The 41,512-nt window shown below is 67.3% G+C and carries 39 protein-coding genes and 1 riboswitch; of the genes, 16 read left to right on the plus strand and 23 right to left on the minus strand.

What is annotated here, in order from left to right; translation table 11 throughout:
• Positions 1-554, minus strand: a 554-nt coding sequence (locus U858_RS0131555; protein ID WP_025141103.1) for a DUF2157 domain-containing protein, incomplete at its 3' end; no start/stop codon positions are given.
• Between the two features lie 62 nt (positions 555-616).
• Here U858_RS0131555 and U858_RS0131560 point away from each other — a divergent pair.
• From U858_RS0131560 to U858_RS0131580, 5 genes are all read left to right on the plus strand, one after another.
• Complete coding sequence (locus U858_RS0131560) at positions 617-3,259, plus strand: DNA topoisomerase III (RefSeq protein ID WP_025141104.1); 2,643 nt, start codon at positions 617-619, stop codon at positions 3,257-3,259.
• A gap of 137 nt (positions 3,260-3,396) precedes the next feature.
• The gene (locus U858_RS0131565; protein WP_025141105.1) at positions 3,397-4,455 is read left to right on the plus strand and encodes an ABC transporter substrate-binding protein; all 1,059 of its coding nucleotides are present in this window, start codon (positions 3,397-3,399) and stop codon (positions 4,453-4,455) included.
• Positions 4,455-5,225, plus strand: a complete 771-nt coding sequence (locus U858_RS0131570; protein ID WP_025141106.1) for an ABC transporter ATP-binding protein — start codon at positions 4,455-4,457, stop codon at positions 5,223-5,225. Before U858_RS0131565 ends, U858_RS0131570 begins: the two co-directional genes overlap by 1 nt.
• A gap of 7 nt (positions 5,226-5,232) precedes the next feature.
• A complete protein-coding gene (locus U858_RS0131575; RefSeq protein ID WP_025141107.1) occupies positions 5,233-6,087 on the plus strand; it encodes an ABC transporter permease in 855 nt (284 codons plus the stop codon).
• A 14-nt stretch (positions 6,088-6,101) separates the two neighbouring features.
• On the plus strand, positions 6,102-6,884 hold the full coding sequence (locus tag U858_RS0131580) for an SDR family oxidoreductase (protein ID WP_025141108.1): 783 nt from the start codon (positions 6,102-6,104) through the stop codon (positions 6,882-6,884).
• On the opposite strand, the gene ilvB is transcribed toward U858_RS0131580, so the two are convergent.
• On the minus strand, positions 6,881-8,704 hold the full coding sequence (gene ilvB, locus U858_RS0131585; RefSeq protein ID WP_025141109.1) for a biosynthetic-type acetolactate synthase large subunit: 1,824 nt from the start codon (positions 8,702-8,704) through the stop codon (positions 6,881-6,883). The two genes, U858_RS0131580 and ilvB, sit on opposite strands and share 4 nt — an antisense overlap.
• A gap of 93 nt (positions 8,705-8,797) precedes the next feature.
• On the opposite strand from ilvB, the gene U858_RS0131590 reads away from it, so the two are divergent.
• A complete protein-coding gene (locus tag U858_RS0131590; RefSeq protein ID WP_025141110.1) occupies positions 8,798-9,268 on the plus strand; it encodes an Lrp/AsnC family transcriptional regulator in 471 nt (156 codons plus the stop codon).
• Between the two features lie 13 nt (positions 9,269-9,281).
• On the opposite strand, the gene U858_RS0131595 is transcribed toward U858_RS0131590, so the two are convergent.
• Positions 9,282-10,202: a bestrophin family protein gene (locus U858_RS0131595; protein WP_025141111.1), complete on the minus strand. Its 921-nt coding sequence runs from the start codon at positions 10,200-10,202 to the stop codon at positions 9,282-9,284.
• 104 nt (positions 10,203-10,306) lie between these two features.
• Here U858_RS0131595 and U858_RS0131600 point away from each other — a divergent pair, with 104 nt between their 5' ends.
• On the plus strand, positions 10,307-10,831 hold the full coding sequence (locus U858_RS0131600) for an SET domain-containing protein (protein ID WP_025141112.1): 525 nt from the start codon (positions 10,307-10,309) through the stop codon (positions 10,829-10,831).
• 425 nt (positions 10,832-11,256) lie between these two features.
• A riboswitch (FMN riboswitch) is annotated at positions 11,257-11,410 on the plus strand.
• A 111-nt stretch (positions 11,411-11,521) separates the two neighbouring features.
• Positions 11,522-12,241, plus strand: a complete 720-nt coding sequence (gene ribB, locus U858_RS0131605) for a 3,4-dihydroxy-2-butanone-4-phosphate synthase (protein ID WP_025141113.1) — start codon at positions 11,522-11,524, stop codon at positions 12,239-12,241.
• Between the two features lie 88 nt (positions 12,242-12,329).
• Here ribB and U858_RS0131610 read toward each other — a convergent pair whose 3' ends face one another.
• On the minus strand, positions 12,330-13,541 hold the full coding sequence (locus U858_RS0131610) for an MFS transporter (protein WP_025141114.1): 1,212 nt from the start codon (positions 13,539-13,541) through the stop codon (positions 12,330-12,332).
• 150 nt (positions 13,542-13,691) lie between these two features.
• On the opposite strand from U858_RS0131610, the gene U858_RS0131615 reads away from it, so the two are divergent.
• Positions 13,692-14,378 carry a TetR/AcrR family transcriptional regulator gene (locus tag U858_RS0131615; protein WP_025141115.1) on the plus strand — a complete coding sequence of 229 codons (687 nt, stop codon included), beginning with the start codon at positions 13,692-13,694 and terminating at the stop codon, positions 14,376-14,378.
• A gap of 94 nt (positions 14,379-14,472) precedes the next feature.
• Here U858_RS0131615 and U858_RS0131620 read toward each other — a convergent pair whose 3' ends face one another.
• The 6 genes from U858_RS0131620 to U858_RS0131645 form a co-directional block, all read right to left on the minus strand.
• The gene (locus U858_RS0131620) at positions 14,473-14,970 is read right to left on the minus strand and encodes a nucleoside 2-deoxyribosyltransferase (RefSeq protein ID WP_025141116.1); all 498 of its coding nucleotides are present in this window, start codon (positions 14,968-14,970) and stop codon (positions 14,473-14,475) included.
• Positions 14,971-14,976: 6 nt separating this feature from the next.
• Positions 14,977-15,546: a flavin reductase family protein gene (locus U858_RS0131625; RefSeq protein ID WP_025141117.1), complete on the minus strand. Its 570-nt coding sequence runs from the start codon at positions 15,544-15,546 to the stop codon at positions 14,977-14,979.
• A 16-nt stretch (positions 15,547-15,562) separates the two neighbouring features.
• Entirely contained in the window at positions 15,563-16,024 is a 462-nt protein-coding gene (locus U858_RS0131630; RefSeq protein WP_025141118.1) for a nuclear transport factor 2 family protein, read from the minus strand.
• Positions 16,025-16,213: 189 nt separating this feature from the next.
• Positions 16,214-16,825, minus strand: coding sequence for an NAD(P)-dependent oxidoreductase (locus U858_RS0131635; protein ID WP_025141119.1), 612 nt, complete (start codon positions 16,823-16,825; stop codon positions 16,214-16,216).
• A 125-nt stretch (positions 16,826-16,950) separates the two neighbouring features.
• Positions 16,951-17,877 (minus strand): 2-dehydropantoate 2-reductase, encoded by a 927-nt coding sequence (gene panE, locus U858_RS0131640; RefSeq protein ID WP_025141120.1) that lies wholly within the window; start codon positions 17,875-17,877, stop codon positions 16,951-16,953.
• Between the two features lie 183 nt (positions 17,878-18,060).
• Positions 18,061-18,975, minus strand: a complete 915-nt coding sequence (locus tag U858_RS0131645) for a VTT domain-containing protein (protein ID WP_025141121.1) — start codon at positions 18,973-18,975, stop codon at positions 18,061-18,063.
• Positions 18,976-19,391: 416 nt separating this feature from the next.
• Between U858_RS0131645 and U858_RS0131650 the strand changes: the two genes are divergently transcribed.
• From U858_RS0131650 to U858_RS0131670, 5 genes are read left to right on the plus strand one after another with little or no spacing between them, the layout of a single operon-like run.
• Positions 19,392-20,426 carry a BMP family protein gene (locus tag U858_RS0131650; RefSeq protein ID WP_025141122.1) on the plus strand — a complete coding sequence of 345 codons (1,035 nt, stop codon included), beginning with the start codon at positions 19,392-19,394 and terminating at the stop codon, positions 20,424-20,426.
• The gene (locus U858_RS0131655) at positions 20,423-21,952 is read left to right on the plus strand and encodes an ABC transporter ATP-binding protein (protein WP_025141123.1); all 1,530 of its coding nucleotides are present in this window, start codon (positions 20,423-20,425) and stop codon (positions 21,950-21,952) included. Before U858_RS0131650 ends, U858_RS0131655 begins: the two co-directional genes overlap by 4 nt.
• A 34-nt stretch (positions 21,953-21,986) precedes the next feature.
• Positions 21,987-23,060 (plus strand): ABC transporter permease, encoded by a 1,074-nt coding sequence (locus tag U858_RS0131660; RefSeq protein WP_025141124.1) that lies wholly within the window; start codon positions 21,987-21,989, stop codon positions 23,058-23,060.
• A gap of 10 nt (positions 23,061-23,070) precedes the next feature.
• Complete coding sequence (locus U858_RS0131665; protein WP_025141125.1) at positions 23,071-24,021, plus strand: ABC transporter permease; 951 nt, start codon at positions 23,071-23,073, stop codon at positions 24,019-24,021.
• A 16-nt stretch (positions 24,022-24,037) separates the two neighbouring features.
• A complete protein-coding gene (locus tag U858_RS0131670; protein WP_025141126.1) occupies positions 24,038-25,318 on the plus strand; it encodes an amidohydrolase family protein in 1,281 nt (426 codons plus the stop codon).
• A 22-nt stretch (positions 25,319-25,340) separates the two neighbouring features.
• Here the strand turns inward: U858_RS0131670 and U858_RS0131675 are convergent, their stop codons facing one another.
• From U858_RS0131675 to U858_RS0131715, 9 genes are read right to left on the minus strand one after another with little or no spacing between them, the layout of a single operon-like run.
• Entirely contained in the window at positions 25,341-25,727 is a 387-nt protein-coding gene (locus tag U858_RS0131675) for a RidA family protein (protein ID WP_025141127.1), read from the minus strand.
• Entirely contained in the window at positions 25,724-26,887 is a 1,164-nt protein-coding gene (locus U858_RS0131680) for an FAD-binding oxidoreductase (RefSeq protein WP_025141128.1), read from the minus strand. The genes U858_RS0131675 and U858_RS0131680 overlap by 4 nt, the downstream gene beginning before the upstream one ends.
• Before the next feature lie 10 nt (positions 26,888-26,897).
• Positions 26,898-28,340 carry an NAD(P)/FAD-dependent oxidoreductase gene (locus U858_RS0131685; protein ID WP_025141129.1) on the minus strand — a complete coding sequence of 481 codons (1,443 nt, stop codon included), beginning with the start codon at positions 28,338-28,340 and terminating at the stop codon, positions 26,898-26,900.
• A complete protein-coding gene (locus U858_RS36315; protein WP_025141130.1) occupies positions 28,337-28,645 on the minus strand; it encodes a (2Fe-2S)-binding protein in 309 nt (102 codons plus the stop codon). Before U858_RS36315 ends, U858_RS0131685 begins: the two co-directional genes overlap by 4 nt.
• On the minus strand, positions 28,629-29,786 hold the full coding sequence (locus U858_RS0131695) for an FAD-binding oxidoreductase (RefSeq protein ID WP_025141131.1): 1,158 nt from the start codon (positions 29,784-29,786) through the stop codon (positions 28,629-28,631). Before U858_RS0131695 ends, U858_RS36315 begins: the two co-directional genes overlap by 17 nt.
• Entirely contained in the window at positions 29,786-30,586 is an 801-nt protein-coding gene (locus U858_RS0131700; RefSeq protein WP_025141132.1) for an ABC transporter permease, read from the minus strand. Before U858_RS0131700 ends, U858_RS0131695 begins: the two co-directional genes overlap by 1 nt.
• A gap of 1 nt (position 30,587) precedes the next feature.
• Positions 30,588-31,454 carry an ABC transporter permease gene (locus U858_RS0131705; RefSeq protein WP_025141133.1) on the minus strand — a complete coding sequence of 289 codons (867 nt, stop codon included), beginning with the start codon at positions 31,452-31,454 and terminating at the stop codon, positions 30,588-30,590.
• Positions 31,451-32,503 (minus strand): ABC transporter ATP-binding protein, encoded by a 1,053-nt coding sequence (locus U858_RS0131710; RefSeq protein ID WP_025141134.1) that lies wholly within the window; start codon positions 32,501-32,503, stop codon positions 31,451-31,453. Before U858_RS0131710 ends, U858_RS0131705 begins: the two co-directional genes overlap by 4 nt.
• 37 nt (positions 32,504-32,540) lie before the next feature.
• Complete coding sequence (locus tag U858_RS0131715) at positions 32,541-33,572, minus strand: ABC transporter substrate-binding protein (protein WP_025141135.1); 1,032 nt, start codon at positions 33,570-33,572, stop codon at positions 32,541-32,543.
• A 232-nt stretch (positions 33,573-33,804) separates the two neighbouring features.
• Here U858_RS0131715 and U858_RS0131720 point away from each other — a divergent pair, with 232 nt between their 5' ends.
• Complete coding sequence (locus tag U858_RS0131720) at positions 33,805-34,602, plus strand: GntR family transcriptional regulator (RefSeq protein WP_025141136.1); 798 nt, start codon at positions 33,805-33,807, stop codon at positions 34,600-34,602.
• 7 nt (positions 34,603-34,609) lie between these two features.
• Here U858_RS0131720 and U858_RS0131725 read toward each other — a convergent pair whose 3' ends face one another.
• The 3 genes from U858_RS0131725 to U858_RS0131735 are packed head-to-tail and all read right to left on the minus strand — an operon-like array spanning position 34,610 to position 39,381.
• Positions 34,610-36,310: a hydantoinase B/oxoprolinase family protein gene (locus tag U858_RS0131725; RefSeq protein WP_029954627.1), complete on the minus strand. Its 1,701-nt coding sequence runs from the start codon at positions 36,308-36,310 to the stop codon at positions 34,610-34,612.
• Positions 36,303-38,360: a hydantoinase/oxoprolinase family protein gene (locus U858_RS0131730; RefSeq protein ID WP_025141137.1), complete on the minus strand. Its 2,058-nt coding sequence runs from the start codon at positions 38,358-38,360 to the stop codon at positions 36,303-36,305. The genes U858_RS0131725 and U858_RS0131730 overlap by 8 nt, the downstream gene beginning before the upstream one ends.
• A gap of 40 nt (positions 38,361-38,400) precedes the next feature.
• Positions 38,401-39,381, minus strand: a complete 981-nt coding sequence (locus U858_RS0131735) for a tripartite tricarboxylate transporter substrate binding protein (protein WP_025141138.1) — start codon at positions 39,379-39,381, stop codon at positions 38,401-38,403.
• Positions 39,382-39,555: 174 nt separating this feature from the next.
• Here U858_RS0131735 and U858_RS0131740 point away from each other — a divergent pair, with 174 nt between their 5' ends.
• On the plus strand, positions 39,556-40,452 hold the full coding sequence (locus tag U858_RS0131740) for a LysR family transcriptional regulator (protein ID WP_232786645.1): 897 nt from the start codon (positions 39,556-39,558) through the stop codon (positions 40,450-40,452).
• A gap of 53 nt (positions 40,453-40,505) precedes the next feature.
• Here U858_RS0131740 and U858_RS0131745 read toward each other — a convergent pair whose 3' ends face one another.
• Positions 40,506-41,339 carry a GyrI-like domain-containing protein gene (locus tag U858_RS0131745; protein WP_025141140.1) on the minus strand — a complete coding sequence of 278 codons (834 nt, stop codon included), beginning with the start codon at positions 41,337-41,339 and terminating at the stop codon, positions 40,506-40,508.
• Positions 41,340-41,512: the final 173 nt, after the last annotated feature.

Raw genomic sequence — 41,512 nt, forward strand, 5'->3', positions numbered from 1 at the left:
TCCCAGCCCAGCAGCATGAGCAGGTTCAACCCCGCCACGAACAGGCTGACCAGGCCCGGCCCGCCCAGGATCAGCCACCCGTTGAAGGCGCGTTCGCCCAGCCACAGGACCAGCGCCACGTTCATGACCAGCGCCCACAGCAGCCAGACGGCCTGGCTGGCGGCGGCCAGCGCCCAGGGCAGCAGCAGGACCGCCCACCAGGCGAACAATTCCCAGGTATCGGCGCCAGTCTGGTAAGTTTGGCCTAATAACGCGAGCAGGGCGCCGAGCAATATGCCCGCCAAAGCCAGCAGGGCGCCGGGAATGCTGCGGCGCACGCCAGGGGTGCCGCGCAGGCGCAGCCCGGACCAGGCGGCGACCAGCGCGCTGACGGCCAAAAGGCCTTGCACGCCGGCAAAGCGCTGCACTTTTGTCATGTCTTGCCAGTTGGCCGCCACCCAGCAGACGGCGGCGCTGCCGAGCAGCAAAACGCCCAGCCACAGCGTGCTTCGCGCCAGGAATTGACGCCAAGCGTGCAGTTCGGATCCCGCTTGTCTTTCAGTGCCGACTTGCATCTGGCGAATCTCCGATCTTATTATCCGCGCTACTAAGGCGGGACTACCGCCACTGGATACACATGAATAAAACGCTGATTATTGCCGAGAAGCCCTCGGTGGCCCTTGATATATCACGCGCCTTGGGAGGCTTTGCGCGCGAGGGCGACTATTTTGAAAGCGAACGTTACGTACTCGCGTCCAGCATAGGCCATTTGCTGAGCCTGGTCGCGCCCAACGATCCGGTCAAGGGAAAGTGGAGCTTCACGCACCTGCCCGTGATTCCGCCTGAATTCGAACTGGGCCCGACCGACAAGAAGTCGGCCGAGCGCCTGAAGCTGCTGGTCCGCCTGGCCAAGCGCAAGGACGTCGATGCCATCATCAACGCCTGTGACGCGGGACGAGAAGGCGAACTGATCTTCCGCTACATCATTCAGTACGCTGGCGTGAAAAAGCCGATCCAGCGCCTGTGGCTGCAATCGATGACGCAGGCCGCCATCCGCGAGGCCTTCGCCAACCTGCGCGACGACAGCCAGCTCAAGCCGCTGGAGGCCGCCGCGCGCTCGCGCGCCGAAGCCGACTGGCTGGTGGGCATCAATGGCACGCGCGCCATGACCGCCTTCAACAGCAAGGACGGCGGCTTTTTCAAGACGCCGGTGGGCCGGGTGCAGACCCCCACGCTGGCGATCGTGGCCGAGCGCGAAGAGCGCATCCGCCGCTTCGTGCCGCGCGACTACTGGGAAGTGCGCGCCACCTTCGTGGCGGCCGCCGGCCTGTACGAAGGCCGCTGGATCGACCCGGATTTCAAGAAAGACGACCGCGACCCTGAAAAGCGCGAGTCGCGCCTGTGGTCGCAGGCCGCCGCCCAGAGCGTGGTGGCCGCCTGCCGCGAGCAGCCGGGCAGCGTCACCGAAGAATCCAAGCCGTCGACCCAGATGTCGCCGGCCCTGTACGACCTGACCTCGCTGCAGCGCGAGGCCAACGGCCGTTTCGGCTTTTCGGCCAAGACCACGCTGGCGCTGGCCCAGACCCTGTACGAACGCCACAAGGCGCTGACCTACCCGCGTACCGATTCGCGCTACCTGCCCGAGGACTACATCGCCACGGTGCAGGAAACCATGCGGGCGCTGGCCAAGGGCGGCTCGAACGCCGTGGGCGGCCTGTCGCGCCACGCCGAAACCGTGGTCAGCCAGCACTGGGTCAAGCCGAACCGCCGCATCTTCGACAACAAGAAGGTGTCGGATCACTTTGCCATCATCCCCACGCTGCAGATCCCGCACGACCTGAGCGAAGCCGAGGCCAAGCTGTACGACCTGGTGCTCAAGCGCTTCTTGGCCGTGTTTTTCCCCGCGGCCGAATACCGCGTCACCACCCGTCTGACCGAAGTGCAGGGCCACCGCTTCCGCACGGACGGCAAGGTGCTGGTCAACCCGGGCTGGCTGGCCGTCTACGGCAAGGAAGCCCAGGGCGAGGACGCCAACCTGGTGCCGGTGGGCGACGGCGAGACCGTGCGCACCGAAGACGTCGAAGCCGTGGGCCTGACCACCAAGCCGCCGGCGCGCTTTAACGAAGGCACGCTGCTGTCGGCCATGGAAGGGGCCGGCAAGCTGGTGGACGACGAGGAACTGCGCGAGGCCATGTCCGAGCGCGGCCTGGGCACGCCGGCCACCCGCGCCGCCATCATCGAAGGCCTGCTCAACGAGGTCTACCTGCGCCGCGAAGGCCGCGACCTGGTGCCCACCGCCAAGGCGCGCCAGCTGATGACGCTGCTGTCGGGCCTGGACGTGTCGGAACTGACCTCGCCCGAACTGACGGGCGAATGGGAACACAAGCTCAAGCAGATCGAGCAGGGCGCGCTGGACCGCCAGGCGTTCATGCGCGAGATCGCCCAGATGACCCAGGTGATCGTCAAGCGCGCCAAGGAATACGAGCGCGACACCGTGCCCGGCGACTACGCCACGCTGCAGACGCCGTGCCCCAAGTGCGGCAACGTGGTCAAGGAAAACTACCGCCGTTACGCCTGCACCAATTGCGACTTCTCGATCGGCAAGCACCCGGGCGGACGTACGTTTGAGATTCCGGAAGTCGAGGAACTGCTGGCCAAGCGCGAAATCGGTCCGCTGCAAGGCTTCATCAGCAAGATGGGCCGGCCGTTCGCCGCCATTTTGCGCATCAGCGACGAATTCAAGCTGGAATTCGACTTCGGCCAGAACGACGAAGACGACAACGAAGTGGTGGATTTTTCAGGCCACACGCCGGTGGGCAACTGCCCCAAGTGCCAGTCGCGGGTGTTCGAGCACGGCATGAGCTATGTCTGCGAAAAGTCGGTCGGCCCTGAAAAGAGCTGCGACTTCCGGTCGGGCAAGGTCATCCTGCAGCAGGAAATCTCGCGCGAGCAGATGGAAAAGCTGCTGACCGACGGCCGCACCGACTTGCTCGACGGCTTCGTGTCCAGCCGCACCAACCGCAAGTTCAAGGCTTTCCTGGTGCGTCAGCCCGACGGCAAGATCGGCTTCGAGTTCGAACCGCGTCCGGAGAAACCCGGCCGTGGCCGCGCGCCGGCCAAGACGGCAACGAAGACCGCCACCAAGACGGCGACCAAGACTGCCGCGAAGAAGGCCCCGGCCAAGAAGGCGGCGGTGAAAAAGGCCGCCACCAAGACGGCAGCCAAGACCGCCGTCAAGAAAGCGGTAAAGAAGGCCGCCCCCAAGAAGACGGCGGCCTAGGCCCCCACGCACCGCACGCTTGCCGCGTGCGGCGCCAGCAAAACGCCCGGGCGACCGGGCGTTTTCCATTGTTGGACCGGAATCGCTGCGGTATTGTTTCGCCAAACAGCTGCAACCCAATCAACGCCGAGGATGACATGCGCAATCGCCCTGACTTCACCACCCGCCGCCGTGTGCTGGCCGCTGCCGGCGCGCTTGCCGGCGTCAGCCTGCTCGATGGCCGCGTAGCCTTTGCCCAGCCCAAGCTGGGCCGCGTCGTCTACGGCCAGGGCAGCATCGACCCGTTCTTTGCCGCGGGCTATGTGGCGCTCAAGAAGGGCTATTTCGGCGATGCCGGCCTGGAAGTCGAGTACCTGAACTCGCAGAGCGGCCCGCGCACCAACCAGTTGCTGGCCGCCGGCCAGATCGCGTTCGGCGCCACCGCCGCCACCGCAGCCCCCGCGCTGACCCTGGCCGGCAAGCCCGCCACGCTGGTGTTCGGCTTTGACCGCAAGCTCACCTATGCCAACGTCATCGTGCGCCGCGAAGACTTCGACAGCGGCAAGATCAAGTCGCTGAAAGACCTGGCCGGCAAGCGCGTGGGCGCAACCCAGCCGCAGTCCAGCACCTGGCTGATGGCGCTGTACCTGATGCAGAAGGCCGGCGTGGCCGACAAGGTCGACATCCGCCCCCTGGGCGACCTGGCCACCATGCTGGGCGCCCTGAAGACGGGGTCGGTGTCGGCCAGCATGGCGACCATGTCGATGATGGAACAGGCCCGCCAGGAAGGCTGGGGCGTGCCCATTTTCGATGCCACCACGGAAAGCTCGTGGAACGAATTCATGGGCGGCGACGTGCCCGGCATTGCCGCGCTGACGCTGCAGGACACCATCCAGAAGCGCCCGGAAACCGTGCAGGCCTTCGTGACCGCGCTGGTGCGGGCGCAAGACTTCATTTCGGGCAACAGCGCCGCCGCCGTGGCCGACGCCATCTACGACGACTACCTGAACGCCTTTCCGCGCGCCGCCATCGAGAAGACGCTGGGCGTGTACCAGGAAACCGTGTTCCTCAAGGACAACGTGATCACCCAGGACGCCTATGACCGCATGACGGCCATCATGGGCGACGGCCGCCAGTTCTCGAACGACGAGATCAAGACCGTGCCCTACGCCAAGTGCGTCGACATGAGCTTCGTGCGCAAGGCGCGGGGGCTTTGATGATTACGCTGGACAGGGTCGGCAAGGCCTACCAGTCGCGCCAGGGCACGACCCACGCGGTGGGTGAGGTCAGCCTGGACATCGCGGCGGGCGAGTTCGTGTCCATCGTCGGCCCGTCCGGCTGTGGCAAGAGCACGCTGCTGAACATGATTGCCGGCTTTCTGCCGCCCACCACGGGCCAGATCCGGGTCGACGGCCGCGTGGTCGACGGCCAGGTGCCGCCCGCGCTGGGCTACATCTTCCAGAAAGACACGCTGCTGCCGTGGTTCAGCGTGAAAAAGAACGTGGCCCTGGGCCTGAAATTCCAGGGTGTGCCGCCGGCCCGCATCGCCAGCCGCGTGGCCGAGCTGCTTGAACTGGGCCACCTGACGGCCTTTGCCGACGCCTTTCCGCACCAGCTATCGGGCGGCATGCGGCGCCGCGTGGCGCTGTTGATGAGCCTGGCAGTGGAACCGCGCATCCTGCTGCTGGATGAGCCCTTTGGCGCCCTGGATACGCATACAAAGACCCACCTGCACCGCGAGCTGATGGAGATCTGGCGCAAGCTGGGCCAGACCGTGGTGCTGGTCACGCACGACCTGGACGAAGCCATCTTGCTGTCGGACCGGGTGGTGGTGCTATCCGGCCCGCCCAGCCGCGTGCTGCTGGATGAGCGCATCCGCATTCCGCATCCGCGCGACGTCTTCACCGTGCGCGAAACGCCGCAGTTCGTCACCCACGTGCAAAGCCTCTGGAGCGTGCTGGGCCAGCAGTTCCGCGCCGCCGCCTAGGTCTTCCATGAACGCTACCCCTATCGCCGATTCCCTGCAGGACCAGCTGCGGCTGGACCGCCGCGCCAGCGCCGCGCGGCGCGTGCGCATCACGTTGTGGCAGGTGCTGATTCTTGCCGTCATTCTGGGTTCGTGGGAAACGCTGACGCGTATTCCGTGGTTCACCCAGAACACCCTGTTCGACCCCTTCTTCATCAGCCAGCCATCGCGCGTGGCCGTGCGGCTCTGGGAATGGCTGCAACCCGGCCCGCGCTCGGTCTGGCCGCACCTGTGGCTGACGCTGCAAGCCACGCTGGTCGGGCTGGTGGTGGGCGTAGGCAGCGGCTTCATCGTCGGCATGACGCTCAGCCGCAGCCGCTTTCTGGCGGATGTCTTCAACCCCTTCATCGTGGCGTTCAACTCGATGCCGCGCATCGCCTTCGTGCCGCTGATCACCATGTTCTTCGGCCTGGGCCTGGCGTCCAAGGTGGTCACGTCGTGGTTCGTGGTGTTCTTCCTGGTGTTCTTCAACACCTACAAGGGCGGACGCAGCGTCGAACGCGAGCTGGTCGACTTCTGCCGCACGCTGGGCGGATCGCCGCGGCAGATCCTGTGGCGCGTGCGCATTCCCACGGCGGCGGCCTGGACCTTCGCAGCGCTGCCCAACGCCATCAGTTTCGCGCTCATCGGCGTGGTGCTGGCCGAATTCGTCGGCTCCACCACCGGCATGGGCTATTTGATGATCACCGCGCTGGCGACCCTGAACGCCACCGACATGTTCGCGGCCGTCACGCTGCTGTCCATCGTCGGCATCGCGCTGGTGTATTGCGTAACCTGGCTGGAACGGCGGCTGCTGCACTGGGCGCCGGAGTTCCGCGAATGAACGGAGCCGCCTCCATGACGACTGCCTTGCCCTACCTGAAACAATTCGACCTGAGCGGCCAGGTCGCGCTGGTGACCGGCTCGGCCCGCGGGCTGGGCCTGTGCATCGCCCGCGCGCTGGCCGGCAGCGGCGCACGCGTGCTGATCAATGGCCGCAATGCCCAGGCGGTGGACGCCACCGTGGCCGGGCTGCGCGCCGACGGCCTGGATGCCCACCCGCTGGTGTTCGACGTCAGCAACGACGCGGCCCTGGCGCAGGCGTTCGAACGCATCGACCGCGAGCACGGCCGCCTGGACATCCTGGTGAACAACGTGGGCGCGCGCAACCGCAAGACGCTGGCCGACACCAGCGCCGCCGAGATCCGCGAATTGATCGACACCGACCTGGTGGCCGGCATCCTGCTGGCCAAGCTCGCCGCCGAACGCATGGTGCGCCAGGGCAGCGGTCGCCTGATCGCCATCACCTCGGTCGTAGGGGAACTGGCCCGTGCCGGCGACGCCGTCTATCCGGCGGCCAAACAGGGCCTGACGGGCCTGGTGCGGGCGCTGGCAGCGGAATTCGGCGGCCGCGGCATCACCAGCAACGCCATCGCGCCAGGCACCTTCGCCACCGAAACCAACGCCGCCATGGTGGCCGACCCCGACTTCGGCCCCCGCGTCGCGGCGCGCAACCCCACCGGCCGCTGGGGCGAGCCGGAAGAGATCGCCGGGGCGGCAGTCTTCCTGGCCTCAAAGGCCGCGTCGTACGTCAACGGCCATGTGTTGGTGGTGGACGGGGGGCTGTCGATACAGTTCTAGGTCGTCTCGTCCTGGTACCAGACGCCTTCGGCCAGCATCATTTTCTGGTGGCCATGGCCGGCGGGCATCATCGGGAAGCAGTTTTCCTGGGCGGTGACCGCCACGTCCAGGAAGTAGGGGCCATCGTGCGCCAGGCACTCGGCCAGCGCGGCGTCCAGCTTGGCCGGGTCATCCACCCGCGCCGCGCCCCAGCCGAACGCACGTGCCAGCGCCACGAAATCGGGCAACGACGCGTTGTAGCTGTGGCTGTAGCGGCCGCCGTGGATCAGTTCCTGCCACTGGCGCACCATGCCCATGTAGCCGTTGTTGCACAGCACGACCTTCACGGGCGCCTGGTGCTGCATGGCCGTGGACAGTTCCTGGATGTTCATCAGCACCGAGGCGTCGCCGCTGACGCACACCACCGTCTTGTCGGGATGCGCGATCTGCGCGCCGATCGCGGCCGGCACGCCGTAGCCCATGGTGCCGGCGCCGCCGGACGTGAGCCAGCGGTTCGGCTGGTCAAAGCGCAGGTACTGCGCCGCCCACATCTGGTGCTGGCCGACGTCGGTGGACACGATGGCGTCGCGGTCTGCCAGCGCCGTATTCAAGCGCGACATCAGGTGCTGCGGCAGGATCGCATCGGCAGCCGGCGTGTAACCCAGGCAGTCCTGCGCGCGCCAGGTTTGCACCCGCGCCCACCAGGGCGCCAGGCGGGCCGGGTCCAGCGGCGTGTCGCCCAGTTCGGCGTGCAGCGCGCGCACCAGCGGCAGGCAATCGCCCACCAGCGCCACGTCCACCCGCACCACCTTGTTGATGGATGCCGGGTCGATGTCGATGTGGATCTTGCGCGCATGCGGGCAGAATTCGGACAGCTTGCCCGTGATGCGGTCGTCAAAGCGGGCGCCGATGCACACCACCAGATCGGAATTGTGCATGGCCAGGTTGGCTTCCACCGTGCCGTGCATGCCCAGCATGCCGACAAACTGCGGATCGGACGCCGGAAACGCCCCCAGGCCCATCAGCGTCAGCGTGCAGGGCGCACCGCTGGCGCGCACCAGTTCGGTAAACGCCGCGCAGGCCTCGGGGCCGGCATTCACCAGGCCGCCGCCGCCGTAGAAGATCGGCCGCTTGGCCTGGGCGATCAGCGCGGCCGCGCGGCGCACGGCCGATTGCGGCAGCTTGGCCGCCAGCTTGCCCGCCTGGCGCCGGGCGCGCAGCGCGGCCAGCTTCTGCTGCGACGGCGCATACGCGTCATCGTCGGCATCGCGCGGCACGGCCAACTGCACATCTTTGGGAAAGTCCAGCAGCACCGGACCGGGCCGGCCCTGGCGCGTCAGTTCGAAGGCGCGGGCGGTCACGGCCGCCACGTCGTCCACTGCGCGCACCTGCGTATTCCATTTGGTGACCGACCGCGAGATGCCGATGGCGTCGCATTCCTGGAAGGCGTCGGTGCCGATGGCCGCCGTGGTGACCTGGCCGCTGATGCACAGCACCGGGATCGAATCGCACATGGCATCCAGCAAGCCGGACGTGGTGTTGGCCATGCCCGGACCGGATGTAACGAACACCACCCCGGTACGGCCAGTGCTGCGGGCGTAGCCCTCGGCCGCATGCACGGCCGCCTGCTCGTGGCGCACCAGCACGTGGCGCAGGCGCGGCTCGGCGTACAGGGCGTCGTACAGCGGCAGCACGGCCCCGCCGGGATAGCCGAAGACGGTATCCACCCCGTGCGCAATCAGCGTATCGAGCAGAATCTTGGCCCCGTTGGCAGGGGGCAGTTCAGGGGCGGCAAGCGCGGTGACGGCGGAGGGGTGCAGGCGATCGTTCATGCTATCCATCTTAGGGGCAAGTCCGAAGAATTTTTATCTTCTTTTCCACGAATTGCCGCCAAACGCAGTAAATTTGTCTGCAAATCGGAGGGATTGAAGAAAATGAACCTGGACAAGTTTGATTTGGCGATTCTGCGGGTGCTGCAAGAGAACGCCCGCGCCAGCCTGAACGACATCGGCGCCGCCGTCGGCCTGTCGTCCACCCCGTGCTGGAATCGGATCAAAAGAATGGAAGCCGCCGGCGTCATCCGCGGCTACACCGTCGACATCGACCCGGCCAGCCTGGGCTTCATGGACACCGTCATCGTCCACGTCACCCTGGAAAGCCACAGCGAAGAAACGCTCTATGAATTCGGCCGGGCGCTCGCCCAGATCCCCGAAGTGCTCGAAGCCTTCCTGGTCTCTGGCGACTACGACTACTATATCCGCATCGCCGTGCGCGACACCCGCGACTACGAACGGCTGCTACGCGAACAGCTCTACCGCATCCCCGGCATCCGCCACAGCAAATCCTGCTTCGTATTGCGCCGCCTGAAGGAAACCATGCTGCCCTTGACCGGACCGGCCACCTGAGCGGGCTGCGCCCTTAACGCAACACGTAATCCACCGGCTTGGCAGGCTCGGGCAGCGGCCGCACGCCCAGCCCTTCCAGCAGGTCCGTCTCGATCACCCGGGCCAACGCCGACAGCGGCAGGTCGTTTTCCTCGAGCCCGAACGGATCTTCCAGCTCGTCGCCCAGCGCGTCCAGCCCGAAGAACGTATACGCAATGATCGTCACCGCCACCGGCATCAGGTATTCCAGCGTGCCCACCAGCCCGAACGGCAACAGCAGACAGAACAGCCACGCCGTGCGATGCAGCAGCAGCGAATACGCAAAAGGCGAGGGCGTGAACTTGATCCGCTCGCAAGCCGCCTGGATCGCCGCGCACTGCGCCACCCGCTGCGTCAGCCCCTGGTAAAGAATGTCGCTCAGTTCCCCGCGCCGCAGACAGGCCGCCAGGTCCCGGTTGATCGCCATCAGCAGCGCGTCCGGCACATTGCGGCAGCCGGCCAGCGTCTCCAGCTCGTCCGGCTGCACCCACGGCTGCACCGCCGCCACCATGTCTTCATCGCGCAACCGCGCCGCCAACGCATAGCCAAAGCCGATACAGCGCCGCACCAGCCTTTCCTGCAACGGATTCGCCGTGCTCGCCGCCAGCAGCACCGCGCTCTCACGCGCCAGGCTGCGCGCCTGCACGATCAGGTCGCCCCACTGCTTGCGCGCTTCCCACCAGCGGTCATAGCAGACGTTGTTGCGAAACCCCATGAACACCGACAACGCCAGCCCGAACAGCGAAAACGGCACCGCCGACAGATGCGTCGGCGAAAACCATTGCCGGTGATACATCCACACCACCACGCACGACAGCAGCGTGATGACAAGAATCCGGCTGAAGATGCGGGGAATGATGGAGCCGCGCAAAACAAAGAACAGAGCCAGCGCGGAAGGACGCGGACGGACAATCATGGTGCGTATCGGTAAGAAACAAGGCGGCGCTCACTATACGCCTGTCATCCCGTCATGAGCACGCCGATATAATTCTGTTTCGTCTCACCGCCCACCCGCCGCCAATGACCACCGAAGACACCCCCATCAAGCCCTGGCACGTCGTGCGCCGCTCCAAGCTGCACGGCAACGGCGTCTTCGCCGCCCGCAAGATTCCCGCTGGCACCCGCATCATCGAATACGGCGGCGCCCGCATCAGCGCCAAAGAAGCCGACCGTCGCCACCCCACCAACCCCGACGATCCCTTCCACACCTTCTTCTTCGCCTTGAGCTCCGGCCGCGTCATCGACGGCGGCGACGAAGGCAACGACGCTCGCTGGATCAACCACTCCTGCGACCCCAACTGCGAAGCCCAGGAAGGCAAGCACGGCAAACGCGTCTACATCGTCGCCCTGAACGACATCCCGCGCGGCACCGAACTGTCCTACGACTACGGCCTGGTCCTGGACGGCCGCATCACCAAGGCCCTCAAGCAAGGCTACCGCTGCCTGTGCGGCACCCCCCCGTGCCGCGGCACGATGCTGGCCCTGCCCAAGAAAAAGAAAAAGAAAGAACCCGAGCAAGACGCCGCGCCGCAAGCCGCGGAATAAATCCGGCCCCGGGAACACCACCACGCTGCCGCCCCCCAAGGACGGCAGCCTACCCCGCAAGATCCTCCCCCCGCCAGCCCCTGGCCAGAACGCCAAGCCCCCCCGCCCCAACAACCTCCAAGCTGAAACCGCTCGAGCCCGGGGCGGCTGGGCCTTGGGTGCGCGGGGCGTGTAGATGCGCCCGAGGGAATCTGAAGGGAAGGCCGAAGGCCTGGACGAAGATGACGAAGGGGGAGTCCGGAGCGAAGGCTCCGGACCGCAATCGTAGCCCCGCGCACCCAAGGCCCAGCCGCCCCGGGCGTCAACAGAACCCCGCCCGACGCGAGCAGCCATCAATCCCCGATACCCATACTCCCCATAAGCATATTCTTCCCCCCTTCGCAGACAGGCGTAAAATCAAAAAGTCGTGAAAAACACGACAAGCAGTACGTCTTCAGGGCGGGGTGCAATTCCCCACCGGCGGTAAGCCATGCAATGTGGCAAGCCCGCGAGCGCCCGGCGTCCACCAGGACACCGGGGTCAGCAGATCTGGTGAGATGCCAGAGCCGACGGTCATAGTCCGGATGAGAGAAGATGTGCCGTCACATAACCAGCTGCCCGGGCCGTCAAGCGCCTGGCCAGCGGCTTTGCGTTCGGCTGTCCAATAGCCCTGAAACGTTTTTCGCCCACTTAATCCGCGAGAGCGTTTCAATGTCCAACACCATCGTCACCCAGCAGTCCTCCATCCCCAGCCTGGCTTCCCAGCCCTTCGCCGTGCGCCTGCAACGCGCCCTGCATCACCTGCGCCTGGGCCGTCCCGTCATTCTCATGGATGACTTCGACCGCGAAAACGAAGCTGACCTCATCGTCGCCGCCGACAAGCTCACCGTGCCCGTCATGGCCCAGCTCATCCGCGACGGCAGCGGCATCGTCTGCCTGTGCCTGCCCGGCGAAGTCCTTGACCGCCTTGACCTGGCCCCCATGGTCCAGCGCAACCAGAGCCGCTTCGCCACCGCCTTCACCGTTTCCATCGAAGCCCGCGAAGGCGTCAGCACCGGCGTATCCGCCGTCGACCGCGTCACCACCATCCGCGCCGCCATCTCGCCCACCGCCCAAAGCGAAGACATCGTCAGCCCCGGCCACGTCTTCCCCCTGCGCGCCCAGGCTGGCGGCGTTCTCACCCGCCGCGGCCACACCGAAGGGTCCGTCGACCTCGCCACCCTGGCCGGCCTGCGGCCCGCCGGCGTGCTGTGCGAACTCATGAACGCCGACGGCACCATGATGCGCGGCGCCGCCCTGGAGCGTTACGCCGCCCAGCATGGCCTGGTTGCCCTGACCATCGCCGAACTCGCCGACCACCTGCAACGCCTGCGCGACGGCCAGGCCGAAAGCATCGACGACCAGGTCCTGGAAATGGCCGCCACGGTCTGACGAAAAACGGCGCCCGCACAAGCGGGCGCCGTCAACGACGCATCAAGCCACGCGCGGCCACGTCAATCATCGGCCGCCACCCCTCTTGCTACGGAGCCGCCACCCGGCCCCGCAAGGCCATGGCCACCCCCACCGCGCCCAGCGCGCACGCGCCCCCCATCGCATACACCGCACCGTAGCCTTGATAGCCGGCCAGCCATCCGGCTAACGGGCTCGCGATGCCCAGCGCCACGTCCAGGAACGCCACGTACGCCCCCATCGCCGCACCACGGCTTGCCGCCGGCACCCGCCGCACCGCCTCCACCCCGAACGCCGGGAAGGCCAGCGAATAGCCCGCGCCGCTGAGCAACGCACCCGCAAACGCCCAGACCGGTGTCGCGCTCGTCCAGATCAGCCACTGGCCCACCGCCTCGATCAGCACGCACACCAGCGCCACCCGCGCGCCGCCCAGCTTGTCCGGCAAACCGGCAAAGAACACCCGCGCCAGGATGAAGCCGCCGCCGAACAACGTGAACATCCACGCCGCACCGCTCCAGCCGCGTTCGGCGAACAACAGGCTGATGAACGCCGTGATCACCCCGAAACCCACACTGGTCAGCGCCAGGCCCAGCCCGGGCAGCAGCACCAGCCCCAGCACCCGGTAGAACGGCGTGCGCACGCCGCCCGCCGCCCGCACACCGCGTTGCGGCAGCACCAGCGCCAGCGCCGCCACGGGAATCAGCACCGTCGCCCAGGCGATGCCGCCAAAGCCCGCCGCACCGAACAAGCGCATGCCAGCCGGCGCCCCCAGGCCGAACGCGGCGTAGATCGCCACGCCCACCCAGGCCATCACGCGGCCCGCGTTCTGCGGCCCCACGCGGCCCACGCCCCAGCTCAGCGCACCAGTGACGATCAGGCTTTCGCCGCAACCCATGATGGCCCGGCCGGCCATCAACGCGGCCAGCGCCGCCTGGGGCTGCTGCTGCGCCAGGCCATCGGCCAGCAGATAGAACAGGCCCGCAAGCGAGCCCAGCAGAAAGCCCACCACCACCGCAAGCTTGGCGCCGCGGCGGTCCGCCAGCGACCCCGAATAGGCGCGCGACAGCAGCGCCGCCGCGAACTGCATGCCGGCCACCACGCCCACCATCAGCGCGCCTTGCGCCAGCACGCCGTCCACGTACAGCGGCAGCACCGGCATCGGCAGGCCCACCATGAAAAAGCCAACGAACACGGCCAGCGCCAGCGGCAGTATCTGCATGAAAACGGGGCGCGCGACCCCGCCGGCCGCGGGCATAGCCCCGGCCGTCGATGAATTCGACATAGGTATTCCTTGAAAGGGAGAAGTGCAGCGTGATGCCTGGCCGCCGGAATCGGCGATGGCATAATCCGCCAGTACAGGGCGGACTCAAGCTGCCTGCCAGAAATTTTATGAGCCAACGCTCAGGTTTGAAACTCGCTTTCCCCGAACTCCATGACCAGCATCCCGCAGCCCCGTAAATCGCCGCGCCAGCAGCGGTCGCAGCAGACGGTCGAGACCATTCTGCAAGCGACAGCTCGCGTTCTGGCCGAACATGGCTACGCCGGCACCAACACCAACCTGATCGCCGAGACGGCGGGCGTCAGCGTCGGTTCGCTGTACCAGTACTTTCCCAACAAGAATGCGCTGATCGCCGCGCTGCACGACCGCCACGACAACCAGATGCTGGATGTCATCGACCAGGCGCTGCTGGGCAACCCGGCAGCCACCCTGCGCGAGCGCGTCGCGGCCATCGTCGGCGCCTCGCTGCATGCGCATCTGCTCGAGCCCGCGCTGCACCGCGTGCTGGAACGCGAGTTCCCGCTCTTCGACCAGCCGCGCGACCACAGCCGCGCCGACCAGGACATCCACCGGCGCATGCGCCACCTGCTGGAATTGCACCGCGCCGAGATCGCGCAGCACGATCGCGAACTGGCCACCTACGTGGTGCTGCGCATCATCGAATCGCTGGTGCATGCCGCTGCGCTGGAACCGCCGGCCGGTTTCACTCCGGCGCAGCTGGAACAGGCGGTGGTGGATGCCGTGATGGGTTACCTGGGCACGCCGCAGGCGGCGGCCCCGGCCAGGCCGGCCCGCAAGACGGCAGGCAAGGCCGCGCGCGGCGCCAAGGCGCAGACCTGACACCCGGCCTTACACCCGGCCTGACATCCGGCCTGACACCCCGGCGGGCGCATCGCGCCGCCCGCCACCCTTATTCATGCGGGATCTTGCCGGGCTACGCCCGCGCCATGCGGGCCAGGCAATCGGCAGCGTCGCCCACCACGATGTGCGCGCTGCACGCGAGCATCAGGTTCAGGTTCATGCCGAAGTCTTCGACCGTGAACCCTTGCGCGTCCACGGCACGTGAAGCGTCGTCGGCCGCCACGCCCACGGCGGACTGTTCGAGCAGGCTGCCGGCCTGCGAGGTATAGCCCCATACCGGCTTGCCGCAGGCGATTGCGTAGCCGACCTCGAACGCCGTGCCGGAATCGGGCTCGGCGCCGCGGAAGGGGTTCAGGTTGGCCATGACCAGATCGGCCCGGCGGATCATCGCCACGTTGGCGCGGTAGATCCATTGCGCCAGCGGCGCGCCGGCCAGGCCGGGCGGAGGCACGTTGTCCAGCGGGTACAGGCCTTCGAAACCGTAGGTAGCCACCAGCGCCTTGAGCCGCTGGCCGTGCGCCACGGCATCGGGCAGGAACACGTCGAAACCGGCCAGGTAGACGCGGCGCATGGCGGGTTATTCCGGGTCGGTAACGGTGAACGCTTCGCCGGTGGCGAAGAATGAGCCGCCCGCCAGGTAGTGCACGGAGCGGCGCGAATCATCGTTGAAGTGCCAGCGGTTGCCCGAAAACACATCGGGCGCGGCCCACGCGGCCACGACTTCGCCGATGAACAGGTCGTAGGCCTGCTGGTTGTGGGGCTCGGGCACGACCTTGCATTCCAGCCAGCCCAGGCAACCCTCGACCAGCGGCGCGCCGATCTTGCTGGCGGCAAAGGTGGACAGGCCCGCGGCCTGGAACTTGTCGGCGTCAGTGCCCGAATGCGACCCTACCTGCAAAGTGGCCTGCGCCTGGGCGCGTGACGGAATGCACAGCGCAAATTCACCCGAGGCCTCGATCAGCTTGCGGGTGTAGGTGTTCTTGTCCACCACCACCAGCATCTTGGGCGGGCTGAAATCCAGCGGCATGGCCCAGGCCGCGGCCATGACATTGCGCTCACTGCCGTGCGCGCTGGTGACCAGCACGGTGGGGCCGTGGTTCAGCAGCAGGTAGGCGCGGGGCAGGTCGACGGGTTCGATGGCGGACATGGGGGGCCTGTGAAAACTAGAACATGCCGTTCTTGTTGGCGGGGTTTTCCGGGATTTCCTGGCTGACGTCCCAGTGCTCGACGATCTTGCCGTTTTCGACGCGGAAGATGTCCACCACGGCCTGGCCGCGGTCTTCGGGCGATTCTTTCCACAGGTTGTGGATGACGACCAGGTCGCCTTCGGCGATCACGCGCTTGATGTCGACCGTGGCTTGCGGATGCTGTTCGAAGTAATGGGGGAAGAAGTCCACCATCGGTTCGACGCCGTCGCGCATGTAGGGGTTGTGCTGCGTGTAGTTGTTCTTGGCGACGTACAGGCGCACCGCCTCGTCGATCTCGCGGTCCTGGAACATCATGCGGAAAAACGCCACCACGATGTCCTTGTTCGACTGCGGGGCGGCCGCCTGCGCCGGCGCAACCGCCAGGCAGCTGGAGGCCAGCAGCATACAGAGGGCCAGCGATTTCAACTTCATGCTCATACAACTACTCGGGTCGTGACGCCTGGTGGCGGCCTGCCAGTTTACAAACAAATGGGGACCATTCGACCCTACTGGCAGCGCGGCATTGGCGCAAAACGAAGCCCCCTTGGAGCGCAAGGGGGCAACGGGGCGGCGGCTATCGCGCGCAAACAACACTGGCGGCGACACCGCCGAAATTGCTTGCCCGGGTCAGTAGCCCACGGTAAAGCGGCGGCGCGAGTGCTTGGGCGTCTCGATTTCGTCGGCCAGGGCGATGGCGTAGTCTTCCATCGAGATCCAGCTCTTGCCGTCATCGTCAGCCAGCAGCGAGTCGTCGCCGACGCGGAAGGTGCCGGTGCGCTCGCCGGGTTCGAACAACGCCGAGGGCGACAGGAACGTCCAGTTCAGCACTTTTTCCTGACGCAGCGTATCCAGGAACACGACGCCCGCACGGGCCTCGGGCTTGTAGGCGTCGGGGAATTCGGGGGTGTCGATCAGCATCTTGCCGGGCGCCACTTGCAGGCTGCCTGCACCGCCCACCACCAGCAGGCGCGGCACGCCGGCGTCTTTCACGGCGGCCAGCAGCGGCTTGGCGTCGGCCGACACGAAGCGCGAGGCGCTGACCACGGCGTCGTGGCCCTTGAGCAGCGGGGTCAGGCCTTGCGGGTCGGTGGCGTCGCCCTGCTGGATGGTCAGGCCGGGCTGGGGATTGACGTCGCCCAGGTTGCGGGCAATGCCCGTCACCTGGTGGCCACGCTTGAGCAATTCGTCTGCCACGCGCGAACCGACGCGGCCGGTAATTCCGATCAATGCGATTTTCATGGTCTTGCTCCTTGGAAGGTTGGACAAAGCCATACTATTCGGCCAGATCGGTTCCAGGAACTCACGGAGACGGAAGAGTTTTTTGCATTCCGTGCACCAATGAGCCCCCTGGCCGCCCGGCCGTATCAAGTCGCGACGCGCTGCGCCTGATACACCTGCAGATGCGCGTAGGCCGTACGCAGCGTGGTGGCGTCCACGCCCAGCGTCTGCGCGCGGCGCACCATGTCACCGACGATGTGGTCGGCCTCGACCGGCAGGCCCTGGCGCAGGTCGCGGAACATCGACGCGGTCATGGGCTGGGTCGGATCGGTCAGGATCTTGAGCGCGGCGGCATCGGCATCCGGCCGCACCGCGTGGCCGCTGGCGGCCGCGACCGACTGCGATTCGCGCAGCAGGCCGCGCACGATGTCGGCGCCGTCATTGGTGGACACGATCTGGCCAACGGTGCCGCGCATCAGGCAGGTGGCGGCGGCCAGGGTGGTCAGGAAAACGTATTTTTCCCAGATGTCCTGGTGGATATCTTCGCTGAGACGGCTGACGTATTCGCCGCCGTCCAGTGCGTCGGCCAGGGCCGTGCAACGGGCGCTGCGGGCCGGGCCCGCGCGTTCGCCGAAGACGATGCTGGCGTGCTTGCCCAGGTGGATGACCTGGCCTTCGGCGCCCAGCGTGGCGTTGATCTGGCACAGGCCGCCCAGCACCCGGTGGGGTTCGAATTCGCGGTCCAGCACGTCGTACTGCAGCACGCCGTTCATGATGGGCAGCACGGCGGTGTCCGGCCCCACGGCGGGGCGGATGGCGTCGATGGCGCTTTGCAGGTCGTAGGCCTTGCAGCTGAGCACCACCACGTCGTAGAAGCCTTGCAGCGTGTCGGCGGTGGCCAATTGGGGTTGCAGCGTCACATCGCCGAACGGGCTCTGGATGCGCAGCCCCTGTTCGCGCAGCCGCGCCGCGCGGGCCTCGCGCACCAGGAAGGTCACGTCCGCGCCCGCCTGGGCGGCGCGTCCGCCGAAATAACCACCGGTGCCGCCGGCACCCAAGAACAACAACCGCATGCCTGTCTCCTGTGCCCGTCGGAAGCGCGGGCCGATGGTGAAATTATGCGCCCGAGGCGGCATCCGGCGCAGGGCCGGCGGTGCAGGCCGCCCACGGCCCGGACAGGCGGGCGGCGGGTCAGGCGGGTGTCAGGTGAAATGACCGTGGCGCGGCCCCGGCCGGACCCGAAGGCCCTCGGCCGGTCAGGCAGGGTGGATGTGCCGCGCCCAGGCCTCGTAGCCGCCGCGCAGGGCCCAGGTATTGGGATAGCCGGCTGCCCGCAGGCGCGCGGCCAGCATGGCCGCGGAGACCTCGTTGGGGCAGGCGCAATAGACCACGATGTCGGCGGCCTGCGCATCGGCCGCCAGCGCCGGCAAGGGTGCGCGCAGGTCGACGGCGATGGCGCCGGGGATGCGGTCGGCCTCTTGCTGCGCCTCGGGCCGGACGTCGAACACCAGCGTGTTGCGGCCGTCCTGGCGCCACTGCATCAGTTCGTCGACCGACAGCCGCGGAATCACGCGCAGGTTGCGCTTGAGCACCCAGCGGCGCAGGCCGCGCGCCGTGATGTACAGCGCCAGCACCGCCGCCAGGATGGCCAGCCCCATCGGGCCGTAGGTGCCCAGCACGTCCAGCACATCGTTGACGACGCTGTGGAACAGGCCGCCCAACAACAGGGCAGAGCCCGCCCAGATCAGGGCGCCGACCAGGTCGTAGGCCAGAAAGCGCCGGTAGGGCGTATTGGTCAGGCCCGCCATGACGGTGGACAGCGCCCCCGCGCCAGGCAGGAACTTGCACACCAGCAGGGCACGCACGCCGATGCGCAGGTACAGCCGCTGCGTCTGGCGGATGCAGGAATCCTGCGACAGCGACAGCTTGCAGACCACGCCCAGCAGCCGCGAGCCATAACGCCGCCCGGCCACGTACCAGAGCGTGTCGGCCAACAGGCAGGCGACGGTGGCGGCCAGCCAGGGCGTCAACCAGCCGCCCGCGCCGGCCAGGGCGCCCGCGGCGATCAGCATGGGGTAGGCGGGCACGGGCAGCCCGGCCTGTTCGACCAGCACGTTGGCGAACACGAGCCACCCGCCGTACTGCTCGAGCAGCAATTGAATGTCTTGCATGGTGTTTTCCGGCTTGCCGCGCCCAGCGCGGCTCTTTGCTGGAATTTTAGGCTTCTGCCCAGCCCGCGGACGCTCAAGCGGACCGCAACAGGCTGTTCCAGCACGAAAGTGTCCACGCCCCGCGACGGTGCGCACCATCTTGGTGCCACCTTTCCCCGCCAGGGTGCCTATAATCCCGCCCGGCCATCAGGATTCCCCCGACTTGCCGCGGGAATGCCCCATGGCATACAACTTGCTTCGCCAGGACTGGCTGCGAACCCGCCCATTCGGATGGGGCGCGCTGCCCCGGCAGCCCCCCTTCCGATGACCGATCCCACGCCTTCGTTTCCGCCCGCCCACGCGTGCCGCGCCGCGACGCCCGGACATCGCCGCCTGTCTCCCCATTCCCTTTCCATCCCCGCGAAGGAGCCTTCCGCATGAAATCCTTTTCCCTCCCGGCTGCAGGCGGCATTGCCCGCCGCGGCCTGCTCAAGCTGGCCGCGGCTGCCGCCGCCGGCGCGCTGCTGTTCTCGGGCGCTGCCCAGGCGCAAGCGCCCGCCAAGCTCAAAGTGGCCGCCATCTACACGGTGCCGGTCGAGCAGCAATGGGTGTCGCGCATCCACAAGGCGCTGACCGCCGCGCGCGACCGCGGTGAAATCGACTACACCTTCTCGGAAAACGTCACCAACGCCGACTACGAACGCGTCATGCGCCAGTACGCCGAGCAGGGCAACAAGCTGGTGGTGGGCGAAGCCTTCGCCGTGGAAGCCGCCGCCCGCAAGGTGGCCAAGGACTATCCGCAGACCGCCTTCCTGATGGGTTCTTCGGGCAAGCCGCAGCAGCCCAACTTCTCGGTGTTCGACAACTACATCCAGGAACCGGCCTACCTGACCGGCATGATCGCCGCCGGCATGAGCAAGACCGGCAAGATCGGCCTGGTGGGCGGCTACCCCATTCCTGAAGTGAACCGCCTGATGCAGGCGTTCATCGAGGGCGCCAAGGAAGTGAACCCCAAGACCGAATTCACCGTGACCTTCATCGGCTCGTGGTTCGATCCCCCCAAGGCCAAGGAAGCCGCCTTCGCCATGATCGACAAGGGCGCGGACGTGCTGTACGCCGAACGCTTCGGCGTGTCGGACGCCGCCAAGGAACGCGGCAAGCTGGCCATCGGCAACGTCATCGACACCCAGCCGCAGTACCCGGAAACCGTGGTGGCCTCGGCGCTGTGGAGCATGGAACCCACCATCGACGAAGCGCTCAAGCAGGTCAAGGGCGGCACGTTCAAGGCGGCGGATTTCGGCCAGTACTCGCTGATGAAGTACAAGGGTTCGTCGCTGGCGCCGCTGGGCACCTTCGAAAGCAAGATTCCGGCTGACCTGATCGCCAAGGTGCAGGCCAAGCAGAAGGCCATCCTGGACGGCAGCTTCACGGTGCAGGTCGTCGACAAAGAACCCAAGTCCTCGGCACGATGAACCAAACGCCTCTCGCCCTGCGTCTTGCGGGGATCACCAAACGCTTCGGCAGCCTGACGGCCAACGATGATGTCTCGCTGACCCTCGCGCAGGGCGAGGTGCTGGCCTTGCTGGGCGAGAACGGCGCCGGCAAATCGACCCTGGTGTCGATTCTGTTCGGCCACTATGTGGCCGACGCCGGCAGTATCGAAGTCTTCGGCCAGCCCTTGCCCCCCGGCCGGCCCGACGCCGCGCTGGCGGCGGGCGTGGGCATGGTGCACCAGCACTTCACGCTGGCCGATAACCTGACCGTGCTGGACAACATCATGGTCGGCACCGAATCGCTGTGGAAGCTGGCGTCCGGCCGCGGCCAGGCGCGCCGCCGCCTGGTCGAACTGGGCCAGCGCTTCGGCCTGGGCGTGGACCCGGATGCGCGCGTGGGCGGCCTGTCGGTCGGCGAGAAGCAGCGCGTCGAAATCCTGAAGGCCCTGTACCGCGGCGCCAAGGTGCTAATCCTGGACGAACCCACTGCGGTGCTGACGCCCCAGGAAGTGCAGGACCTGTTCGCGACCCTGCGCGGTTTCGTGGACGAGGGCCTGGCCGTCATCTTCATTTCGCACAAGCTGGACGAAGTGATGGCCGTGTCGCGCCGCGTCGCGGTGCTGCGCCAGGGCAAGCTGGTGGCCGAACGCGACACCGCCGCCACCACGCCGGCCGAATTGGCCGAGCTGATGGTGGGCCGCAAGGTCGCCATGCCGCACGCCGAAGCGATGGCGGCGGCCGGCCAGGCCGCGCCGGTGGTGACGCTGTCGCAGGTCACCGTGCGCGACAGCCGCGACGGCGCGCCGCGCCTGGACAGCCTGGACCTGGTCGTGCACAAGCACGAGATCGTGGCCATTGCCGGCGTAGCCGGCAACGGCCAGCAGGCGCTGGTGTCGGTGCTGACCGGCCTGCGCCTGCCGTCGGACGGCACCATCCGCCTGGGTCCCGAGCATGCGGCCGCGCCCACCACGCCGGCCGGCTGGACGGCGGCACAAGTGGGCCGCATTCCCGAAGACCGCCACGGCGAAGGCGTCATCGGCGACAGCCCGCTGTGGGAAAACGCCATTGTCGAAGACCTGAAGGACCCGCGCTTCGCCCGCTACGGCGTGGTGCGCGCCAGCGCCGGCCGCGCCTACGCGGCGGCCCTGGCCAAGCAGTTCGACGTGCGCGCGGCCTCGCTGGACGTGCGCACCCGCAGCCTGTCGGGCGGCAACATGCAGAAGCTGATCCTGGGCCGCACGCTGGCGCGCGAACCGCGCCTGATCGTTGCCGATCAGCCCACCTGGGGCCTGGACATCGGCGCGGTCGCCTACGTGCGCGAGCAGCTGCTGGCCGCGCGCCGTCGCGGCGCGGGCATCCTGCTGGTGTCCGAAGACCTGGAAGAAATCTTCGCCCTGGCCGACCGCATCGCGGTGCTGTGCGGCGGCAAGCTGGTCGCGGTCAAGCCCGTCGGCCAGTGGACGCCCGCAACCGTCGGCCTGGCCATGACGGGCACGCGCGCGTGACGCGCCGCGCCCCCACTCATTGAGCATTTCTAGAATGAAACTGACCCTGGAACGCCGCCCCGAGCCCAGCCGCGCCGCGCTGGCCCTGGCGCCTATCGCGGCCATCCTCTTCACCCTGGCCATCTGCGCGCTGCTGGTGGCCTGGGCGGGCGCGCCCGTCGGCCGCACCTACGCGCTGCTGTTCGAAGGCGCGTTCGGTTCGCGCTTCGCGCTGTCCGAAACGCTGACCCGCGCCACGCCGCTGATGCTGACCGGCCTGGCGTGTGCCGTGGCGTTTCGCGCGCGCTTCTACAACATCGGCGCCGAAGGCCAGCTGTACCTGGGCGCGCTGGCGGCCGTGGCCGTGGGCGGCATGCATGACGGCACGGGCTTTGACCTGCCGCTGCCCGTGCTGTTCTCCGGCATGATGCTGGCCGCGGCGCTGGCCGGCGCCTTGCTGCTGCTGATTCCCGCCTTGCTCAAGACCCGCCTGGGCGTGGACGAAGTGGTGACCACGCTGCTGGGCAACTTCATCGTGCTGCTGTTCGTATCGATGATGCTGGATGGCCCCATGAAAGACCCGATGGCCATGGGCTGGCCGCAGTCGGTGGCGCTGAACCCCGACCTGGAACTGGGCAAGCTAATCGAACGCACCCGCGCCCATACCGGCCTGCTGTGGGCCGCCGGCCTGGCGCTCGGGCTGTGGCTGCTGAACCGCTACACGGTGTTCGGCTTCCAGATGCGCGCGGTGGGCGCCAATGCGCATGCCTCGCGCTTTCTGGGGCTGCCGGTCAGCCGCGTCATGCTGGGCACGGCCATGCTGTCGGGCGCGCTGGCCGGGCTGGCCGGCGCCATCGAAGTGGCGGGCCGCACCGGCTATGTCACGCTGGACATGTCGCCGGGCTATGGCTACACCGGCGTGGTGGTGGCCATGCTGGCCGGGCTGCATCCGCTGGGCGTGATCCTGGCCAGCATCTTCGTGGCCGGCATGCTGGTCGGCGCCGACAGCATGAGCCGCGCCATTGCCGTGCCGAACTACATCGCCGACGTCATCGTCGCCACTTCGTTGCTCGCCATGCTGGTCGCGACGCTATTCGCGCAGTACCGCCTGCGCCGCCACCGGGCTTGAGGAGCACGCCATGGAATGGATGGACCTGTTGAGTTCCGCGGCCTTCTGGGTCGCCGTGTTGCGGCTGGCGACGCCGCTGATCCTGGGCACGCTGGGCGTGCTGCTGTGCGAACGCGCCGGCGTGCTGAACCTGGGCATCGAAGGCATCATGGCCGCCGGCGCCTTCACCGGCTGGCTGGTGGTGTACCTGGGCGCACCGCTGTACGTGGGCGTGCTGGCGGCCGCGTTTGCGGGCGCCGTGTTCGGCCTGCTGCATGCCGTGCTGACCGTGCCGCTGGGTTTGTCGCAGCACGTGTCCGGCCTGGGCGTGACGCTGCTGGCCACCAGCCTGAGCTACTTCGCGTACCGCGTCACGTTTCCCAGCGTGAACACGCCGCCCACCATCACGCCGTTCGCGGAAATGAAGTTCCTGGATGGCATTCCGCTGATCGGCCCGGTACTGGCCGGCCAGACGCCGATGACGCTGCTGGCGCTGGCCGCCGTGCCGATCCTGGCCTGGGTGCTGAACCGCACGCCGGTCGGCCTGGCCATCCGCATGGTGGGTGAAAACCCCGCCGCCGCCGAAGGCCAGGGCCTGTCGGTCACGCGGCTGCGCATGGGCGCCATCGTGGCCGGCTCGGCGCTGATGGGCGTGGCCGGCAGCTTCCTGACGCTGGCGGCGTTCAATGCCTTCTTCTTCAATATGGTCAACGGCCGCGGCTGGGTCTGCGTGGCGCTGGTGGTGTTTGCCTCGTGGCGGCCCGGCAAGGCGCTGCTGGGCGCGCTGATCTTCGCGTTCTTCGATGCGCTGCAGCTGCGCCTGCAACAGGGCGGGGCGGCCTTGCCGGGCCTGCCCGAACTGCCGTATCAGGTGTACCTGATGCTGCCCTATATCCTGTCCATCCTGGCCCTGGTAGTGATGGCGCGCCGCGCCGCCTACCCGCAGGCCCTGATGAAGCCCTACCGCAAGGGCGAACGGTAATCCACAAGGTGTGACTATGCTCGATCTCATCATCAAGAACTGCACGCTGCCCGACGGCCGCCAGAACATCGACATCGGCGTGGCCCAGGGCCGCATCGCCGCGCTCGAACCGGCCCTGAAGGCCCAGGCAGCCCAGACGATAGACGCCGCCGGCCAGCTGGTCGCGCCGCCGTTCGTCGATGCGCACTTTCACATGGACTCCACCCTGTCGTTCGGCCTGCCGCGCGTGAACCAGTCGGGCACGCTGCTCGAGGGTATCGCGCTGTGGGGCGAGCTCAAGCCGCTACTGACGCAGGAAGCACTGGTGGAACGTGCGCTGGCCTATTGCGACTGGGCCGTGGCCCGCGGCCTCCTGGCGATTCGCTCGCACGTGGACGTATGCGACCCGCGCCTGCTGGCCGTGGAAGCGCTGCTGCACGTGCGCGAAAAGGTCAAACCCTACCTGGACCTGCAACTGGTGGCCTTCCCGCAGGACGGCGTGCTGCGCGCGCCCGGCGCGCTGGACAACCTGAAGCGGGCGCTGGACATGGGCGTGGACGTGGTGGGCGGCATTCCCCACTTCGAACGCACCATGCAGGACGGTGCGGAATCCGTGCGCATCCTGTGCGAGCTGGCCGCCGAACGCGGCCTGCGCGTGGACATGCACTGCGACGAAAGCGATGACCCGCTATCGCGCCACATCGAAACGCTGGCGTATCACACGCAGCGCCTGGGCCTGCAGGGCCGCGTGACGGGTTCGCACCTGACGTCCATGCATTCGATGGACAACTACTACGTGTCCAAGCTGATCCCGCTCATGCGCGAAGCCGGCGTGTCGGCGATTGCCAACCCGCTGATCAACATCACGCTGCAAGGCCGCCACGACACCTATCCCAAGCGCCGCGGCATGACGCGCGTGCCCGAGCTGCTGGCTGCCGGCGTGCCGGTGGCCTTCGGCCACGACTGCGTGATGGACCCCTGGTACAGCCTGGGTTCGGGCGACATGCTGGAAGTGGCGCACATGGGCCTGCACGTGGCCCAGATGACCGGCCAGGACGCCATGCGCGCCTGTTTCCAGGCCGTGACGGCCACGCCGGCCGCCATCCTGGGCCTGGACGACACAGGCCTGGCCGTGGGCAAGCGTGCCGACCTGGTGCTGCTGCAAGCGCGTGACCCGGTCGAAGCGCTGCGCCTGCGCGCCACGCGCCTGATGGTCCTGCGCGCCGGCAACGTCGTCGCAACCACGCCGCCGGCCACCGCCACGCTGAACCTGCCCGGCCGTCCGGCCCAGGTCAGCTTCCAGACACCGGCCCGCTGACCCTGCTGCGGGCCTGTCCGGATCAGGCTTCCGACACCGGCCCGCCGACGTACCCCGGCCGCTTGGCGGCCGTGACGATGATCTCGACCAGCAGGTCGGGCGAGGCCAGCTTGGCTTCGCAGGTGGCGCGGGTGGGCAAGGCATTGGCCGGCGCCCACTCGGCCCACACGGCGTTCATGCCGGCGAAATCCCGGTCGATGTCCTTCAGCCAGATCTGCACCGACAGCAGCCGCGTCTTATCGGTGTCGGCCTTGGCCAGGTAGCCGTCGATCTTGGACAGCGCGTCGCGCGTCTGCTCGGTAATGCCGCCGGCCGCCGACGAGGTGACGCCGGCAACGTACACCGTGTCGCCGTGGATCACGATGCGGCTCAGGCGCTGGTTGGAGTCCTTGCGCACGATATCAGTCATGGATGCTGCTCCTTGGGGGATGAGGCCGGCGCCTGCGCGGCGCTGGCGAAACGATCAATGGCGAAGGGCGCGATCGGAAGATCGGTCGCCCCGGTAGTGATCAGATCGGCCATGATACGGCCCACGATGGGGCCCAATTCGAAGCCGTGTGCCGAAAAGCCGAATGCATGGAAGGCGGTCTCGTGGCGCTGGCTGCGGCCGATGACAGGAATTTCATCGGGCATGGCGGCTTCGATGCCGGCCCAGCCGCGGTTCACCACCGCGCCGCGCATGTGCGCAAACAGATCGCAGACGGTGCGCGCGCCTTCGGCCAGCGAGCGGAAATCCAGCTCGGTCCATTCTGCGTCGCGGTCGACCCAGGCGCGGCGGCCGCCGCCGATCAGCACCGTGCCGTTGGCCCGCTGCTTGAACGACAGCGGGCGGCCGGTACCCAGCACCACCGCATCCAGGAAGTGATCCATGCGCAGCGTCACCAGCATCATGGGGCTGATGGCGACAAGCGGCACCGGTTCGCCCCAGTCTGCCGCCACGCGATCGGCCCAGGCGCCCGCGCAATTGAGGATCTGCGGCGCGGTGTAGACCCCGGCGTCCGTCTCGACGCGCCACTGGCCGGCTTCGCGTGCGGTGCGCTGCACCCGTACCCCTTCCAGGAAACGCGCGCCCAGGCTGGCGGCCTTGCGGCGAAAGGCCAGCGTGGTGCGGTAGGGGTCGGCGGCCGCGTCCTCTCGTGCGATCAAGCCGCCGTGCACGGTAGGCGCCAGCGCCGGAATCATCGCCAGCAGATCCTCGCGGGATATCCACTGCTCGTGGGTGTAGCCATGTGATTGCATCGTGGCCAGCCGCTCGCGCAGCGTGGCCGCGTCCGCCTCGTTTTCGGCCACGCGCACCTGGCCGTGCTGTTCGAAGCCGCAGTCGTCGTCGACCAGCTCGCCGATGCGATACCAGAGGTCACGCGAGGCCAGCGCCAGCGGCACCTCGGCCAGATGCCGCGCCAGCGTGCGCACGCCGCCCGCATTCACGCCGGATGCATGCCGGCCCACGTAGTTCTTTTCGATCACCAGCGCCGGCACGCCCGCACGCGCCAGGTGCAGGGCGGCCGAACTGCCATGTAAGCCGCCGCCGATGATGATGACCGCGGCCGACCGGGAAGCGTCCGTCATGTCGGCCCTCCTATTTTTTCAGGCGCACCACTGCCTGGCGGGAATCATCGGTCTGCGGCAGCGACGCCAGCTCGCCCAGGGTCAGCGGTTTGGTCGGAAAGCGCAGCCGGTAGTAGCCCACTTCCTCTACCGGCACGCCGCGTTCCTCGGCGATGATCTCCGACACGGTCAGGCCGCAGAACCGTCCCTGGCACGGACCCATGCCGCAGCGCAGGAAGGCCTTCATCTGGTTCGGACCGCTGCAGCCCAGCTTGACGGTGTCGCGCACCTGCGCCGCGGTGACTTCCTCGCAGCGGCAGACGATGGTGTCGCCGGTGGGGCGGCGCAGGGCTTCGGGCGCCTTGTACAGCGCGTCGAAGAATTCGCGGCCGCGCACGGCGCGCGCCAAGGCGGCGCGGGGCGCGGCGGCCTCGTTGTCGCGGCGGGCGGCGTCGATGCGGCCCAGCAGATGCGCGGCTTGCAATGCGGCCAGGCGGCCACGCTGTTCGGCCGCCAGCGCGCCGGCAATGCCGGCGCCGTCGCCCGCCATGCCCACGCCATCCACCGACGTCAGGCCCCAGTCGTCCACGTCGGGCTCCCAACAGTCCAGCGCGCCGTTCCAGCGGTGCTCGATGCCGATGGCACGCGACAGGTTGACGTTGGGCACCACGCCCTGGTGCAGCATCAGCTGCTGCGCCGGCAAGGTCTTGGTCACACCGCCCACGGTGTAGCGCACGCTTTCCAGCTTGCCGTCGCCCAGCGCTTGCAGCGCCGTCACGCCCTTGATGATGGGCACGGCGGCTTTCACGGCGCGCAGCAGTGACAGGCCCTTGCCCAGGTAGGGCGACCGCAGAAAGCCCCACACCTTGGGCAGCGCCTGGCGCAAGCGTCCCGGCGGGGTGGTTTCGAGCAAGGCGTCGATCTTCACCCCTGCGTTCAGGTATTGCCAGGCCACCAGGTACAGCAGGGGGCCGCTACCGGCCAACACCGTGCGGTCGCTGGGCACCATGCCGGCGGACTTCAGCAGGATCTGCGCCGCGCCCGCGGTGATGACGCCGGGCAGCGTCCAACCCGGAATCGGGAAGGGCCGTTCCTGCGCGCCCGTGGCCAGCAGCAACCGGCGCGCATGCAGGATGCGTGCTTCGCCCGCCACCGAATAGGCCACCTCGAAACCCTGTTCGGGCTGTGGCGCGGTGCGTTCGGCCACGGCCCACACGGTGGCGCCCGGCACGTAATGCGCACCGGATTGCTTGAACGGTTCGACCAGCGAGGCGCCGTGCCAGTAATCCGGCCCCAGGATCGCGCGATTGGTGACCGGCGTGGTGGTGATGGCGCGGTAGATCTGCCCGCCGGGCGCGGGTTGCTCGTCCAGCAGCACCGTATCCACGCCCAGGCGCGCGGCCGTCGTCGCGGCAGCCATACCGGCAGGGCCGGCGCCCACCACCAGCACATCGCATTGCGTCGTCTCGATCATGCCTGCACCTTGCGCGCGCCCAGCTGGCGCTCGATCTTCATGCCTTCGCGCACGGCCGTCATGCAGCCCTGCTGGTTCGCCTGGCCATCGATGGTGACCAGACAGTCGTAGCACACGCCCATCATGCAATAGGGTCCGCGCGGCACCTCGCCCACGGCCGTATCGCGACAGGCCTGCATGCCGCCGGCAAACAGCGCCGCGGCGACGCTGTCGCCCTGGCGGCATTGCAGGTCGGCGCCGTTGACCGTTACCCGCACCGGCGCGCCCTGCGCCTGGCGCTGAGCCTCATCAAGCCTCTTGAACATGGAACCTCCGGGTCGAGAACGGCGCCATGTCGTCGGCCAGCTTGCCGGCGGCGATCATGGGCGCGAGTTTGAGCGCATGCGCGGCGGCCAGCGTCACGCCGCTATGACAGGTGGCCACGAAGGCCCCGGGACACGTTTCGGATTGCTGGTAGATCGGAAAGCCGTCTTGCGACATCACCCGCAGCGCGGCCCAGCTGCGCACCACGCGCACCTCGCGCAGCGCCGGCAGCGTGCGCAGTGCCCGATCGGCCAATGTACCCAGGATGGGCAAGCCCACCAGGTTGTCCACATAGCCGGCTTCTTCCTGCGAATCGCCGATCAGCCACGTGCCTTCGTCGGTCTGGCGCAAGGTCGACAGCGGCGTTTCCAGCAGGCGGCGGGTGCGTTCCAGCACCACGATCTGGCCGCGTTGCGGGCGCACCGGCACGGCCAGGCCCACCTGTTCGCCCAGCGCCTTGTTGGACAGCCCGCCGGCCAGCACCACCTTGTGCGCGCGCACGGTGCCGGTGGGCGTGGCAATCTCGAACACGCCGTCGCGCTGGCGGATCTGCTGTGCCGGGCAGCGCGGCAAGTAATCCACAACCCGCTGTGCAAAACTCATGTGCAGCGCGCGCAGCAGCTTGAGCGGATTGGCGATGCCGTCGACCGGCGTCCAGGTGGCGCCGCGCACGTCCGGGCCGATGCCCGGCACCAGGTCGGCCACCTCGGCGCGGTCCAGCATCTTCCAGTCGTATTGCGCCATGCCGGGCTGTGCCAGCAGCGTCTTCATGAAGGTGGCGCGCGCGTCCATCTCTTCATCGCTCAACAGCACATGCAGGCCGCCGCGCTGTTCCAGGTGCACGTCCACGCCGGTTTCTTCGTGCAGCAGCGCCGCCAGTTGCGGCCAGGCCGTGGCCGACGTCATGGTCCAGACGCCATAGCGCGGCTGGCCCATGCCCTTGCTCTGCACCCACACCAGGCCGAAGTTGCCGCGCGACGCGCGGTATGCGACATCGCCCTCGTCCAGCACGGCGACGTGATCCAGTTCGCGCCGCAGCCCGTAGGCCACGGCCGAACCGACCAGACCGCCGCCGATCACCGCGGCATCGTAGATGCCCCGGTGCGTCGGCGCACGCGGCGCCCGTTCTTTCTCGTCCGTCATTAGCGTCCCTTTCCAACAAACAGCTTTTCCAGGCCGACCAGGCGGTCCAGGATGAAGATGGCGATGATCGTCACGTAGATCAGCACGGCCGATACCGCCGTCACCAGCGGATCGATGGTGTCTTCGATGTGCAGGAAGATGCGCACCGGCAGCGTGGTGGTCGACGGCGAGGCAATGAAGATCGACATGGTCAATTCATCGAAGCTGGTGATGAAGGCAATCACCCAGCCGCTCACCACGCCCGGCAGCAACAGCGGCAGCACCACGCGCCGGAAGGCCGTCCAGTTCGAGGCACCCAGCGATTGCGCGGCGCGCTCCAGCGCCGGGTCGATGCCGGTGGCCGACGCCAGCACCAGCCGCAGCGCATAGGGCATGACCAGGATCACGTGCGCCACGACCAGCCCCACATACGTGCCGGCCAGGTTCACGGTGGTGAAGAACTTCAGGAAGGCCAGGCCCAGCACCACGTGCGGAATCATCAGCGGCGACAGGAAGAACGCCACCAGCGCCTCGCGGCCGCGAAAGCGGTTGCGCGCCAGCGCCAGCGCGCTGGGCACCGCCAGCGCAATCGCCACGGTGGCCGACAAGGTGCCCAGGCCCAGGCTGAACCAGAACGCTTCGATAAAGCGCGGGTTGTCGAGAATGGCGCGGAACCACCGCAGCGACAGGCCGCCGCTGGGCAGCGAGATGAAGCCTTCGGACGTGAAGGCCACCGCGCACACCATCACGATGGGCGCCAGGATGAACAGAATGAAGACGGTATGGAACAGCAGGCCGATCGGACCATTGCGGAAGTTCATGTCAGGCCCCCGATTGGTTGAAGACCGCGCCATAGCGACGCTCGATGATCCGGTTGGCCGACAGCAGCACCACCACGGTCGCCACCAGCAGCACCACCGCCAGGGCCGCGCCCAACGGCCAGTTCAGCGTGTTCAGGAATTCGTCGTACGCCGCGGTGGCCACGTTCTTCAGACGGCGTCCGCCGATGATGGCCGGCGTGGCGAACGAGCTGGCGGCCATGGCGAACACCATGATCGCGCCCGACAGAATGCCCGGCATGACCTGCGGCACGATCACGCGCCGGATCACGGTGAACTGGCTGGCCCCCAGCGACAGCGCCGCAGCCTCGGTGGACGGATTGATCCGCTGCAACGAGGCCCACACCGAGATCACCATGAACGGCACCAGCACGTGGGTCAGCGCAATGCCCACCCCCAGGTTGCTGTACATCAGGTCAATCGGCGAGGACACCAGGCCGATGCCCATCAAGGCCTTGTTGATGAGACCGGTGGACCCGAACAGCAAGGCCCAGCCCAGCGTGCGCACCACCACCGAAATCAGCAGAGGCCCCAGCACCACCATCAGGAAAAGCCCCTTCCAGGGATTGGCCATGCGCGACAGCACATAGGCTTCGGCCGTGCCCAGCACCAGGCAGGCCACGGTGACCAGCGCCGCCACGCCGAAGGTGCGGGCGTAGATCTCGTAGTAATAGCCGTCGCCCAGGATTTCCAGGTAGTTCTTCCAGGTGAACGTGGCCTGCATGCCGCCGTAGAACTGGAAATCGAAGAAGCTGATCAGAAACACCAGCGCCATCGGCACCACCAGGAAGGTGGCGTACACCGCCAGCGCCGGCGCGCTCAGCAGCCAGGGGTTGGCGCGCGCGCTCATGGCGTGGGCTTCCCGGCGACAAGGCACATGTCCTGGGCACGCCAGCGCAGGTGCACCGGCTGGCCTTCAGCCGGCACCGGCACCCCGTCGTTCTGGCGGATCACCATCACTTCGCCCACCGACGTTTCCACCTGGCAGAGCCAATGGTTGCCCTGGAACACGCGCGTCTTCATGCGGCCGGGCAGGGCACAGGCGCCCGCGTCGGCAAACAGGATCTTCTCGGGCCGCACGATCACCGCGCCCTGCGGCACCGGCAGGCCGTCCATGGGAATGTGGGCTTCGCCGATGCGTGCGCGCGTCTCGCCGTCGAACGGCTGGGCAGTCGGCGTGAACACGTTGGCCTTGCCCAGGAAGCCGCCCACGAAATGGCTGGCCGGCCCCTCGTAGGCCTCGAACGGCTCGGCCACCTGTTCGACCCGCCCCTGGTTCATCACCACGATGCGATCCGACAGCGCCAGCGCTTCGGACTGGTCGTGCGTGACCAGGATGGTGGTGGTGCCCACCGTGCGCTGGATGCTGCGCAATTCCAGCTGCATTTCCTCGCGCAGCTTGGCATCCAGGTTGGACAGCGGCTCGTCCAGCAGCAGCACGCTGGGCCGGATGACCAGTGCGCGGGCCAGCGCCACGCGTTGCTGCTGCCCGCCCGACATGCGCGCTGGATGGCGGTCGGCCAGATGCGACAGGCCCACCAGCTTGAGCGCATCGGCCACGCGGGCCTGGCGCTCGTCCTTCTTCACCCGCTGCATCTCCAGGCCGAACGACACGTTCTCGGCGGCGGTCATGTGCGGAAACAGGGCGTAGTTCTGGAACACCATGCCCAGCCCGCGCTTGTTGGCCGGCATCTTGCTGACGTCTTTGCCGTCCAGCACGATGCTGCCGCCGCTGGGTTCGACAAAGCCCGCGATCATCTGCAGGGTGGTGGTCTTGCCGCAGCCGGATGGGCCCAACAGGGAAATGAACTCGCCGCGCTTGACGGACAGGCTCAGGTCCTCGACGGCCGTCAGGTCGCCGTAGCGCTTGGAAAGGCGGTTCAGTACGAGATAGCTCATGAATGCTCCTGCGGGCGGCGCATGCGCCGCCGTTGCCTCAACGCTCGATTTCCCGCGTCCAGCGCTTGTTCCAGTCGTCCCGGTTCTGATTGACGGTGTCCCAGTCGATCACGATCAGGTCGGCGGCGCGCTTGCCGATCGGCAGCGGCACGCGCGGATCATCGGCCACCTTGGCCTGCTTGTTGACCGGGCCGTAGCCATAGGCGGTGGCCAGCTTTTCCTGCACCGCCGGGCTGACCAGGTAGTTCACGAAGGCCTGCGCCAACGGATTGGCGTTGGCCTTGGCCACCGGACACACCGACGACAGCAGTGCATAGGCGCCTTCCTGGGGATACACGAAGCCCACCGGGAAACCGGTGTCGGCAAAGGCCTTGACGCGGCCGCTGCCCCAGACCGCGATGGTGGCCTGGCCACTGGAGAACAGTTCGGTCATCTTGCCCGGCGACGGCTCGTACACCAGCACGTTGGGGCCGACCTCGTCCTTGAAGGTCTTGAAGCCGGCATCGATCTTCTTTTCGCCGCCGCCGCCTTCGCGGGCGTACTCCACCAGCGCGTGCAGGCCGTAGGTATTGTTCAGCGGCGGCACCACCAGCTGCTTCTTGTACTTGGGGTCCTTCAGGTCCTTCCAGGACGTGGGCGCGGCCCATTTGCGTTCTTCGAAGACCTTCTTGTTGTACATGATGCCGGTGGCGACGATGCCGATGGCCACGGCCTTGTCGTCCTTGTAGCGCGCGGTGCCATAGATATCGTCGGCGGGCAGGCCCTGGATCGGGGCGCAGAAACCCAGCGCGATCGCCTGGTACATGGGGCCGTCATCGATGATCGCAACGTCGATCTGCTGATTGCTTTTCTGGGCCTGCAGGCGCGCCACCGTGTTGGTGGAATTGCCGGCGACGTAATCGAGTTCAACGCCGTATTGCTTGGCGAAGGGCGGGAAGATGTCCTGCCGCATGATGTCTTCGAACGAGCCGCCGTAGCCGGCGACCACCAGTTTCTGCTGCGCCTGCGCATTGGCGCCCACGCCGGCGGCCATCGTTGCCGCCGCGAGCACTGCAAGTACCTTGCCCATGAAAACCCCCGTGTATTGGAAGAGAACTGCAAGAACTGCCTGATGCCGCTAGATCGGGAAAGGACGCGCCGCTGCAAAAAAAGAACCGCCCCGCTTGCCCCGCGTACCCATGTCGGTCGTACAATTTGTCCGTACATGAATGTCCGGACAAATAATGGATCGGACGAGACGACGTTGTCAATCGGTTATTGTCCGTACAAACCCCGATAGAACGAGCCACAAAGGAGCCCCCATGACCCGATCTTCCGAACGCGTGGCCGCGCCGAATGGCGCGCGCGAAGCGCGCGGCCGGGCCGAGGCCCCGGACGCTGATGCCGGCGGCCCGCGCTACAAAAGCATCTACCAGCAGCTGGCGCGCGACATCGGCGCGGGCCGCTATCCGGTCATGACGCTGCTGCCCACCGAACACGAGCTGTGCGACCAATTCGGCGCCAGCCGCCACACCATTCGCGAAGCCATCCGCATGCTGACCGTGGCGGGCATGGTGTCGCGCCGGCCCGGCGTGGGCACGCGCGTGGAAACCGCCAGCGCCAGCACCCGTTTCACACAGCGCATTTCGCAATTCCCCGACCTGCTGCAATACGCACGCAATGCCGCGCTGCTGGTGCAGGACGTGCGCACCATCAAGCTGACACGGCGCCTGGCCGAAACGCTGGGGTGCGAGGCTGGCCAGTCGTGGCTGCACATCAATTCGATCAAGACGCTGGGCGACCAGGACACGCCCGTGGCCTGCACGCTGATCTACGCCGACCCCGCGCATTCCGACCTGCGCGCCGACATCCAGCCGCGAATCTCGTTGCTGCGCCTGATCGAAGACCACTTCGGCAACCGCATCCACGAGGTCAACCAGGAGTTCTCGGCCACGCCGATTGCAGCCAGCATCGCGCGGCAACTGCAGGTCGAACCGAAGACGGCGGGCTTTGTCATCACCCGCCGCTACTACGGCAGCGGCGGGGTCTTGCTGCTGGCCACCATCACCACGTTCCCGCACGACAAGATGAAGTACTCGATGTCGCTGAACGTGGCGTAGCGCAGGCCTAAACGCCGTAATCCGCCCTTGCGGCCGCGGCGCTGATCTTGCCGTCGGCCAGGTCGCGTTCGATGCGGGCGCGGCTGCGCAGGGCAGGCGCCCCGTAGCCGCCCGCACCCGGCGTTTCGATGCGCACGCTGTCGCCGGGCGCCAACGCGATGTTGGCGGTCTTGGAAAACAGCTCTTCCTCGCCGGGTGTGCCGAAATTGCGGATGAGCCGAGCCCGGCGCCCATCGCCACCGCCGTCCACCCCCGCGGCCACCCCCACCGTATGGCTGTCCGAGCGCGCCGAGAACACGATGCCCGGCCCCACCGCGCGGATCTGCTTGGCAATGCCCATGCCGCCGCGCGTGCGGCCCGCGCCGCCCGAATCCTGGATCATCGCGTACTCGTCCATCAGCAACGGGTATTCGTTTTCCAGCGCCTCCACGGGCAGGTTCGACGTGTTGGTCATGTGCACGTGCACCGCATCCATGCCGTCAGCATCGAAGCGCGCGCCCGCGCCGCCGCCCAGCGTTTCCAGGTACACAAAATGGCCCGCGCGTTCGCGCCAGCGGCCCGAGAACACGATGGCAGGGCAGCAGTCGTTGCTGGATGCCATGGTCTTTTCCGCCGGCAGCAGGCCGCGGAATGCGCCGAAGATGGCGCCCGCCACTTTCTGCGCGGTGATCGAACGCGCGCCCACCGCTGCCGGGTGTTCGGGGTTGGTGATCGTGCCGACCGGCGCCGACACGCTGATGGGATCGAACAGGCCGGCGTTGGGCGCCAGGTCCGGGTCCAGCAGCGCCTTCACGGCGTAGTACACGCAGGCCCGCAGGGCGTTGAACGGCAGGTTCATCGCGCCGCGCGCCTGTTTGCCCGAACCTTCGAAATCGAAGTGCAGCCCGTCGCGGCTGACGGTCAGCGTCACCTGGATCGGCACGGGTTCGCCGCCCATGCCGTCGTCGTCCAGGTCGCTGCGGAAGGTATAACTGCCCAGCGCCAATTCCTGGATGCGGTTGAGCAGGCGCCGGCGCGTATAGGTGATGACGTCGTCGACCGAGCGCAGCACGGCGTCCAGACCCATCTGGCGGATCAGTCCCTGTACCGCGGCCGCGCCGCGGCGGTTGGTGGCCATCTGCACCCGCAGGTCCAGCACGCGCTCTTCGGGGTCGCGGGTGTTGGCGCAGATCAGGCGCAGCATGTCTTCGTCGACTTCGCCGGCACGCGCGATGCGGCAGGCGGGAATGCGGATGCCTTCTTCGAAGATCGATTTCAGCCCGCCCGCGATGGACCCCGGCACCGCGCCGCCCACGTCGGAATGGTGCGCGATGTTGGCGGCAAAGAACCGCAGCGTGCCGTCCCAGAACACCGGCGTGACGATGTTGATGTCGGGCAGGTGGCTGCCGTCCGCCAGGTAGGGATCGTTGCAGATGAACACGTCGCCGTCGCGAATCTCGGCCTGCGGGAAGGTCCGCAGGATTGCACCCATGGCGCCATCCAGCGAGCCCAGGTGCAGCGGAATCTGCGTGCCTTGCGCCACCAGTCGGCCGGCGGCATCGAACAGCGCCACCGAGCAATCCTTGCGTTCCTTGATGTTGGTCGAAAACGACGCGCGCACCAGCGTGTTGTTCATGTCTTCGGTAATGGACAGCAGGCGGTTGCAGAACACCTCCATGCCGACGGGGTCGGCCAGCGCCGCGCCCGATTCTTCTTTGGCTTCACGCATCGGAGCCTCCTTGCAGACGGATGATCAGGTTGCCGTAATCGTCGACCACGACATCCTGGCCGGCGCCAACCACGGTGGTCGAACTCATTTCTTCCAGCAGCGCCGGGCCGGTGAAGCGCACGCCGGTGGGCACGCGGTCACGGTCGTACACCGGCGTATCCAGCCAACCATGGCGGGCGCCGAAATAGGCGCGACGTTCGCCGATGCGGGCCTCCTGCAACGTGCCGCCGACATGGCGCGGCGCCAAGGGCGCCTTCACGACCTGGCCCACGGCCTGCATGCGGCAGTTGATGATCTGCACCTTGCGGTCATCGACCGTGTAGCCGTATTCGCGTTCGTGCGCCTCGTTGAAGCGGCGCGCGAATTCCGCATAGCCGCCGGCGCCGGTGTCATCCAGGCTGACCTGCACTTCGAAGTTCTGGCCTTCGTAGCGCGCATCGATAGCGCTGCGATATAGGCGCAGCGCGGGCTCGACGCGTTCGTCGTCCAGCCAGCGTTCGGCCTGGCCGCGCAGGCCCTCGAAGATGGCGGACACGCCCGTCCACGTGGCCTCGCTGGCCAGCGAGATCTCGCTGCGCACGAAGTCGAACGAGATATCGCTCAAGAGAATGCCGCGCGCGCACATGGTGCCGGGCTCCTGCGGCACGATCACCACGGGAATGCCGCATTCCTCGGCGACTTCCACCGCATGCAACGGGCCGGCGCCGCCATAGGCATACAGCGCAAACTGCGACAGGTCGTAGCCCCGCTCGGTAGACACGGCGCGGATGGCGCGGCTCATGTTGGCCGCCGCGATCCGCAGGATGCCTTCGGCGGCCGTTTCGCGGTCCAGCCCCAGCGGCTGGGCCACGCGCGCATCGATCACCTGGCGCGCGGCTTCGGCGTGCACCGGCATGCGGCCGTTCAAGAGCGCCACCGGGTTCAGGCGCTGCAAGGCAATCTCGGCATCGGTGATGGTCGGTTCGGTGCCGCCGCGTCCATAGCCCACCGGCCCGGGCACCGCGCCCGCGCTGTGCGGCCCCACCTTCAGGGCGCCCGCGTCATCCAGCCAGGCAATGCTGCCGCCGCCCGCGCCGATCACGTGGATATCCACCATCGGCGTCTTGACCGGATACCCGGCCACCTGGCGATGTGACGTGAACAAAGGCCGCCCATCGCAGATCAGCGACACATCGGTGCTGGTGCCGCCCACGTCGAACGTCACCAGGTTCAGGCTGCCGATGGCGCGCCCCACCGCGGCGGCGCCCACCACGCCCGCGGCCGGCCCCGACAGGCAAGTGCGCACCGGATACTGGCGCACGGTGGCGATCGACATCAGCCCGCCGTTCGAATGGATGGTGTGGGGCTCGTGGGCGATGTCCAGCTCGCGCACGCGTTGCAAGAAACGTTCGAGGTAGCGCGCCATCTTCGGTCCCACCGCGGCATTGAGCACCGTGGTGGACAGGCGCTCGTACTCGCGGAATTCCGGCAGCACGTCGGACGACAGGCTCACGTACGCATCGGGCATTTCCTCGGCCACGATGCGCGCGGCGGCCTGCTCGTGCGCGGGGTTGCGGTAGGCATGCAGAAAGCAGATCGTCACGGCATCGATGCCGGCCTGCGCGAACTTGCGTGCCGCGGCGCGCACCTGTTCGGTGTCCAGCGCGGTCAGCACATCGCCCTGGGCGTTGATACGCTCTTGCACCTCCACGCGGAATTCGCGCGGCACCGCCACCGGCGGCTTGCCGACGCTGTAGTCGTACAGGTGCGGACGCGTCTGCCGGCCGATCTCCAGCACGTCGCGAAAGCCCTGCGTGGTGATCAGCCCCACGCGGGCGCCCTTGCGCTCGATGATGAGATTGGTGGCCACCGTCGTGCCGTGGCCCACGTGCGACACCTGCGACGGCGACACGCCGTGGTCCGCCAGCATCTGGCCGATGCCGGTGGCAATGGCCTCTGACGGGTCCTGCGGCGTGGACGGCACTTTGTGAAAGTGCACCACGCCCCGGTCTTCGTCGATCATCGTGAAGTCGGTGAACGTGCCGCCGACGTCTATCCCTATGCGATACATGCTTGTGCTTCCCAGAGAAAAATGAAGGGCGCCGCGGCGCTCAATCCAGGCGGATGCCGGCCTGCTTGACCACGCCGCACCACTTGTTGATTTCGTCCTTGATCATGGCGCCGAAGGCCGGGCCAGATACGTCCGATACCTGCGCACCCTGCTGTTCCAGATAGGTCTTCATGGCCGGCGCGTGCAGGGTCTGCACCAACGCATCGGTCAGCTTCTGGCGCAGCGGCTCGGGCAGCTTGGCCGGCGCCAGCATGCCGAACCACACCATGGCCTCGTAGCCTGGATAGCCGGACTCGGCCACCGTGGGCACATTGGGCAACATGCTGGAGCGCTGCGGCGAGGTCACCGCCAGCGCCTTGATCTTGCCGTCCTTGATGTACGGATAGGACGTCATCACCACGTCCATCATCATGTTGATCTGGCCGCTCACCAGGTCGATCAGCGCCGGGCCCGAACCGCGGTACGGCACGTGCACCATGGACACGCCCGCCGTGCTCTTGAACAGCTCGGCCGCCAGGTGGTTGGAGGTGCCCTGGCCGTTGGAGGCGAACGAGTACTTCTCGGGATCCTTCTTGAGCAGCGCCACGAATTCCTGCAGCGTGTTGGCCGGCACCGACTGGTTGACCGACATCACGTTGGGAATGGTGGCCACCACACTCAGCGGCGTGAAGTCCTTGACCGGGTCGTAGGGCAGCTTCGAATACACGCAGGGCGCGCTGCCGTGCGTGCTGACGGACCCCATCAGGATGGTGTAGCCATCGGGCGGCTGGCGCGCCACGTAGTCGGTGCCGACGGTGCCGCCCGCGCCGGGGCGGTTTTCAACGATGACATTGGCGGACAGGCGTTGGCCCAGTCCTTCGGCGACCTTGCGCGCGATCAGGTCGGTCGAGCCGCCCGCCGCGAAAGGCACGACGATGCGGATCACTTTGTCGGGCCAGTCGGCTCGCGCCGGCAGGGCGGCCGCGGCTAGCGCGACGCTCCCGAATACAAGACAGCACTTGCGAATAAACGCTGCGTTCATGGCTTGGTTTCCCCTTGTTGATAGAACTTCCTTGCGGCCGGATCATGCGTGTCCAGCCTGAGAGGCATTGCCTCGGGTTCACTGCAACAACGGGAACATCCTAGGCTTGGCGGGCATCTGCCAGCAGCCCTGGCGGTTTATATTGGTATAGATGCCATTTATAGGTGGGCAGTCGTGAAGAATCCGGACCTGAATCTGCTGCTGCATTTCGATGCGCTGATGGCCTGCCGCAATGTGTCGCGCGCGGCCGAGCAGCTAGGCATCAGCCAGCCCGCGATGAGCGCGGCGATGAACCGGCTGCGCCAGCTGTTCGGCGATCCGCTGCTGGTGCGCGAGGGCGGTTCATGGCAACCGACGCTGCGGGCGCAGGAACTGCACCAGGGCTTTCAACCGCTGCTCGAAAGCTGGCGCCGCGCCACCCGCACGCGCGAGGTGTTCGACCCGGCGCATTCGTCGCGCAGCCTGTCGTTCTATGCGACCGACTATGTGCAGTACACGCTGCTGCCCAAACTTATCCCCAGGCTGGCGGTGGACGCACCGCATTTCCAGCTGCTGATCGTGCCGGCGCGGCCGCAGCATGGCTTGAGCATGCTGGACACCAATCATGTGGAATTGATCGCGGGCTACTTTCCCGACCCGGCGCCGGATCTGCGCACGCGCTTTCTGTACCAGGAACCGGCGGTGTGCATCGTGCGCGAAGGCCACCCGTGCCTGCGCAAGCGCTGGAACCTGGACGCCTATCTGAGCTACGGGCACCTGGACCTGGCGGCCCACACGCGTTATTTCAGCACTGCGATCGATCGCATCCTGATGGGGCAGAACCGCAGCCGGCGGATCGTGGCGACGTTGTCCAGCTACATGGTGTGCCCGTTCATCGTCGAGGCCTCGGACCTGATCGCGACGATGCCGGTGAGCATTGCGAAGGCGATGTCGGGCAGCGCGCGCATCGTGACGCTGAAGGCGCCGCTGAGCCTGCCGGCGATCACGGTGTCGCTGTATTGGCACGAGCGCTACCAGGACGATCCGGCGCATGCGTGGCTGCGGCAATATCTGGCGGGGGTGTTGGGTTAGGGCCTGTTGGGGTCAACAGGCCCCCGGGGGTTGCGAACGCCGGGGTGGCGGGCCTATTTCAGCGGCATGCAGATGCGCGTCTGCAGTTGGGCGGGCGGGGTGGTGCGCGGGTCGTTCAGGTATTGCTCGAACATGGGAAAGTCGGCCGGCACGGCGCCGCTGGCGGGCAGCCATTCGGAGAACATCCAGTTATAGGGCTTGTCCATTTCGTTGTAGGGCCCGGTGTAGGTGAGGATGGCGCAGCGGCCGGCCGGGATCTCGAAGCGTTCAAGTTCGTCGCCGAGGTCGGCGTCGGGTGCGACGGACATGCCGGCCAGGGACCGCAGCTGGCCGACGGGCACTTGTTCGGGGTCGTCGAAGTAGACGCCGAAGCCGATGGATTCGGGGCGGGCGAGGCCGCGGCTGCCAGCCAGCATGAAGGCGCGGGTGAAGACGGGGCCGATCTCCTGGTAGCTGCCACGGTGCGGCAAGGCGGCCAGGATGGCGCCAGGAAAGGTTTCGATGGTGATGGGGTACATGCCTAGCTCCTGAGGGTCGAAGGGACGGGAGCGGGCTTCGCGATAGCGCCCCGGCGAGATGCCGAAGGTGGCGCCGAAGGCTCGGCTGAAGGCAGCGTCGGATTCGTAACCGGCTCGCTGCGCAACGTCTCGCAGTGATGCCCCGGTGCCGCCCAATGCGACGGCCGCGCGATGCATGCGGATGCGCTGCACGGTGGCGTTGACCGTTTCACCCATCATCGCGCGGTAGACGCGGTGGAAGTGATACGGGGACAGGCAGGCGAGGTCGGCCAGCTGATACAGGTCTGGGTCGGCGTCGGGGTTGCTTGCCAGCCAGCGCAGGACGGGGTCCATGCGGTGGGCATATTGGGTTTTGGTTTGGGGTTTCACTTGCGGGCTCCTTGGGGAGCAATGTAGGGCGTGTTCGTTTGCAGATTTTGCGGTTTTTTGCTGGTGGCGGGTGGAGTTCTTTAGACGCCTGGGGCGCAGGGGGCATGGGAGGGCGGGGCTACGATTGCGGTCCGGAGCCTTCGCTCCGGACTCCCCCTTCGTCATCTTCGTCC

Origin of the sequence: Achromobacter sp. DH1f, assembly GCF_000633435.1 — a bacterium.
In the GTDB taxonomy this organism is placed as follows: Bacteria; Pseudomonadota; Gammaproteobacteria; order Burkholderiales; family Burkholderiaceae_B; genus Achromobacter; species Achromobacter deleyi.

Bases quoted from the DNA above. Each gene is read 5' to 3' on its own strand.
- U858_RS0131560 (WP_025141104.1), top strand. From the start codon at position 617: ATGAATAAAACGCTGATTATTGCCGAGAAGCCCTCGGTGGCCCTTGAT.
- U858_RS0131565 (WP_025141105.1), top strand. From the start codon at position 3,397: ATGCGCAATCGCCCTGACTTCACCACCCGCCGCCGTGTGCTGGCCGCT.
- U858_RS0131570 (WP_025141106.1), top strand. From the start codon at position 4,455: ATGATTACGCTGGACAGGGTCGGCAAGGCCTACCAGTCGCGCCAGGGC.
- U858_RS0131575 (WP_025141107.1), top strand. From the start codon at position 5,233: ATGAACGCTACCCCTATCGCCGATTCCCTGCAGGACCAGCTGCGGCTG.
- U858_RS0131580 (WP_025141108.1), top strand. From the start codon at position 6,102: ATGACGACTGCCTTGCCCTACCTGAAACAATTCGACCTGAGCGGCCAG.
- ilvB (WP_025141109.1), bottom strand. From the start codon at position 8,704: ATGGATAGCATGAACGATCGCCTGCACCCCTCCGCCGTCACCGCGCTT.
- U858_RS0131590 (WP_025141110.1), top strand. From the start codon at position 8,798: ATGAACCTGGACAAGTTTGATTTGGCGATTCTGCGGGTGCTGCAAGAG.
- U858_RS0131595 (WP_025141111.1), bottom strand. From the start codon at position 10,202: ATGATTGTCCGTCCGCGTCCTTCCGCGCTGGCTCTGTTCTTTGTTTTG.
- U858_RS0131600 (WP_025141112.1), top strand. From the start codon at position 10,307: ATGACCACCGAAGACACCCCCATCAAGCCCTGGCACGTCGTGCGCCGC.
- ribB (WP_025141113.1), top strand. From the start codon at position 11,522: ATGTCCAACACCATCGTCACCCAGCAGTCCTCCATCCCCAGCCTGGCT.
- U858_RS0131610 (WP_025141114.1), bottom strand. From the start codon at position 13,541: ATGTCGAATTCATCGACGGCCGGGGCTATGCCCGCGGCCGGCGGGGTC.
- U858_RS0131615 (WP_025141115.1), top strand. From the start codon at position 13,692: ATGACCAGCATCCCGCAGCCCCGTAAATCGCCGCGCCAGCAGCGGTCG.
- U858_RS0131620 (WP_025141116.1), bottom strand. From the start codon at position 14,970: ATGCGCCGCGTCTACCTGGCCGGTTTCGACGTGTTCCTGCCCGATGCC.
- U858_RS0131625 (WP_025141117.1), bottom strand. From the start codon at position 15,546: ATGTCCGCCATCGAACCCGTCGACCTGCCCCGCGCCTACCTGCTGCTG.
- U858_RS0131630 (WP_025141118.1), bottom strand. From the start codon at position 16,024: ATGAGCATGAAGTTGAAATCGCTGGCCCTCTGTATGCTGCTGGCCTCC.
- U858_RS0131635 (WP_025141119.1), bottom strand. From the start codon at position 16,825: ATGAAAATCGCATTGATCGGAATTACCGGCCGCGTCGGTTCGCGCGTG.
- panE (WP_025141120.1), bottom strand. From the start codon at position 17,877: ATGCGGTTGTTGTTCTTGGGTGCCGGCGGCACCGGTGGTTATTTCGGC.
- U858_RS0131645 (WP_025141121.1), bottom strand. From the start codon at position 18,975: ATGCAAGACATTCAATTGCTGCTCGAGCAGTACGGCGGGTGGCTCGTG.
- U858_RS0131650 (WP_025141122.1), top strand. From the start codon at position 19,392: ATGAAATCCTTTTCCCTCCCGGCTGCAGGCGGCATTGCCCGCCGCGGC.
- U858_RS0131655 (WP_025141123.1), top strand. From the start codon at position 20,423: ATGAACCAAACGCCTCTCGCCCTGCGTCTTGCGGGGATCACCAAACGC.
- U858_RS0131660 (WP_025141124.1), top strand. From the start codon at position 21,987: ATGAAACTGACCCTGGAACGCCGCCCCGAGCCCAGCCGCGCCGCGCTG.
- U858_RS0131665 (WP_025141125.1), top strand. From the start codon at position 23,071: ATGGAATGGATGGACCTGTTGAGTTCCGCGGCCTTCTGGGTCGCCGTG.
- U858_RS0131670 (WP_025141126.1), top strand. From the start codon at position 24,038: ATGCTCGATCTCATCATCAAGAACTGCACGCTGCCCGACGGCCGCCAG.
- U858_RS0131675 (WP_025141127.1), bottom strand. From the start codon at position 25,727: ATGACTGATATCGTGCGCAAGGACTCCAACCAGCGCCTGAGCCGCATC.
- U858_RS0131680 (WP_025141128.1), bottom strand. From the start codon at position 26,887: ATGACGGACGCTTCCCGGTCGGCCGCGGTCATCATCATCGGCGGCGGC.
- U858_RS0131685 (WP_025141129.1), bottom strand. From the start codon at position 28,340: ATGATCGAGACGACGCAATGCGATGTGCTGGTGGTGGGCGCCGGCCCT.
- U858_RS36315 (WP_025141130.1), bottom strand. From the start codon at position 28,645: ATGTTCAAGAGGCTTGATGAGGCTCAGCGCCAGGCGCAGGGCGCGCCG.
- U858_RS0131695 (WP_025141131.1), bottom strand. From the start codon at position 29,786: ATGACGGACGAGAAAGAACGGGCGCCGCGTGCGCCGACGCACCGGGGC.
- U858_RS0131700 (WP_025141132.1), bottom strand. From the start codon at position 30,586: ATGAACTTCCGCAATGGTCCGATCGGCCTGCTGTTCCATACCGTCTTC.
- U858_RS0131705 (WP_025141133.1), bottom strand. From the start codon at position 31,454: ATGAGCGCGCGCGCCAACCCCTGGCTGCTGAGCGCGCCGGCGCTGGCG.
- U858_RS0131710 (WP_025141134.1), bottom strand. From the start codon at position 32,503: ATGAGCTATCTCGTACTGAACCGCCTTTCCAAGCGCTACGGCGACCTG.
- U858_RS0131715 (WP_025141135.1), bottom strand. From the start codon at position 33,572: ATGGGCAAGGTACTTGCAGTGCTCGCGGCGGCAACGATGGCCGCCGGC.
- U858_RS0131720 (WP_025141136.1), top strand. From the start codon at position 33,805: ATGACCCGATCTTCCGAACGCGTGGCCGCGCCGAATGGCGCGCGCGAA.
- U858_RS0131725 (WP_029954627.1), bottom strand. From the start codon at position 36,310: ATGCGTGAAGCCAAAGAAGAATCGGGCGCGGCGCTGGCCGACCCCGTC.
- U858_RS0131730 (WP_025141137.1), bottom strand. From the start codon at position 38,360: ATGTATCGCATAGGGATAGACGTCGGCGGCACGTTCACCGACTTCACG.
- U858_RS0131735 (WP_025141138.1), bottom strand. From the start codon at position 39,381: ATGAACGCAGCGTTTATTCGCAAGTGCTGTCTTGTATTCGGGAGCGTC.